The organism is Dactylosporangium sp. CS-033363 (genome assembly GCF_050942475.1).
Taxonomy (GTDB): domain Bacteria; phylum Actinomycetota; class Actinomycetes; order Mycobacteriales; family Micromonosporaceae; genus Dactylosporangium.
Genome location: NZ_CP192032.1, coordinates 4857211 through 4912177 on the forward strand (window position 1 = coordinate 4857211; position 54967 = coordinate 4912177).

Consider the following 54967-nt stretch of genomic DNA (forward strand, 5'->3'; position numbering starts at 1 on the left):
CGGCGATCACGTTCGCCGAGTACCTGGCGGGGGAGGGCAAGCGGCACATCGTCGTGGAGTACGACGCGATGGAGCGCATCACGCTCCACCTCGCCGGGCCGTCCGGTGCGCGGGACGACCGGATCGGACGGTTCATCGCGGCGTTCACCGCGGCCACGGACGGACGGTCCGAGCGGGTTGCCGAGCTCTATCGCGCGCTCGGGATCGAGTTCGAGGAGCGATTCGAGCATCGGTACCAGCTGTTGTCGACGTTTCGCGCAAACTCGGGATGCGCGTTTTCGCTCACGCTGATCGTGTCCTCGATCGACGACAAGATCTTGTTCCGGGAGTACTACGACTACAACGCGCGGCCCGGCGATCCCGGGCGCGAGTACGCCTACAGTGTCGAGACGCCGTTCGCGTCGTTGGAGGCGCTCGCGGTACACCTGCAGGCTTTGCTCGGAATCGAACCGGAGGGCGCTCCGGCCGATCGCCTCGCCGCGTGCTTCCAGGCGCTGGTGGAGCGCGGGGTGCTCGGCGACGGGCAGGCGATCGAGGCGAACCGGAACACCGTGGCGCAGCTATTCGGCGCCGCCGGCGTGCCGGGCAAGACCGACGTCTGGTCGTGGTTCAACGCCGAGTGAACGCTCGACGCTGCGCAGTTCGCGCACGGCCGGGATGAGCAGCAGCGCCACGCAGCCCACGGCGCTGACGGCGACCGAGAAACCGAGCACCGCCTCGGCCGTGAGCAGGGCCGCGACCGGTCCGGCAAGCGCCTGCCCGATGGGGAGGCTGCCGTCGGAGCCGAAGATTTCGTACGACGTGATCCGGTTGAGCATCGCCGGCGCGATGTGCGTCTGGACGCTCGTCTGCCACATGACCGACCAGAACGCCCACGCCGCGCCGTTCGTCGCGGCGGAAACGAGCAGGAGCGGCAGTCCGGCGTGCAGGGCGATCGCGAGCGGCAGCAGCCCGTACCCGAACATCGCGATCGCGCCGGCGGCGAGCGGGCGGGCCGGGCGCAGGCGCAGGGCGAGCAGGCCGCCGAGCAGCGCACCGGCGGCGAGGCCGGTCTCCGTCCAGCCGTACGCGGCCGCGCCCAGCCGGCCGCTGATCAGCACCGAGCCGAGGGGGATGAGCGGGCCGAAGAGCAGCACGCCGTACACGATCCAGACGAGGATGACGCTCCAGATCCAGGTGCGGGCCCGGAACTCGTGCCAGCCCGCGACCAGATCGCGCAGCGGCGACGTGGTCCCGTCGGCGCGCGGGAACGCCCCCAGGCGCAGCGTCGCGAGGCAGGCCGCGCTCACCGCGAACGTCGCCGCGTCGGTGGCGTAGAGCGGCCCGGCCCCGAACAGCCCGAACACCACGCCGGCCGTCGCCGGGCCGAGCAGCTGGGCAATCGATTGCGCGACCTTGATCGTGGCGTTCGCGCGGTGCAGATCGGTCGCGACGAGCGGCATGATGCCGTTCACCCCGGGCTGGAACGCCGCCGACGACATGCCGTGCACGGCCGAGCAGACGAGCAGGAGCCAGAGCGCGGGTGTACCGGTGAAGAACGCCACCGCCACCGCCCCCTGCGCGAGCAGGCGGACGAGGTCCGCGCCGAGCATGAGCGGCCGCGCACCGATGCGATCGGCGAAAACGCCGCCGAACAGGACGCTCGCGACGAACGGCACCGTGAAGGCAGCGAGCACCAGCCCGACGCCGGTCGCCCCGTACAGGTGCCCGACGGCGAGCGCGGAGGCGACCACGAGCATCGCGTCGCCGTAGACGGAAACCGTGCGGGCAAGGAAGTACCGCGTGAAGTTTCCGGTCCAGAGCACGTCCCCGACCCCATCATGATCGCCGTCAACCGGCAACCGGGATACCCTCCGCGCGCAGCGCCGCGAGCACCCGGCGGGCGCCGCCGGGGAAGAGGCCGGCGGCGATCTGGTAGCCGGACCGCCCGCCGCAGACCCGCGTCACCGGCGCGCGGCCCGGCCCCGGCTCCTCGACGGCAAACGTGTTCCCGCGCAGCACCACGTGCACGGAGGCGAAGACCGAGCGGCCGTACACGGCGGCCGACTCGACGCTTTCACGGGGCAGCAGCACCGTGCGGCGGTTCGCGGCGCCGATCGCCACGCCGTCCGGGGTGAGGCGCAGCCAGTACGGCCGGCGGACCATGCGCACGAACGGCACCACGAGCGCGAGGCCCGCCACGAGCAGCGCCGCCGGGTCGAGCCAGAAGCCGGCGGCCCGCGCGACCGAGCCGCCGACCAGCGCCGACACGGTGCCGAAGACCAGGGCGACGGTGAGCCAGACCCCGGCCGCCGCGACGGCGAAGAACGCGGCCAGGCGGGCCGGGGAGCTCGTGATCACGACGCCATCATGCGGGCTTCGGCTTCTCGGGGCGTCGTCTGAACGGTGAGCCCGCGCCGTTGCGCACGAGCGGCGTGGGGGCGTCGTCTGAACGGTGAGCCCGCGCCGTTGCGCACGAGCGGCGTGGGGGCGTCGTCTGAACGGTGAGCCCGCGCCGTTGCGCACGAGCGGCGTGGGGGCGTCGTCTGAACGGTGAGCCCGCGCCGTTGCGCACGAGCGGCGTGGGGGCGTCGTCTGAACGGTGAGCCCGCGCCGTTGCGCACGAGCGGCGTGGGGGCGTCGTCCGAACGGTGAGCCCGCGCCGTTGCGCACGAGCGGCGCGGGGGCGTCGCCCGAACGGTGAGCCCGCGCCATAGCGCACGAGCGGCGCGGGGGCGTCGCCCGAACGGTGAGCCCGCGCCATAGCGCACGAGCGGCGCGGGGGCCTCGCCCGAACGGTCAGCCCACGCCGTAGCGCACGAACAGGACGCCGTTGCCGAACCGACGTTCCTCGAGCAGGTCGAGATTCGTGCGCACGCCGCGCGGCAACGCCGGTTTCCCGCCGCCGACGAGCAGCGGCCAGACGAGCAACCGGCACTCGTCGACCAGGCCGGCCTCGAACGCCCGCGCGGCGATCGTCGCCCCGCCGATGAGGAGGTCGCGGTCGGCGGTTTCCTTGAGTTTCCGTACCGTTGCCGGATCGAGGTCGTGCTCGATCCGGGTGTTCGCCGTGGACACCGCGGTCAGCGTCGTGGAGTAGACGACCTTCTCCGGCGCGCGCCAGACGCGCGCGAACTCCGCCATCTCCGCGGACCGCGCGGCGAGCGACGGGTCGGTCTCCCACACGGACATCGCCTCGTACAGCCGGCGCCCGTACATGAGCGTTCCCGCTGCGCGCATCTGCTCGGTCGTGAACGCGAACACGTCCGCATCGGGCGGGAACCAGGAGAACTCGCCGTCCTCGTCCTCCATGTACCCGTCAAGTGAACAGTTCGTCAGGTAGATCAGGTTCGCCATGGTGTCGCTTTCTGCAAGGAGGCGTCCAGCTTCGTGAACGCCTGGTTCCATCCCTCACGGGCCGGCTCGACGAGGTCGTCGGCGGCCCACTGGCGGATCTCCAGCCGGGTCCGCCCGCCCGCCTCGTCGTGAAACTCGACCCGCAGCCGCGTCACGTGCGGCTCGAACCCGTCCGGCATCCGCCCGCCGACGTGCATCACGCCCTCGAGCAGCTCACCGTCGACGACGTCGGTCAGCTCGACCCGGACCTCCACGCGCAGGCCGGGCTGATCGGCATTGATTTCGACCCACCGCTGGTATCCGCCGGTGCGCACGTCGAACGCGATGTCCTCGGGCGGCAGGGTGTTGCCGATCGGTCCCCACCAGGCCGCCAGGTGCTCGGGCTCGGTGAAGGCCCGGTACACGAGCGCCCGCGGCGCCTCGAACACGCGGGAGATGCGCAGCTGCCTCACTCGGCCGTCCTCTCGTTTCCGCGGTTTCCGCGCTTTCCCGCGCGTGAGTTTCCGCGTTTTCCCGTGCGTGAATTTCCGTGGGCCTCCGTGGTTTCCGGAGTTTCCTTGGTTGCTGCGGCTGCCAGCGCGGCGGTCTCCGCAGTTTCCGTGGTTTCCGGCGCGCTTTCGTGCGTGGCGCTTTCGTGCGTGGCGCTTTCCTGCGTGGCGCTTTCGTGCGTGGCGCTTTCCTGCGTGGCGCTTTCCTGCGTGGCGCTTTCGTGCGTGGCGGTTTCGTGCGTGGCGGTTTCCCGCGTGGCGGTTTCCGCGGTTTCAACGGTTTCCGGCACGGTTTCCGGGGTTTCCGGCAACGCGGTTTCCTGCATCGCCGCGAGGTGCGCGTCGAGCCGGTTGAGCGAGACGTCCCAGAACCGCCGGTACCGCTCGATCCAGTCCGCCGCCTCCCGCAGCGGCGCCGCCTCGAGCCGGCTGGCCCGCCACTTGCCCGACCGCTCCCGCGAGATGAGCGAAGCGTGCTCGAGCACCTTGAGGTGCCGCGACACCGCCGGCATCGAGATCGCCAGCGGCGCGGTGAGCTCGGTGACCGTGGCGTCGCCCTCCGCGAGCCCGGCCAGGATCGCCCGCCGCGTCGGATCGGCGAGCGCCGCGAACACGAGGCTGAGCTGATCGGTGCCGGCCACCCGTACCCCTCCATCATTTAACAACCTCGTTAAACGTATGGAACCCCGAATCCGGTTGTCAAGCCCCGCCCGCCGCGTCACCCTGCGGTGGTGGAGGTGTTCCGGTGCGCCGCGTGCGGCAACGCGCTGAGCGTGCCGGTGCGGCTGGTCGAGCTCCCGCCGCCGCTGCACTGGTCGCGCCTGGACCACCACGGTGTCAACCCGCCGCTGCTCGCGCCGGGCACGTACGCGCTCGACCCGGCCCCGTACCTCCGGGAGCGCATCACCGGCACGTTCGTGCTGTCACCGGGCGACCTGCGCGGCACCCGGTTCGTCCACGACCTGGTGGAGATCGGCTGCTGGTCCCTGGCCGGCTCGACCCTGTGCGTCGCCTGCGAGCGGTGCGGCGCCCCGGTCGCGTTCCGCACCGACGACTGCAACGTCGCCCAGGAGGCCCGCTTCCATCCCGCCGCCGTGACCCGCGAACCCCGCGCCGACGACGCGCCCGGCCCGGTCCCGTTCGCGTCGATCGCCGACTGGGACGCGGCGCCGGACGACGGCGAGCGGGGGTGCTGGGCGCCGGAGCCGTACCGGCCGCGCCCGGAACTCACCGCGACCCGCTGGGGCGGCCGCGACGCGCGGGCCCACCTGTTCCGCGACGACCCGCCGGCCTGACCGCGACGACTCCGCCGCGGGCGCCGCGGCGTGCGGGCCCACCTGTTCCGCGACGACCCCGGCGGCGTGACCACAGCAACGAGTCCGCCGCGGGCGCCGTGGCGCGCGGGCCCGCCTGTTCCGCGACGACCCGCCGGCCTGACCGCGACGACTCCGTCGCGGGCGCCGCGGCGCGTGGGCCCAGCTGCTCCGCGACGACCCCGGCGGCGTGACCACAGCAACGAGTCCGCCGCCGGCGCCGTGGCGCGCCGATGGCGGACTCATGGACCGGCGAGCTACGGGACGTTGTACAGGTTCTCGCAGCCGTTGCCGGTCAGCGGGCCGTCGACGTCCGGGTCGCCGCCGACCACGTGGGTGCCGCCGTCGGCCCAGTCGGCGGCGCCGCCGTTGCACAGGATGTAGTCGTTGCCGGGGCCGCCGTAGATGGTGTCGCTCTCGTCGTCGCCCCAGATGGTGTCGTTCAGCGCGCCGCCGCGCAGCACGTCCTGGTCGGCGCCGCCGTGGATCTCGTCCGAGCCGTTCTCGCCGTCGACGTGGTCGCGGTCGGTGTACTCGCCGTCCGGGGTCGCGGTGCCGCTGTAGATGAGGTCGTTGCCGTCGCCGCCGCAGACGATGTCGTCGCCGAGCAGGGCGTAGATCTTGTCCGGGCCGCTCGTGCCGATGATGACGTCGTCGCCGTTGGTGCCGAAGGTGTCGACGCCGGGCTTGGCGAAGATCACGTTCGACAGGTTCGGCATGCCCGGCGCCGGCACGAACAGCGGGTTGCCGAAGCAGTCGGTGATCTGGGTCGCGACCGGTCCACCGGCGGCGGCCGGGGTCGCGGCGGCGAAGGTCAGCAGGACACCGGACACGATTGCGGCAAGGCGAAGGTTGTGTACGGTACGAGCGCGCATCGAAGCCTCCTTGGCTTTTTGGGGTCGATGCATTGCACCCGCCGGCGGGACGCGCGGTCTGCGCCCTTTGACATGCAGGCCCGGTCGGCTTTCAGTCCAACGCCAGCATCACCTTGCGCAGCAGGCCGTTGAGCTGGACCAGCTCGTCGGGGGAGAGGGCGGCGAGCAGCTGCTGGTCGCGCGCCATGCCCTCGAAGATGTACCGGTTCCAGGCCGCGCGGCCCTCCGCGGTCGGCCGGATGATGACCCGCCGCCGGTCGGTCGCGTCGACCTCGCGGTGCACCAGGCCGGCGGCCACCAGCCGGTCGAGCCGCCTCGTCATCGCCGCGCGGGTCACGTGGGTGGTGTCGGCGAGCTGCGCGGGGCTCGCCTCGATCGGGTACGGCTGGACCATCAGCGCGTGCAGCGTCCGGTAGTCCTCCTGCGTGAAGTCCTCGGCATCGGCGAACGCCACGGCGTCGGCGCGCCGCATGTGGCGCAGGATCTGGCCCATCCGTACCAGCGCGCCCTCGACCTCCGGCACGAACGCCGGGTTGTCGTGCCAGAACGCCGCCCACCGCGCCACGTGGTCGTCGACCTGGTCCCGCGCATCCGTCATGCCGACATTCTGCCATCGTTTGATTATTCAGTGGTCAATAGTTGCATGATGAACTAGCGTCTGGCTCCATGACGCGGATCTCCGACTTCCGGCTGCTCGCCGCCGGCCAGACCCTCTCCTGGGTCGGCAACGGCTTCCAGACCGTGGCCCTGGCGGTCGCCGTCGTCCGGTCGGGCGGCGGCGCGCGCGATCTCGGCCTGGTCATGGCCTGCTCCGTCATGGCCATGCTCGCTTGTACCCTGTTCGGCGGCGTCTGGGCCGACCGGCTGCAGCCCCAGCGCGTCATGGTGGTCTCCGACCTGGTCCGCCTGTGCTGCGCGGCCGGGATGGCGGCCATGTTCGCCGCCGGCGACTACCACCTGCTCCTGCTCTGCGCCCTCGCCACCGTCTCGGCCGGCGCCGGCAGCTTCTTCAGCCCGGCGATGATCGCGCTCAAACCGCTGCTCGTCCCGGTCGAGAGGCGCCAGGCCGCGAACGCGACGTTCAGCATGCTGCAGACCGGAAGCGCGGTGGCCGGCCCCGCACTCGGCGGCCTCACCGTCGCCGCCCTCGGCGCCCCGGCCGGCTTCGCGGTGAACGCCGCCAGCTTCCTCGCCTCGATGGCCGCCGCGCTGCTGCTGCGCGTCCGCGCCGAACGCGGCCCCCGCGCCCCGATGTTCCGCGAGCTCGCCGACGGCTGGCGCGAGGTGAGCAGCCGCGACTGGCTCGTGGGCGGCCTGTTCGGCGCCACGGCGTACCACATCGCCAATGGCGTCATCCTCGTCCTGGTCCAGGTCGTCGCCATCGAACGCCTCGGCGGCGCCACGTCCGCCGGCTTCATCGCCTCGGCCGAGGGTCTGGGCGGCCTGATCGGCGCCGCCGTCGCGATGCGCCTCAAGCCCCGCCGCCTGCTGCGGGCCGGCTGGCTCACCCTGCTGCTGATGCCACTGTGGGCCCTCGCCTACGTCTGGCCGGCGGAGCTCGTCGCGGTGCTGGCGGGCGCGGTGATCGGGTACGCCGGCCTGATCTACTTCGACGTCGCCTGGGAGACCGCCATCCAGGACAACGTCCCACACCGGGCCCTCGGCCGCGTAGGCGCCTGGGACACCGTGACGTCCTTCGTCGCGATGCCGGTCGGCAACGTGCTGGCGGGCCCGCTGTCGCACGCCTTCGGCATCGACCGCGTCCTCACCGTCTGCGCGGCCGTCCTGTTCGTGGCGGCGCTGTCGCAGCTGCTGATTCCGGGCACCCGGCGGCTCACCCGGGCACCGGTGCCCGTACCAGCGGCAGTGCCGGCCTAATCCCCGGAGAACCCGCAGAAGTGGAGTTGGTGGGGCGCACCGTCGCGGTAGCTGACCACGTAGGTGCCGACCCACCGCTCCCGGTCGCCGCAGCCCACGATCCACCGCTGGACCTGCTCGGACGAGGGTGTTTCGGTCCCGAACGCGTGGATGAGCCCTTCGCCCGTCAACGGCGACACCGTGGCGAACTGCGGCCCCGCCGACACCCCGTTCCCCATGTCGATGATCGAGTGCGTGCCGCTCTCGGCCTGCGCGGCGAGCAGCGTGTCCGGATCGACGGGCACCGGCCGCGACTTGCGCTCGAGCCACTCCTCGAGGAGAAACTCGTACTGCCCGTCGTCGTCCTCGGCAGGCTCCCCGAGACTGGCCCGGAACTCCGCCTCGGTCATGTCGAGATCCTCGCCGGGCTGCTCCTTGTAGTACTCGCCCCGCTCATAGACGTCCCGCCGCAACCGCTGCAACGCGGCGCCGATGTCAGCCTGGTAGTCGACGGTGTAGTACCACCCGGACGCGCCCATCGGCAGTTCCTCCCACGCCAAGATCCCGGCGGCTACCGTACAGGCTCGCGAGGTCGGCGTCAGTCCACGTCCACGAAGTCCTGCTGCGCGCGACGGCAAACCCCCGGCACGCCGTGACGCCCGAGGTGGTCAAGAGCTCGTCGCCCGCTTTGACGGCAAGGTCCGCAACCGTTGCGGGCGGATCCGTGGCCCCCGCTGAGGCCGGGTGTGGTCGCCGACGGTCCCACGTAGTGCGAGCTCGAAGAGGAAGGACAATGATTTGAGCCTGGCCGCACGAGGTGCCTTGGCCACGACTCGTGGCCGGTGAGATCACCGCCGGGGTTTGCTGCCCTCGCCGCTCGCACCGGCAGCGGGCCTCATGCGGCGGTCCGGGCGGTGACGGCCGAGGGGTCGAGCAGCTTCGAAAGCGCGGCGAGCCGGGCCGGTACGACCCAGTAGTAGACCCAGGTCCCGCGCCGCTGGTAGTCGACGAGGCCGGCCTCGCGCAGGACTTTGAGGTGGTGCGAGATCGTCGGTCCGGTCAGGGTGAAGGCGTCGGTCAGGTCGCACACGCAGACCTCGCCGCCGGCGCGGGCGGCGATCAGCGACAGCAGGCGCAGCCGGACCGGGTCGCCCAGGGCCTTGAACCCGCGGGCCAGGTCGACCGCGGCCGTCTCGGTCAGCGACTCGGTGACCATCGGCGTGCAGCAGCCCTGGTCGGCCGGCATCGGCAGTTCGTGTCTCGACACGCGTCTAGTTTGACATCCATCTAAACAGCGGTGCAAGCTTCTGTTCAGACCGACGTCTAGGCAGAAGTGAGGTCATCTCATGTCGCGTGTACAGCTGGCGTTGCGGGTCGCCGACCTGGAAGGTTCGATCGCGTTCTACTCGAAGCTGTTCGGGGTCGAGCCGGCCAAGCGCCGCCCGGGGTACGCCAACTTCGCCGTCGAGCAGCCGCCGCTGAAGCTTGTTCTGCTCGAAGGCGAGGCCGGGCAGGAGACGGTGCTGGACCATCTCGGCGTCGAGGTGTTCGCTGCCGAAGAGGTCACCGCGGCGACCAAGCGCCTGACCGATTCCGGACTGATCACGTTGGAGGAGAACGACACCGAGTGCTGCTACGCCCTGCAGGACAAGGTGTGGGTCCGCGGGCCGGGCGCCGAACGGTGGGAGGTCTACGTCGTCAAGGGCGACGCCGACCAGCTCGAGAAGGCGGCCGACAGCGCGTGCTGTGCCGAACCGGCCGGCGACGTGAGCTGATCACCTTCTCGACTGGTGGCGGTAGCGGCCGGGGGCCAGGCCGTGTTCGCGTTTGAAGGCCTTGGCGAAGGCGAACTCCGACGTGTACCCGGTGCGCTGCGCGACGGTCTGCATAGGCTTGTCGGTGTCGCGGAGCAGTCGCGCGGCCAGGGTCATGCGCCACCAGGTCAGGTAGCCCAGCGGCGGCCGGCCTACCAGCGCCGTGAACCTGCGGGCGAAGGCCGCCCGTGACAGGCCCGCCTTGGCGCCCAGGGCTTCGACCGTCCACTGGTCGGCCGGGTGCTCGTGGATGTGGCGCAGGGCGGCGGCGATCGACGGGTCGCTCAGGGTTGCGGCCCATCCCGTGGGCGGGGCCTCGGCCAGCCAGGCGCGGACGATGTACAGCAGCATCATGTCCAGCAGGGCCGCCACGACGGCCTCGGAGCCGTGGTCTGGGTTGGCCACCTCGTCGCCGAGGAGGTTGACGGCGGCGTGCAGCGGGGAGCGGTGACCCGCTCGGGCCGGCAGGTGGATGACGTCGGGCAGTTCCGCGAAGAGCGGATGGGGGCGGGTGCGGTCGAGGGTGTACGCGCCGCAGAGCAGTACCGTTGCCGCGCCTTCGCCTTTGTCGATGGTCGGCCGCACGTTCGCGAGGGAGGCCGAGGGCACTCCGACGAGGGGCGTCGACATGCTGTCGGCGAGGGCGTGCCCGCACCCGTGGGGCATGCACACGACGTCGCCGGGGCCCAGCGCCAGCGGCGCGCCGGTGGGCGGGATCAGCCAGCAGGTGCCTTCCAGGACGACGTGGAAGCCGGCGCCGGAGAACGGTTCGGCGCGGACGCCCCACGGGGCGCGCTTGCGGATCTCGCTGGAGTGGGGGCGGCCCGTGCGCATGACGCCGACCGCGTCGCTCAGGACGTCCATTTCCCGATCGTATCGCTCGATGGCCCGCCACGAGACGATGGGACATGAATCGCGGACGATGAGCCATGTGGGTGGGCGAAAGGCGTTCCTAGGCTGGCGGCATGACGATGCACATCTTGTACACCGGCGAGGCTCTTTCAACGGGTGATGGGCGCAACGGTCACGTGGTGACGTCCGATGGGCGCATCGACCTCGATCTCGCTATGCCGCCGGCGCTCGGGGGGAGCGGCGAGGGCGCGAATCCCGAGCAGCTGTTCGCGTCGGGGTATGCCGCGTGTTTCCACAGCGCGCTGCGGCTCGTCGCGCGGCCGGCCGGGGCCGACGTGAGCGGTTCGACCGTGACCGCGCGCGTCAGCATCGGCAACGAGGAGGACGGCAACGTCGGGCTGGCGGTGTCGCTGGCCGTGGCGCTGCCCAACGTGGCGCCCGGCGCGGCGAAGGAGCTCGCGGACGCGGCGCACGCCGTCTGCCCGTACTCCCGGGCCACGCGCGGCAACATTCCGGTCGAGGTGCGGATACTGTCCTAGGGCATGAGGACCCGCGACGAGGTGGTCGCCCGGCTGGCCGCGGCCGTCGGCTCGATCGAGGCCGGCCACCCGGCGCGGGTCGCGATCGACGGGCCGCCCGCCGCGGGCAAGACGACGCTCGCCGACGAGCTGGCAGCGGTCCTGCGCGCGCAGGGCCGGGAGGTCATCCGCGCGACGATCGACGACTTCCTCTTTCCGCGGGCCCGGCGCTACGCCCGCGGCGAGTTCTCGGCCGAGGGCTGTTACCTCGACACCCATGACCATGAATCGCTCAACCGGGTGCTGCTCGATCCGCTGGGGCCTGGCGGGGATCGGCGGTTCCAAGTCGCGATCTATGACCCCCAAGCCGATATCGTACTGTCCCCGCCCCGCCGAACCGCCCCCTCCGACGCGGTGCTGGTGTTCGACGGGGTCTTCCTGCTGCGGCCGGAACTGTTCGACCGGTGGGAGTTGCGCGTCTTCCTGTCCGTCGCGTTCGACCGGACCGTGGAGCGCGCCGTGGTGCGTGAGCAGCGGGTTTCCTCGCGGGCGGCCGTCGAGCGGCGCTGGCGGGAGCGGTACATTCCGGCTCAGCAGTTGTACTTCGCCCGGGTGGGTCCGGCCGAGCGCGCCGATTTCGTGGTGGAAACCTAGGCGCGGGCGTTTCTGACTTCGGTCACACAACCGGCCGCGACCGGCGCCCAGTCCGTGCCGAACGCCTCGGGCGACGCCGCTTCCGGGGTGGACGGGCCGCGCACGACGGCGGCGAAGAAGTCCAGCATCCGGTCCTCCCCGAACCGCTTCGCCAGGCACTGCACGGCGAGCAGGGCAATGCCGTACCGCGCCTGCCACACCTCGTCCGGCGCGTCGTCCGGCATCGCGCCGAGCGTCACCGAGCCGTCCCAGCCGTGCTTGACGTACTGCCGCACGGCCGGCACCCGCCCGCGCGGCCAGCCCCCGCGCTCGGCGGCGTACTCGGCCAGGCCCTCGTAGAGCCACCAGTCCTTGGTGTCGCCGTACTCGTCGCCGAGGCTCACGACGTGCGTGAACTCGTGCGCCAGCAGTCCTGGCAGCTGCTCGTCGGCGAGGTCGGCCTTGATGGCGACGCCGTAGGAGCCCTCGGAGTACCCGTCGACCTCCTCGTCGCTCTCGCCGTTCCACCACTGCTGCCACTCGTCGTCGCCGGCGATGTAGACGACGTACCGCTTGGGCGGCGCGTCCCAGCGCGCGAACCGGTCGGCGACCGCGGCGGCCCGCTCCGCCGCGGCGAGCACGGGCGCGATCCGCCCCTCCAGCAGCAGCGGCGCCGCCACGATGACCCGCTGCCCGGCCTTGGCCCGCAACGGCGTCATGTCCCACGGCAGTACCGTCTGCTGGAACTCGGCGATGAGCGCCTTGCCTTCCACGACGAGCCAGGTGCTGGGCAGCAGCAGTTGCACTGGCACGCAGTCGGCGGCGCCCAGACAGTACGAGATGGCGACCTTGACTTTCCAGCGATAACCGCCGAGGTCCTGGAGTTCGCCGGCGGGCTGCGCGGTCCACGCCGCGACCCCGAGCTCGCGCAGTGACGCGTAGCGGAGGACGAACTCACTGCGGAGGTGGGAGGCGACGGGGCCGAGGAAGCCGCCGAGGTCCCCGGCGAGCAGCGCCTTGCTCTGCTCCGCGAGCGCGCGGGTGACAATGCTGACGGCCGGCTCGGCCGAAGGCGCGGCGGCCGGCGACTTCGGCCGGACGGGCCCGAGGCCGACGACGAGCACCGCACCGATGAGCGCAATGAAGATGAACCCGTACAGCCACCCCCGCCCTTTCGGCGGCGGCCCTTCGGGTTCGAGCGGCGTGAACGTCGGCGGCAGCAACGACCCACGCACGCCGACCACTTCGACGGGCCGCTCCCCATTGATCACGGAGGCAAGCTACAGCACTCGTTGATCTTCGAACAGACGGCCTGCCACACTGCTTCCGCGCGTCAGCGGTTCGCGCGGAGGTCGGCAATGATCTCGTCGAGTTGCGCCGGCGTCACGCCGTCGGTGTGTACCGCGATGGTCCTTCCCCGATCCGTCCAGATTCGCGCCCTGGAGCCGGCATCGGCTTGGCCGTCCACGACCGTCGCCGAATAGCCCGCGAACTGGACGGTGCGACCGCCGGACGACCATCGGATGAAGAGATCCGCCGGCGGGCCGCCGCGCGTGACCGTCACATCGAGGCGTGCCGTCGCGCCCGTCCACGTTTGTGAGACGCCGGTCGCCGTCGGAAACAGGTACCCTCGTGCCCCGGCCCAGGCGAGGCTCTCGGCGCTCGTCCGGACCGTGCCGACCGGCCGCAGGTTGCCGGGACGCCCGGAGCGCTTGATCCGGGGCTGATCGCCGCCGATGGCGTTTCTGGCCGCCGCGATCACTCCCGCCTCGCGCAGACCGCGTCCCACCACCGCCATGCGACCGCCGTCCGGTGACCCGGTCCAGGTGGGCCAGCTCACCCAGATGTCGCCGCCGACTGCTTGGACCGTGGCGCGGTGCCCGCTGACCCACACTGTCCGCCCGCCGCTCGAACCGGGCAGCGACCCCGTGTCGTCGGCGGGCCAGGAGATCGCGGCCAGCGTCGGCTCGGCCAGCGGGTCGGGTGCGGCGGAATCGGCGTACAGCGTGATGCGCCCGTCGCCCGTGTCCGCACGTGGCGGTCTCGCCTCCGCGGCCACCAGGCCCGCACCGATCTGGCCCGGCCGAGGCAGGTCGCCGTCCCGAGGCGTTTCGAAGGTGACCCAGGGCGTGCGGTCGGCCGAGGGCAGCGGTGGCCACCACCGGCCGAGCCCGGCATGGATGACGGCGGCGATGACGACGACCGCCACGGTCGTCCACACGAGGCGTCGCCGCCACGCGGTGCGAGGTCGGTCTCGTTGCGTCATCTGCGCCGCAACCTCCTCGATGCGTCCTGGCGGTGCCGGTGTGACTACAGGGGCGCCACTGCGTCCGGGCTCGCGCCGACGGCCGCCGTCGGCCGGGGCGCCTCGGTCAGCCGCTCCTGCACGGCTCCGAACTCCGCGATGTCCGGCACGATCCGGAGCCTATCGCCGCCACGACGACCTCGCCTGGGCGTTGTTGAGGCCCGCTGCCGGTACGAGCGGCGAGGGCACGACACGCGTAGCCTGTGCTCTCGTGCAGAACCAACCGCCGCCGTTGCTCAGCACCACCTGGCCGGTCTTCACGGCCGAGCTCGTCGCCGCGCTCAAGGCTGAGTCCGAGGAAGGGCTGGCCGAGCAGGTCGGCCGGCTGCGGATCGTCGAGGAATGCGGCTGCGCGGACGACTTCTGCCAGAGCTTCTCCACCGCACCGAAGCCGAAGAGCGCTTACGGCGAAGGCCACCGCAACGTCTGCCTCGACGCGCCGTGGCCCGGCTACCTCATCCTCGATGTGGTGCACAAGGATGTCATGTTCGTCGAGGTGCTGTACCGCTCACCGCTCTCCTGACAGGCTTGAGCGATGGACTCGCCGCAGCAAGCTCTCCTCGAACAGCTCTACACCGCCTTCAACGAGCGGGACATTCCCGCGCTGCTCGACGCCATGACCGAGGACGTCGAGTGGCCCAACGGCTGGGAGGGCGGCACCGTCTACGGACGGGAGCGGGTGCGCGACTACTGGCTCAGGCAGTGGGCCGAGATCAACCCCACCGTCACGCCGGAAGGATTCGCCGCGGAGCCCGACGGGCGGATCGCCGTCACGGTCCACCAAGTCGTGCGCGGCAAGGACGACGCGCTGATCGCCGACGGGACGGTCACGCACGTCTATCGATTCAGGGGCGCGCTGGTACAGGGGATGGAGATCAGAACTCCGGCAGGGTGAGGGATCCGTCCGCGGCCAGCTTGAAGCCCGGGTTGTGCGCGATCTCCCAGATGTACCCGTCCGGGTCCGCGAAGCACGCCGCGTACCCGCCGTAGAAGGTCTCCGACGCCGGTCGCGTGACGGTCGCGCCCGCCGCGGTGGCCGCGGCCACGATGTCGTCGACCTCGGACGAGGAGCGGACGTTGTGGGCGAGGGTGAAGCCGGCGAACCCCGCGGCACCACCGTCCGCGACGCCCGAGTCCTCGGCCAGCTTGGCGCGGCTCCACAGGACCAGGGCCGAGCCGCCCGCCTGCATGAAGACCGTTTCGTCGACCTCCTGGCCGGTCCAGCCCAGCTGCTCGTAGAAGGCCTTGGACCGCGGCAGGTCGGTGACGCCCAGGGTGACGAGCGTGATGCGCTGCTCCATGGTCACGACCGTACCAGCGGGCGGAGCGCCTCGAGGGATTCGTGGGCCTGGCGGGTGATGGCCGGGATCGCGCGGGCGTTGCGGGCGGCGCCCAAGCGCAGGACGGTACGGACGAAGACTCCAAGCAGGGCATCGGCGAACACGGTCGCCGCAAAAGACGAGTAGGACTCGTCGCGGACCAGGCGCTCGGCCAGCGTCGTGGACACGCGGTGGGCCAGGTCGAGCAGGACGCGGCGCAGGGTGTCGCTGCCGGCCACCAGGCGGACCATGCCGCCGGGGTTGTCCAGGGCGCGGCGGGCCGCGGGGCCGAGCAGGAAGGCGTCCAGCCAGTGGCGGTAGGCGGACAGCAGGTCGCCGTCGCGGGTGGCGAGCATCTGCAGCATGGTGGACTCGAACAGCTCGGCCTGGTCGAAGACGAGCGATTCCTTGGTCGGGAAGTAGTTGTACAACGTCTGCTCGGACACCCCGGCCGCCCGGGCCACCTGGGTCATCGCCACCGCGTCGTAGCCGTTCGCGGCGAAGAGGTCGGCGGCCGCGTCGGCCATCGCGGCCCTGGCGCGGGCCTTCTTTTCCTCACGAAGCATTTTTGGGTTACCCTAAATTTTGTGGAACTCAAAGATTCGTACGACGTGATGGTAGTCGGCGCCGGGCCGGTCGGGCTGTTCCTCGCCGGAGAGCTGCGCCGCGGCGGGGTGGACGTCGTCGTGGTGGAGCGGCTCGCCGAGCGCTCCCAGCAGATCAAGGCCGGCTCCGTCGGTCCGACGTCCGCCGAGGTGTTCGACCAGCGCGGCCTGCTCGACGCCTTTCCGAAGCCGGACCTCAGCATGTTCAAAGGGGCACCGCCGCTGGGGCACTTCGCCGGGCTCTGGGTCCTGCGCGGCGCCCCCGAGCTGCGCACCATGCCGATCTTCGCCCAGCAACCGGACGTCGAGGCCGTGCTGCAGACCTACGTCGAGGCCATGGGCATCCCAGTGGTGAGAGGCCACGAGGTCACCGGGCTCGACGGAGAGCGGGTCACGGTCGAGCACGACGGGGGAGCGACGACCGTCCGGGCGAAGTACGTCGTCGGCTGCGACGGCGGCCGCAGCACGATCCGCCGCCTGGCCGGGTTCGGGTTCGAGGGCACCGAGGCCACCATCACCGGCCGGCAGGCGCTGGTCGAGCTCGCCGAGCCCAACCCGCTGCAGAAGGGCTGGCACCGCACCGGCACCGGGATGGTCGTCCACGGGCCGGGGCCGCAGCGCGTGCTCACGGTCGAGTTCGACGGGCCGCCCGCCGACCGGGACCGGCCGCTGGACCGCGAGGAGATCGAGGCGAGCCTGCGCCGGGTCACCGGCACCGACGTGGTCGTCGAGCGGCTGCTCACCGGCACCCGGTGGACGGACAACACCAGACAGGCCATCTCGTACCGCACGAGCAACGTCCTCCTCGCCGGTGACGCCGCGCACGTGCACCCGCCGTTCGGTGGGCAGGGGCTCAACCTGGGCTTCCAGGACGCGGCGAACCTCGGCTGGAAGCTGGCCGCGACGGTCACCGGCCGGGCGCCCGAGGGCCTGCTCGACACCTACTTCGAGGAGCGCGCCCCGGTCGCGGCGGCCGCCCTCGCCAACACCCGGGCCCAGATCGCGCTCATGCGGCCCGACCCGCAGACCTCCGCGCTGCGCGAGCTGTTCGCCGAGCTGCTGGCCTACGACGAGCCGAACGTGCACGTCTCGCGGCTGATGACGGGCGTCGACCGGCCGTACCCGATGGCGAGCGACCACCCGGAGGCCGGACGGGTCGCGGCCGACCGGCCGGTCGGGGACGCCCGCCTCTACGAGCTGCTGCGTACGCCCGGCGGGCTCCTGCTGGACGCGACGGCGGACGGCGCGGCGGGCCGGATCGCCGCGGGACGGGTGCGCGTGGAGCCGGGCCCGGAGAGCCTGCTGATCCGCCCCGACGGCATCGTGGCCTGGGGCGGGGAGGACCTGGGAGGCCTGGAGAAGGCGCTGGAAACCTGGTTCGGCCGAGCCTGAGGAGGGCATAGGTCGGGGATGAACGGCAAGGTCATGGTGTTCGCCCCCGCCCCGGTCCTGACGGTGACGATCGAGCGGCAGGCCGGGCAGGAGGAGCTGCACGTCCACGCGGGCGGGCAGGGCGTGTGGCAGGCGCGGATGCTGGCCTCGCTGGACTGCGAGGTCAGCCTGTGCGTGAGCGTCGGCGGCGAGATCGGGCAGGTGCTCAGCGACGTCATCGGCCGGCTCGACCCGTCGATCGCCCTGCACGCGGTGACCCGGGGCGAGGAGAGCGGCTGGTACGTCCACGACCGCCGCAAGGGCCAGCGCACCGAGATCGCCGAGCACCCCGGCCCGCCGATGACCCGCCACGACCTCGACGAGCTGTACAACACGGCGCTCATCGAGGGGCTGCGGGCCGACGTCAGCGTGCTGAGCGGACCGGCCGACCACTCGATCGTGGACGCCGACGCGTACCGGCGCCTCGCCGCCGACCTGGGCTCGAACGGCGGCACCGCGGTCGCCGACCTGTCCGGGGACCTGCTGGCCGCGGTCGTCGCCGGCGGGGTCGCGGTCGTGAAGGTCAGCCACGAGGAGCTCATCGACGACGGGCGGGCCAAGGACGACAGCGTGCCGGCACTCGTGGACGCCGCCCGGCAGCTGCGGGACGAGGGGGCCGGGGCGGTGCTGGTGAGCCGGGCGGGCGACCCGGCCCTGGCGCTGCTCGGCGACGACCGAGCGGTGACGGTACACGTGCCGAAACTGCAGGTGGTGGACCATCGCGGGGCCGGGGACTCGATGAGCGCCGGGGTGGCCGCGGTGCTGGCCAAGGGCGGCGACATCGAGGAGGCCATCCGCACCGGGGCCGCGGCCGGCGCGCTCAACGTGACCCGGCACGGGCTGGGCAGCGGGCGCGGCGACGCCGTCCGCGAGCTCGTCGGGCGGACCCGGCTGGAACCGCTGGACATGTCATGAAAATCGTGATCACCAACGACGACGGGGTGGCCGCGCCGGGCATCCGGCACCTGGCCCGCCAGGTGCGCGAAGCCGGCCACGACGTGGTCGTCGCCGCCCCGCACACCGAGGTCAGCGGGGCCGGGACCGCGCTGAGCGCGACCGTGCGGGAGGGGCGGCTGCTCTACGAGACGGTCGCCCTGGACGGCCTCGACGGGGTGCCGGTCCATTCGGTGCAGGCGTCCCCGGCCTACATCGCCGTGCTGGCCGGGCTGGGCGCCTTCGGGGAGCGGCCCGACGTGCTGCTGTCCGGGATCAACCGGGGTGCCAACGCCGGGCACGCGATCCTGCACTCCGGGACCGTCGGCGCGGTGCTCACCGGGGCGGGCGACGGGCTGCGCGGGATGGCGGTGTCGCTGGACATCCTCGGCGAGGTCGCCCTCAACGCCCTCCCGGCGGTCGACGACGACCGCCGCAACTGGCCCGCGGCGGCCACGATCGCCGTCGGGCTGCTCGACTGGCTTTTCGAGGCCCCCGCCGGTACCGCGCTGAATCTCAACGTTCCGGACCGGCCCGTCGAGGGGATCGCGGGGCTGCGCCCGGCCACCCTCGCCCCGTTCGGGCAGGTGCAGATGACGCTGGCCGAGCACGGGTCCGGCTTCGTGCGCACGGCGCTGAAGGAGCGCGGCGAGGAGCGCATCCCGGATTCGGACATCGCCCTGCTGGGCGAGGGCTATGCGACGATCACGGCCGTGGTACCGCCGGTGCGTCATCCGGCACTGCAACCTCCGACGGAGTGGCGGGCGGACTGACCCGGCGCCTCGGGCGGGCCAGCAGCAGCACCAGCAGGCCGGCCGCGCACACGACGGTCGTGATGCCGTAGGCGGTGCGGTAGCCGAAGTGGGCCGAGACGCCCAGCAGCGGCCCGGCGAGCGTCGCGCCGATCGGGAACGTGTTCGTGAACAGCGTCGTCGCCTGCCCGGGCCGGTCCGGCATCAGGTCCTGCATGTACGTGATGGCGACCCCTGACACGGCCGAGATGAACACCGCGTTGACCGGCTGGGCCGCCGCGAGGACCCACAGGTTCGGGGCGGTCCAGGCCAGCGCGTAGTACACGACACCGGCCGCCGAGCCCACGAGAATCAGCGTGCGCACCGGGATCCGGGTGGTCAGCACGCCCAGGCCGAGCATGAGCGGGATCTCCAGGGCCGCGCACAGGCCCAGGATCAGGCCGGCGGCCGAGGCGTCGCGGTGCAGGTCCTCGCTGATGAACAGCGGCAGCGCCTGCACGGCGAGCGTCATCGGGGTCTGCAGCAGCACGAACGCGACCACGGTGGCCACCAGCAGCACCCGGGACAGCTTCAGCGGCGCGGCCGGCCCGGCGTCGTCGACGGGCGCCGGCGGCCCGATCGTCTCCAGGCGCAGCGCCGCGACCAGTGCGGCGACCAGGTACAGCCCGGCCGCCGTGGCGTACAGCAGCCGGAACCCGCCGACGTCCAGCAGCACCGCGGCCAGGGCCGGCCCGCCCACCCAGGCCAGCGAGAACACGGTCCGCATGGCGCTGATGCCCAGCGCCGCGCGGCCGGGGCTGTCGCGCTCGAGGACCTGCCGGGCGTACGCGAAGGTCTGCGGGAACAGCGAGCCCGACAGCGCGGTCGCGGTCACCGTCAGCCCGAGCAGCACCCAGTAGTCCCGCACGACGGCGGTCAGCCCGGTGCCCGCCATGCCGGCCAGGGCCGCGGTGACGAGGATCCGCCGCCGGTACGGCCCGCGGTCCGACAGCCGCCCGATGAGCTGGGTGACGAGCACGCCCGCGAGCGGGGCGACGAACAGGAAGGCGGTGACCCGGGCCGGGCCGGCCTGCACGTCGGTGCTGAGGAACAGGGCCAGGAACGGGTAGACCACGGCGGTCGACATGCCGACCGCCAGGAACATCACCCCCAGCGGGATCAGGGCCGGGCTCAGCCCGCGCAGACCGGACCGCGGCGGCCGGAGGGTGCTCGTCATACCGTCACTTTACCGGTCATGAGAAGCGGGTTTCCGGGTCGGCCGGTGCGGGCCGTCAGCTCCCCGGCGCACGTGAGCGGCGCGGGCCGCTCACGCCGCGGACCCGTTGGAGCGCATCGGCAGCCGGACCGTGACCGTGGTGGTGACCGGGCTGTGGTGGTGCTCGGCGATGGCGATGGTGCCCCGGTGGCGCTCGGCGATGATCCGCGCGATGGCCAGCCCGACGCCGGTGGCGGTGTCGCCGACGCCGGTCGTGTTGGCGGAGGAGAAGCGCTGGAAGACGTCGGCACCCCCGGCGAGCGCGCCGGTGCCGGTGACGGCCAGCTGGGCGGCCCCGTCGGTGACGCCGAGCTCGACCCGCACCTCGCTGCCGTAGTGGCCGGCGCCGATGGCGTGCGTGAGCAGGCGAGCCGCGAGCTGCCGCAGGCGTGCCGGGTCGCCGGGTACGCGGACGTCCGCGGCCAGGTCGGCGCGCACCGCGACGCCGGCCTGCCCCGCGAGACCTTCGGCGCCGTCGCGGGCGGCGGCGACGGCGGCCGTGAGGTCCACGTCCTGGGTGCTCAGCGAGAGGTGCCCGGCCTCCAGCGCGGCCAGGTCGAGCAGCCCGTCGACCAGCGCCTTGAGCCGCGCGCTGTTGCGCTCGATGCCCTGCAGCAGCTCCAGGTCCATGCTCGGGCGGGGCGTGGGATCGTCGAGCAGCAACTGGGTGTACGCGGCGATGGTGGTCAGCGGGGTGCGCATGTCGTGCCCCACCAGGGCCACGAAGTCGTCCCGGGTCCGCGCCAGCTCCCCGCCCAGGTCGTCGGCGCGCTGGCGGGCCAGGAACAGCCCGAGCTGCCCGGCCACCCCGGCGAGCAGCCCGTTGATCAGCGGCTGGTCGTGCTCGCTGGTGTCGGCGAACCCGGCCAGGACGCCGACGACCCGGGGGCCGTCGGTGATCGGCACCCCGAGCATCGCCCGGACGCCTGCGTCCTGGTAGGCGTCGGCGCGGGCCCGGGTGGCCGGATCGTCGAGGATCGCGCTGTGCTGCAGGTCGGACACCCAGACCGCCCGGCCCGTCGCCCACACGGTGCCGCTGACGCCCTCGCCGCGGTGCAGCGGGCCGTCGGTGAGGGCGCTGGCGTCGACGTCCGGGCGGGCGTGCCGTCCGATGAGCCGCAGCGAGTCGCTGACCCCGTCGACCAGCCGCAGCTCGGTCATCGGCCAGCCCAGCGCCTCCGCGACCGCGGTCAGCAGGGCCGGGGCGGCCTCGGTCAGATCGGCCGCGGCGGCCAGGGTCCGGGCCACGTCGAGCTCGCAGGCCCGGAAGCGCTCGGTCCGCCGCTGCTGGGTGACGTCGCTGACCGCGGCGACCGCGCCGACCGGCCGGCCGCCGGCCCCGCGCAGCGGCTGTGCGTTGACCGACAGGTACCGCACCGGCGTCCCCGGATACCCGACGACCAGGTCCACGTCCCGCACGTGCGCCCCGCCCAGCGCGCGCCGGCCGAAGTCGCCGGGCGCGACCGGGGTGCCGTCCGGGTGGTACAACCGCTGCTGCGCCTCCTGCAGGAACCCGGCGGCCGGCAGCGCCGACGGCAGCCCGAACAGCTCGCGGGCGGCGGGGTTGCAGCGCACCACCTGCCCGCCCGCGTCCCAGGCCAGCACCCCGACCTGGAGGCTGTCGAGCAGGGCCTCGACGAACCCGCGCTCCTGCTCGGCGTCGCTCGTGGCGCTGACCTCGCCGCTGCGGTCGGTGACGAACGCGCACCCGAGCGCGCCCCGGGACCCGCGCAGCAGGGACAGCGACAGCCGCACGGGCACCTGGTGACCGTCGCGGTGGCACACCGACGCGAGCCGCTCCACCGGCAGGCCCGCCGGCCCCGCGAACAGCCGGTCGAGGGCCGCACCGACCGCGTCGGCGCCCCAGTGGGGCAGGACCGTCCCGGCCAGCGACCGGCCGCAGATTTCCGCCACCGGCCAGCCGAGCAGCTCCTCGGCGGCGCGGTTCCAGGCGACCACGGTGCCGTCGGGGCCGACCGCGACGAAGGCCTCGTGCACGCTGTCCAGCAGCGTTGCACTGTCCAGCCCGGCCACCCGCTCGATGCCGGGCGCCGGCTCGACGGGAACCGGGTTGAGCAGGTGCGCGATCTCGGCCAGGGTCGCCTGCTGCCGCGCGGTCCAGTCCCGGGGCGTGCTGTCGAGGACGGCGAGCGCGCCGACGGCCCGGTCCTCGCCGTCGCGCAGCGGCACGCCGAGGTAGGAGCGCACGCCGCAGTGCGCCGCGAGCGGGTCGCCGCCGAGGTCGGGCTCGCTGACCGGGCCGTCCGCCGACACCACGAACCGGCCCGCGGGATAGGGCGCCGGAAGCCGGTACGCGCCGGCGACGTGCTCCTCGTCGGCGCCGACGAACGTCACCAGGCCCATCGGCGCGCCGAGCAGCCGCGCGGCGAGGCCGGCGAGCGCGTCCAGCGGCATCGGCAGCGCCGGGGCGAGCCGCCGGGCCCGCGCGACCGCCGCCACGCGCACCGGATCGCGCAGGATGGAGTCAACAACCGATGTCACGGCGGGCCCGACTACCCCCATTGTGAACAGGGCAAACGCGCTGTACCCGAGCGGGCGCCGGGGCATCGACGGACGTCCGGGTCCGGGGTTCGTGAGCACGCGCACGTTTTCCCCGGCGCGGGCCGGGCACTCGAACGATGTACAGCGAAATCGGCAAGGAGGTTGACATGAGCACGGTCACCGAGTCCGTTGACGTGCACGTCCCGGTGCACACGGCCTATGACCAGTGGACCCAGTTCGAGTCCTTCCCGCAGTTCATGAGCGGCGTGGAGTCCATCCGGCAGCTCGACGACCGGCACACCCACTGGGTGACCAAGGTCGCCGGGGTGCGGCGCGAGTTCGACGCCGAGATCACCGAGCAGCACCCGGACGAGCGGATCGCCTGGAAGAGCACGGACGGCGACACCAAGCACGCGGGCGTCGTGACGTTCCACCGCCTCGGCGACGCCGACACCCGGGTCACCGTGCAGCTGGACTGGCAGCCGCAGGGCGTGGTCGAGAAGGCGGGCAGCGCCGTCGGCGCCGACTCGATGCAGGTGAAGGCCGACACCAAGCGGTTCAAGGAGTTCATCGAGCAGCGCGGCCAGAGCACCGGCGCGTGGCGCGGCGACGTACCGCGCCCGGGCGCCTGATCGCCCGGACGAAACCGGCCCCGCATCTGCACATCGCAGGTGCGGGGCCGTCGCCTATTGCCGCAGCGCGTCCCGGATTGTGTCGAACACCGCGGCCGGCGGGCCGGTGAGCATGTTCACGAGGGCCGACTCGCCGGCGGCGGGGTGCGGCCGGGTGGGCGCGACCTGCTCCGCCGCGACGAACACGTCCGCCATCCGCCGCAGCGTGGCCGGGTCGGTGGTGCGCCGCAGCTCGGCGAACTCCTCGGCCTCCTCGAGGGCGGCGTGCACGACCACCTCCTCGGCGAACAGCGCCAGCCGCTCGTTGAACGCCGGATGATCCACCCCGAGGTCGTACAGCGCCGACAGCGCCCGCTTCGCCGCCGCCTCCTCGTGCAGGCGGGCGTCGACCACCGGGTCCCCGGCATCCCCGAGCGCGGAACGGACCGCCGGGTGCACGATCTGCTCCTCGGCGCTCTCGTGCACGGCCAGCAGCCGGACCAGGTCGTGGAACAGCTCGCGCTTCTCCTCGCCCCGCGTGCCCGCGATCCGGTTGAACAGCGCCCGGATCTCGGCGTGCTGGGCCACCAGGACGTCCACGACGTCCGCCTGCTCGTCCTGCGCCACCCGAGCTCCCTCCGTGGCCGTTGAGGGGCCGCCCATTACCCGGCGCCGTCGCGGGGTAACAAACGGCTCGCCCGGGGATGGTGCTGTTCGACAAGGCGCCGGCCGCCTACGAGGCGTTCCAGCAGAAGCGTCGCGGCACGGTCAAGGTGCTGCTCAGGCCCTGACGCTCAGCGATCGCGCAGGTCGCGGACCCGTTCGGCGGCCTCCACGGCGTATTCCCGGGCGTCGGCCGAGCGCTCGCGGGCCCGGTCGGCGACCTGGGCGGCCCGCTGCGACCGCATGCGGGCGCGGTCGGCGAAGGCGAGGTACGCCCGCAGCCGCTCGGCCCGTCCGTCCATCGCCGATGTCCCGTCAGGACAGGCGGCGGCGCAGGAATCCCAGCGCGTGGGTGAGCAATCGCGAGACGTGCATCTGGGACACGCCCAGCCGGGCCGCGATCTCGTTCTGGCTCAGGTTGCCGTAGAAGCGCAGCGCGATGATCCGCTGCTCGCGCTCCGGCAGCCCGGCGATCGCCGGTGGCAGTGAGGCGCGCAGGTCGGCCAGCTCGAAGCCGGGGTCCTCGCCGCCGACCAGGTCGGCCAGGCCGGCCTCGTCCTGGCCCGGGCCGCCCGGCGCGTCGAACGACATCGGCCGCTGCAGGTGCCCGGCCCGCTCGACCTCGCCGATCTCCGCCACCGTGGCGCCGAGGTGGACGGCGAGCTCCTCCGCGGTCGGCGGCCGGCCGAGCCGCGAGCCGAGCTCCTCGCGCGCCGTGTTCAGCGCGAGCCGCAGCTCCTGCAGGCGGCGGGGGATGCGCACGGCGCCGGTACGGTCCCGGAAGTACCGCTTGAGCTCGCCCGTCACCGTCGGGTTGGCGTAGGCGCCGAACTCGATGCCGCGCGCCGGGTCGAAGCCGTCGACGGCCTTGACCAGCCCGAGCGCCGCCACCTGGGCGAGGTCACCGGCCGGCTCGCCCGTCCCGGCGTAGCGGCGGGCCAGGTTCCGGGCGGCGGGCAGGCACAGGGTGATGACCTCGTCGCGCAGGCGGGAGCGGCGGGGGTCGGCCGGGCTCAGGGAGTACAACCGCTGCAGTAACTCGGTGGCGCCCACGGGCCAGTGTCCGTGCCCGATGTGCAGGGTGCCGAGGTCGACCGCGATGCTCTCGCGCTGCTCGACGGGCCAGCCGGGCGCGCCGTAGGCATCGAGCTCCTTCGCCACGCCGGCGATCTCCAGCGCCGCCAGGGCGGTGCCGCGGGCGTCCGTCAGGCGGAGCTCGCCACCCGCCCGCTCGGCGCGTTCCCGCAGGTAGAGCAGGACCTTGATGGAGGCCGCGTCGATCAGCCGGAGCCGGGCCGCATCGAGGGTGATCAGGTGGGAGCCGGCGTCGAAGCGCTCGTAGACGACCTGGCGCAGGTACGGCGCCGAGGCGTAGTCGAGCACGCCCGATACCTCGATGAGCGACTCGTCCCGGCGCACCGACAGTGCGACCTGCAGGTCCATGGCCTCTGTAGTTGCCTTGCGGCAAATACTTCAAACACGTGTCTTACTCGCGGGTGCCCTGGATCGCGTAGCGGTGCATGGTGACGCCCTGCGGGAACGCGCGCTGCTCGAGCAGGTCGAGCTCGATCGGCCGGTCGTAGTCGTCGAACAGCGGGCGGCCGAAGCCCAGGATCGCCGGGTGCGTGAACAGCAGCAGCTCGTCGAGCAGCCGGGCGCGCAGCAGGTGGGTGGCGAGCGTCGCGCCGCCCACGCCGATCGTGCCCTCGGTCTGCGCGCGCAGGTCGGCGAGCCGCTCGACGGCGTCGTCCCCGCCGATGATCCGGGTGTTGTGGCCGGCCTCCGTGCGGGTCCGCGAGACGAGCACCTTGGGCGCGTCGGTCCAGATGTGGCCGTACTCGCGCATGACCTCGGGCAGCGACTCGTCGGTACGGGCGCGCGGCCAGTACTCCTCCATGACCTCGTAGACGACCCGGCCCTGGACCATGAGGGCGAGCTCCTTGGCCCGCGCGTTGAACTCGCGGTGCAGCTCCTCGTCGATGCGCAGCCACTCGCCGGCCCCGTTGTCGCCCGGGACCTGCTCGATGCGCAGGTCGACGGAGACGTTCATCCAGTACAAGAACCGGCCCATCCGCGCCCCCATAGTGATTGCGATCTGCAACTACTATATTGAGGGTCGAACCCGTGTCAAGGAGGCGTCGTGGAACCACCGTCCGCAGGTCCGATCACCGCCGCCGTCGAGGTGTTGGGGGATCGCTGGACGCTGCTCGTCCTGCGCGACGTGATCTTCGCCGACCGGCGGTACTTCCGGGCGCTGCTCACCGGATCGGCCGAGGGCATCGCCTCGAACATCCTCGCCGACCGGCTCAAGCGGCTGCTCGACGCGGGCCTGCTGACCCGCGGCACCGCCGCCCGCGGCCAGCGCGCCCGCTTCGACCTCACCGAGGCCGGCATCCGCACGCTGCCGATCCTGAGCGCCCTGGGCGACTGGGGCCTCGAGTTCCGCCCGGGCTCCGCCGCGGAGCATGACCCGTGGCGTGGCCCGGCGCGCGTCGACGAGCTCATGGACGACCTGCGGGCGCGGCACCTCGGCGCGGTTTGACCGGCCCGCGGCCCGGGCAACCGAGCGATGAGACGCATCGGGAGGGACACATGAGCGGGCGGATGGCGAAGCTGGCCTACAAGCCGGTCGGGATCCTGCTCGGCGCCGGGGCCGGCATGGTGGCCGGGCTCGTCTTCAAGCAGGTGTGGAAGGTCGCCGGGCGCGACGACGACGCGCCCAACGCGACCGACGAGGACCGCGGCTGGGGCGAGATCCTCCTCGCCGCGGCGCTGCAGGGCGCGATCTTCGCCGTGGTCAAGGCGGCGGTCGACCGCGCCGGGGCGGTCGGCGTGCGCCGCGCCACCGGGTACTGGCCCGGCTGATCCCGGCATTCGACAGCGCCCCGGCCGTACCCCATGCGGCCGGGGCGCTTTTTTGTGCCATGCAAACATTTGCGATCTTGACGTCAGGAATTGCGCAAGATAACGACGGCAATTACCGCCTATTTCGGTCGGGCGAAAACGGCTGACCGCGAACCACCTGCGGAAGCGCGTTGGCAACGTGCGCCGAAGGCCGTCTTTCTCGTCCAGTTTTTGCAACAAACGCTGGACTTCTGTCACGCGCGGTCGTACTGTTCCCGACACCAAGACGAAACACATTCCTCTCCCGCATCCCGTCCGCCTGAAGGGATAGATCGATGTCGATAAAAGCACTCCGGGTGGCGCTCGTCGTCGCGCTCGGGGCCGCCTCGCTCGCCGCCTGCGGTGACAGCAAGGACGACACCGCCGACGGGGGGCCGACGACCATCACGGTCGACTGCCCGCCGCAGAAGACCGACAACGACGGCAAGTCGCTGCAGCTGTGGAACGACGATGTCGCCGCCTTCCAGAAGGCGCACCCCGGCGTCACCGTCAAGACCATCTCGGTCGGCAGCCAGTGCAACAACCCGCCGGACTTCACCGCCCGGCTGCAGGGCGGCACCCAGGCCGACGTCTTCTACGGCTACATGACCGACCTCGACCAGGTGCTCGACGCGAACGCGGTCGAGGACATCACCAAGTACGTCAATGCCGAGACGATCCCGAACTGGGACAACGTGCTGCCGGCGATCAAGGACCCGTTCATCGAGGACGGCAAGCTCTACGGCATCGGCTACGCCGGCTACGGCCTCGGCCTCGTCATCAACAAGAAGCTCTTCCAGCAGGCCGGCCTCGACCCGAACAAGCCGCCGGCCACCTGGCAGGAGGTCGCCGCGGCGGCCAAGAAGATCGGCGCGCTGGGCAACGGCATCGCGGGCTACCAGGAGTACAGCGCGGGCAACACCGGCGGCTGGCACTTCTCCGCCGCCCTGTACTCCCGCGGCGGCTCCGTGGTCAGCGAGGACGGCAAGAAGGCCGCCTTCAACACCGACGCGGGCAAGGCCGTCCTGCAGCAGCTCAAGGACATGCGCTTCACCGACAACAGCGTCGGGGAGAAGCAGCTGCTGCAGTGGGCCGACCTGCTCACCAACGCCGGGGCCGGCAAGGTCGGCATGTACGTCGGCGCGCCCGACACCATCAAGACGATCGTGACCCAGTTCAAGGGCCAGTACGAGGACTGGGCGATCGGCCCGATGCCCGGCGACAACGGCGCGGCCAAGTCCACCCTCGGCGGCGGCAGCGGGTACTTCTTCAAGAAGGGCCTCACCCCGGCCCAGATCAAGGCCGGCCTGCAGTGGCTCGCCTTCGAGGAGTTCACGCCCGGCCAGGGCCAGTTCAACTACGTGGCCCAGAAGGGCATGGGCGTCCCCGTCGGCCTGCCCGAGCCGCTCATCTGGAAGCCGGGCTCGGACGTGCAGAAGCAGGACGACGAGCTCAAGAAGGCCAACAGCAACCTGAACCTGGCCGACTACGCGCCCTACGCGAACAGCCCGCTCACCATCAAGGCCGAGCCGCCGCGGGCCCAGGCGATCTACGCCGTGCTCGACGCCGCGATGTCCGCCGTGCTCACCCAGCCCGGCGCCGACATCAACGCGCTGCTGGCCACGGCCGAGCAGAAGGTCAACACGATCCTGTCCCAGGAGTCCTGAGTGGACGGCGCGGTCCGGCTCGAAGGCGCGGTGCGACCGGCCCGCGCCGTCCCGAAGGCCCGGGGCCTCTGGCAACGCCGCCTGGTGCACAACCTGACCGGGCACGGCTTTCTCGCCGGGGCGGTGGTGTGCTTCGCGTTCTTCTCGTGGTACCCGATGGTTCGCGAGATCGTGATGAGCTTCCAGCGCACCCGGCGCGGGGTCACCACCTGGGTCGGCTGGGACAACTACGTGCGGCTGTGGCACGACCCCAGCTTCGCCGCGGCGTGGCGCAACACGGCGACGTTCACGGTGCTCGCGCTGGTCATCGGCTACGCGCTGCCGTTCCTCATCGCGGTGCTGCTCAACGAGCTGCGCCACGCCCGCGGCTACCTGCGGGCGCTGGTCTACCTGCCGGTAATGCTGCCGCCCGCCTCGGCGCTGCTGTTGTTCCGCTGGGCCTACGACCCGGGCCAGTCCGGCATCTTCAACTACCTGCTGCACCTGCTGCACCTGCCCACGTCACAGTGGGTGCAGTCGACGGCGATGACCCAGCCCTCGCTCGTCATCGCGTCCACGTGGATGAACGTCGGAAGTTCGATCCTCGTGTACCTCGCGGCGCTGCAGAACATCCCCGGCGAGCTCTACGAGGCGGCGGAGCTGGACGGGGCCGGACTGCTGCGCAGGCTCTGGCACGTCACGGTGCCGCAGACCCGGCTGATCCTGTCGCTGATGTTCCTGCTGCAGGTCGTGGCCACGATGCAGGTCTTCATCGAGCCGCTGATCCTGGCCGGCGGCGCCGGCGTCGAGGACTCGGCGACATCGGTGGTCTACCTGATGTACCAGCACGCGTTCAAGCAGAACGACCTCAACGGCGCCGCCGCGCTCGGCGTGATGCTCATGGTCGTGCTGGCCGGATTCTCCGTCGCCTATGCGCGGCTGAGCCCGAAGCAGGATTAGGCGGTACCAGATGCGCACCCTGATTTCCACCGCCCGGCTGCAGCGCACCGGGGCCCGCCGCGTCTACTGGCTCGTCGTCACGCTCGTCATCGTCCTGTTCACCGTCGTGTTCATCGGCCCGCTGTACTGGATGGTGACCGGCGCGCTGAAGTCCGGGCCGGAGGTGGCCCAGATCCCGCCGACGCTGGTCCCGCACGACCCCCAGCCCGGCAACTACGCCGAGGCGTGGACCGCCCTGAGCCTCGGGCGGCTGCTGCTCAACACCGTCTGGTACGCGTTCGGCGCGCTCGCCTTCCAGCTGGTCTTCGACGTCGCGGCGGCCTACGCGTTCTCCAAGCTGCGCCCGGCCTTCGGCAACGTGTTCCTGGGGCTCATGCTGGCCACGCTGATGATCCCGTCGACGGTGCTGGTCATCCCGCAGTACGTCACCGCCATCGACCTGCCGCTGCTGCACTGGAACCTCATCGACACCCCGTGGGCGATCTGGCTGCCGGCGGTCACCAACGCCTTCAACATCTTCCTGCTCAAGCGGTTCTTCGACTCGATACCCGCGGACCTCATGGCCGCGGCCGCCATCGACGGCGCCGGACCCTTGCGCACCCTGTGGTCGATCGTGCTGCCGATCTCCCGGCCGATCCTCGGCGTCGTGTCCATCTTCTCGCTGACGGCCATCTGGAAGGACTTCCTGTGGCCGCTGCTGGTGGAGCCGTCGCAGGAGACGCGGACGGTCAACGTCGGCATCTACGCCTTCTCGCAGGGCCTCACCCAGAACGTCGTCATCGCCGGCGCGGTCATCGCCGCCGTGCCGACCGTCGTGTTCTTCCTCATCTTCCAGAAGAACATCATGTCCGGCCTCACCACCGGCAGCCTGAAGGGCTGATTCTGCTGATGTCACGTCGCATGCTTGCGGCGGCGATCTTCGCTGCCATCATCCTGTACCCCACGCCGGCCTCGGCCTCTTCTCCGGAAAAGCCCGGCGCCGATGTCCCGTTCACCACCTACGAGGCCGAGTCCGCTCTTTCCAACGGCGGCCGGGTCGGGCCCTCGTTCGCCTTCACCCAGCTCGCGGCCGAGGCGTCCGGGCGCCGGGCGGTCAGCCTGCGGGCCGGGCAGTGGGTCGAGTTCACGCTGCAGTCCAAGGCGGACGCGGTCAACGTGCGCTATTCGGTACCGGACGGGAGTCCCGACTCGAAGCTGCGCGTGTCGACCGGCGTGGAGCTGCCGCTCACCGCGCGGTGGTCGCACGTGTACGGCAATTTCCCGTACACGAACAACCCGGCCGACGGGGGCCAGCACCACTACTTCGACGACGTGCACGCGCTGCTCGGCCGGACCCTGCCCGCCGGGTCGAAGGTCCGGTTCACGGCCACCGCGCCGGTCGTGCTCGACCTGGCCGACTTCGAGCTCGCCGGCGGGCCGTCCGCCCGCCCGGCCGGGTTCCTCGATGTGCGGGATTTCGGCGCCGATCCGAGCGGGGTAGCCGACTCTGGGGCGGCGATCCAGGCCGCGCTCGACGCCGGGGCCCAGCAGGGCCGCGGCGTGTGGCTGCCGGCCGGCGTGTTCCGGGTCCAGCAGCACCTGACCGTGAACACCGTGACGCTGCGGGGCGCCGGGCCGTGGCACACCGTGCTGCGCGGGGCCGGCGTCGGCGTCTACGGGGCCGGCGGCGCGGCCGTGCACCTCGCGGACTTCGCGATCGCCGGGGACACCGTGGTGCGCGACGACTCCACATCGGACAGCGGCCTCGGCGGCACCATGGGCGGCGGGTCCACCGTCGACAACGTGTGGATCGAGCACACCAAGGTCGGCATGTGGTTCGACGGGCCCAGCGACGGGCTGACCGTCAGCCACGCCCGCATCCAGGACACGATGGCCGACGGCGTGAACCTGCACAACGGCGTCGCCCACACGGTCATCCGGGACACGTTCGTGCGCAACACCGGCGACGACGGACTGGCCATGTGGTCCGACGGCAACGCCGACCACGACAACGCGTTCGTGCACGACACCGTCATCGCGCCGCTGCTCGCCAACGCGTTCGCGATCTACGGCGGGCGGGACAACGCGGTCACCGACAGCGTGGCCGCCGACACCGTCACCCAGGGCGGCGGCGTGCACGTCGGCAACCGCTTCGGCGCGGTACCGCTCGCCGGCACCACCACCATCGCCCGCAACCTGATCCTGCGGGCCGGGAACCTGGTGCCGAACCCGCCGGAGGAGATCGGGGCGCTGTGGTTCTACGCCGCCGACGCGCCGATGACCGGTGCGGTCGACGTGCATGACGTGTCCATCGTGGACAGTCCGTTCGCGGCGGTGCAGTTTGTCGGGCAGCGCATCGACAACGTACGCCTCGATCGGGTCGCGATCGTGCGGGCCGGGACGTTCGCGGTGCAGCTGCAGGCGCCCGGGTCGGCGCGCATGTCCTGGGTGGTCGCGGCGGGGTTGGGGGCGGCCGGGCGGTACGACTGCGGCTCGGGTTTCGTGGTTGACCGCGGCGCCGGGAACCTCGGGTGGACGAGCGCGCGGTGCGGGTTCCCGGCGGCGGGGGCGCTGCGGCTGAGCGCGGACAGCCTCGACTTCGGCAACCAGGCGCTGCACACGGCCGGGACGAAGACGTTCACGATCGCCAACCCGGGGCCGGCGCCGATCGTCGTGCACGCGCTGCGGGCGCCGGCCGGCTATGCCGTCTCGTCGGCGTGCGCGACGATTCCGGTCGGCGGGTCGTGCACCGTGACGGTCACCTTCGACCCCGATCACGCCGGGGTGTTCGCCGAGCGGATCATGGTCGACACCAGCTCGCCGGCCGGGCCGTACGTGGTCGCCGTCCGCGGGGTCGGGTTCGATCCCGACGGAAACCTGGCGCTGGGGCAGCAGATCACGTCCAGCTCGCAGGCGCTGTCCTGGACCGGGCCGGCCAACCTCATCGACGGGGACCCGGGTACGTACTTCGAGTCGGCCAACAACGCGTTTCCGCAGACCGTCACGCTCGATCTCGGGTCTTCGCGGACCGTCTCCCGGCTGGTGCTGAAGCTGCCGGCGAACTGGGGGGCGCGCACGGAGACCATCGCGGTCGACGGCGTTGTCCCCGCCGCTGACTACACGCTCGATCCTGACACCGGCAACGCGGTCACCATCTCGTTTCCGCCTACGGCGCTTCGGACGCTGACGCTGACGTTCACCGGGAACAGCGGGTGGCCGGCGGCGCAGCTTTCGGAGCTCGAGGTCTACGCGCACTGAGGTTCCGTTCCCGTTCCTCGTGGATTTTCCGTTCCTCGTGGATTTTCCGTTCCTCGTGGATTTTCCGTTCCTCGTGGATTTTCCGTTCCTCTTGGATTTTCCGTTCCTCTTGGATTTTCCGTTCCTCTTGGATTTTCCGTTCTTGGATTTCCGTTCTCTGGAGGGAGGACACCATGCATCGACGTTTGATCACCGCGGCGACCGCCATCGCCGTGGTGCTCGGGGGCGCCGCCATCGCCCTCGTCGCCCGTCCCGCCGACGCGGCCACCGCTACCTACCAGGCCGAGTCGGCCGCCCTGTCCGGCGGTGCCGTCACCGCGACCGACCACACCGGCTACACGGGCTCCGGGTTCGTCGGCGGGTACACCGACGGCAACAAGGGCAACGCCGCCACCACGTTCACCGTGCAGGCGGGCAACCAGCTTGCCTTGCGGTACGCCAACGGGACCGGGTCGGCGAAGACCCTGTCGCTGTACGTCGGCGGGGTGCGGCTCCGGCAGATCACGCTGGCCGCCACCGCCAACTGGGACACGTGGGGGACCGCCACCGAGAGCGTGTCGCTGACCGGTTCGTCGAACACCGTCGCGTACCGGTTCGACAGCGCCGACTCCGGCAACGTGAACCTCGACAGCCTCACCGTGTCGTCGGCCGCTTCGAGTGGACTCGAAGCGGAGAACGCGGTGCTGTCCGGGGGCGCCTCGGTGGCGACCGACCACTCCGGGTACACCGGGACCGGGTTCGTCGGCGGGTACACGGACGGCAACAAGGGCAACGCTTCGACGACGTTCACGGTGCCGGCGACGTCGTCGCTGACGCTGCGGTACGCCAACGGGACCGGGTCTTCTCGCACGTTGTCGCTGTATGTCAACGGCGCTCGGCTGCGGCAGATCTCGTTGCCGGCGACGGCGAACTGGGACACGTGGGGGACGGCGACCGAGAGTGTGTCGCTGACCGGCTCGTCGAACACCGTCGCGTACCGGTTCGACGCCACGGACTCCGGCAACGTGAACCTCGACAATCTTTCCGTGGGTGCGGCGGCTTCGCCTTCGCCTTCCACGTCTCCTTCCGCCTCGACCTCGCCGCCGCCGACCGGCTCCGGCCGTTCGTATGAGGCCGAGGCCGCGTTCTTCTCGAGCGGGCCGAGTGTGGCGTCGAGCACCGGCGGCTACAGCGGCACCGGCTATCTCACCGGGTTCACCGGTGTCGGCGCGCGGGTCATCGCGACCGTGAACGCTCCCGCCGCCGGGGCGCGCCAGGTCGGGCTCCGGTACGGCAACGCGTCGGGTGCGGCGCGGACGCTCTCGCAGTACGTCAACGGGATCAAGATCGGGCAGGTGAGCCTGCCGGCCGGGTCGGGGTGGCTGACCGCCACGCAGACCGTGACGCTGCGCGCGGGGGTCAACCTCATCGGCTGGCAGGTCGACAGCGGTGACAACGGCGGGGTCAACGTCGATGTCATCACCGTTGACGGCGGGCTGGCGCTGGCGGCCCGCGGGGCGACGATGCCGTACACGGAGTACCGGGCGGCGGACGCTTCCACGAACGGCTCGAAGCTGGCGGCCAGCCGGACCTATCTGACGATGGCCAGCGAGGCGACCGGCCGCTCGGCGGTGCAGCTGACCGCGACCGGGCAGTACGTGCAGTTCACGCTGTCGAAGCCGGCCAACGCGCTGACCATCCGCTACTCGATCCCGGACTCCGGGGACGGGGCGGGGGCGAGTGCGCCGATCTCGCTGTACGCGAACGGCACGCACGTCAAGGACATCACGCTGACCTCGCGGTACTCGTGGGTGTACGGCGCCTACCCGTACACGAACGTCCCGTCGCAGGGCTCGGCCCACCACTTCTTCGACGAGACCCGGGCCACGATCGGCGACTTCCCGGCCGGAACCGTCCTGAAGCTGCAGAAGGACGCCGGCGACACGGCGAGCAGCTACACCATCGACGTCGTCGACGCCGAGCAGGTCGCGGCCGCCTTCGCCATGCCGGCCAACTTCGTGTCGATCACGTCCTCCGGGGCCACGTCGGGCGACGGTAGCGACGACACCGCCGCGATCAACAACGCGATCGCGTCGGCCCGCGCGGCCGGCAAGGGCGTGTGGATCCCGGCCGGCACGTTCGACATCACCGGCCGGGTCAACGTGCAGGGGGTGGCGGTCCGGGGCGCCGGGCAGTGGTACAGCACGCTCAAGGGACGCAACGGCAAGGGCGGTTTCTTCGCGACCGGCTCCGGCGTCACCATCGCCGACCTGACGGTTTCCGGCGACGTCACCTACCGCGACGACACGAACTTCGACACCGGCATCGAGGGCAACTTCGGCACCGGCTCGCTGCTGTTCGACGTGCGCATCGAGCACACCAAGACCGGCATGTGGATCTCCGCCGGCACCGACGGGCTCTACGCGGCCGCGATCCGCATCGCGAACACGTTTGCCGACGGCGTGAACCTCAACTCGCGCGACGGCGTCGTGCAGAACACCCGGATCGACCAGTCGGCGGTGCGCAACACCGGCGACGACGCCCTGGCGATGTTCTCGCAGACGAACCCGGTGACGAACTCGAAGTACACGTTCAACACGGTCCAGACCCCGCTGCTGGCCAACGCGGTCGGCATCTACGGCGGCAGCGGCAACGTGGTTTCCGACAACCTGCTCTCCGACACGGTCACCGGCGCGTCCGGCATCGCGATCAGCAGCCGGTTCGGCATCCCGTTCAGCGGCCCGACCACGGCCAGCCGCAACACCCTGACCCGCACCGGCGGCTACGAGCCGAACTGGGCGTCGAACCTCGGCGCGCTGTGGATCTACGCCGACCAGTCCGACATCACCACCCCGGTGACCGTCACCGACACCACCATCCTGGACAGCACCTACCAGGCGGTGCTGCTCAGCTACGGGCACCGCATCGGCAACCTGCTGCTGGACCACGTGACCATCAGCGGCGCCGGCACCTGGGGCATCGACGTCTACAACGTCACCGGCGCGCTGACCGCCAACTACGTCACCGTCACCGGCGCCGCCTCCGGCGGGCTCAACAACCCCGGCGGCTTCTCGATCACCCGCGGCCCGGGCAACTCGGGCTGGTAAACCGTACAACCACTGGGGAGACGCTCCATGCGTTCGAACGGCTGGTGGCGCACCGCCGCCATCTACCAGATCTACCTGCGCAGCTTCGCCGACGGCAACGGGGACGGCGTGGGCGACCTCGCCGGCCTGCGGGCGCGGCTGCCGTACCTGAGGGAGCTGGGCGTCGACGCGCTCTGGCTGACGCCGTGGAACGTCTCCCCGATGGCGGACGGCGGCTACGACGTCGCCGACTACCGCGACATCGACCCGCTCTTCGGCACCCTCGCCGACGCCGAGGAGTTCCTGGCCGAGGCGCACGAGCAGGGCCTTCGGGTGCTCGTGGACCTCGTCCCGAACCACTGCTCCGACGCCCATCCGTGGTTCCGGGCGGCGCTCGCCGCGCCGCCCGGCGACCCGGCCCGCTCCCGCTTCTGGTTCCACCCGGGCCGCGGCGCGGACGGCGAGCTGCCGCCCAACGACTGGCAGTCCTACTTCGGCGGCCCGGCCTGGACCCGCCTGCCGGACGGCGAGTGGTACCTGCACATGTTCGCCCCCCAGCAGCCCGAACTGAACTGGGAGCACGCCGGCGTCCGAGCCGAGTTCGAGGACGTGCTGCGCTTCTGGTTCGACCGCGGCGTGGACGGCTTCCGCATCGACGTGGCGCACGGCCTCATGAAGACCCCGGGCCTGCCGGACGTGGGCGCGGCGCCGGACCCGGCCGACCTGCCGTACCAGGACCACGACGGCGTCCACGAGATCTACCGCGCCTGGCGCGCGATCGCCGACAGCTACGCGGACCCGCGCGTGTTCGTGGGCGAGGTGTGGCTGCCGACGACGGCGCAGTTCGTGCGGTACCTGCGGGCGGACGAGCTGCACTCCGCGTTCAACTTCGAGTTCCTGTGCTGCGCGTGGGAGCCGAACGCGATTCGCAAGACCATCGACGACACGCTGGACACGCACCGCCTGGTCGGGGCGCCGCCGACGTGGGTACTGTCCAATCACGACACCATCCGCCACGTGACCCGCTACGGCCGCGAGGACACCACCTTCGACCTCGGCAACCGCCGGCACGGGGCGTTCACCGACCCGGTGCTGGGCGTGCGCCGGGCGCGCGCGGCGGCGATGCTGACGTTGGCGCTGCCCGGCGGGGTGTACGTCTACCAGGGGGACGAGCTCGGTCTGGCCGAGGTGGAGGACATTCCGCTCGACCGGATTCAGGACCCGACGTGGGAGCGGTCGTCGCACACCGACCGGGGCCGGGACGGTTGCCGCGTGCCCTTGCCGTGGTCGGGGGCCGCTTCGCCGTTCGGCTTCTCCTCGCCGGGCCCGTTCTCTTCGCCGGACTCGGCTTCTTCGCGGGACTCGTTGTCAGCGCCGGACTCGGCTTCTTCGCGGGACTCGTTGTCTGCGCCGGATTCCTTGTCCTCGGCGGGTTCCTTGTCCTCGGCGGGTTCCTTGTCGGCGCCGGGCTCTTTGCCTTCGCCGACTTCGCAGGAACCGTGGCTGCCGCAGCCGGCGTCGTGGGCGGCACTGACGGTCGAGGCTCAGGAAACCGATGCGTCTTCCATGCTGCACTTGTACCGGGCGGCGCTCGCACTCCGCACCGCCCAGCTGGTCTCGCTTCCTGAGGAGATCACCTGGCTCACGAGCGACGACGGCGTCCTGTCCTTCCGGCGCGGGGACGGGTTCGCCTGCGTCGTGAACTTCACCGCCGCGCCGGCCCGGTTGCCGGAGCATTCCGCGGTGTTGCTGTCCAGCGAGCCGCTGGTCGACGGGCAGTTGCCGGCCGACGGGTGCGCCTGGCTGGCCCTCTGACGATCGGTTGCCGTTAGTTTCCTGGCATTGGCCCTCGGCTGCTGTTGGTTTCCGGGCGCTGGCCCTGGGGTTGCTGTCGGTTGCCGGGCGCTGGCCTTCGGTTGCCGTTGGTTTCCGGGCGCTCCCGATGATCGCCCGGAAACGTTTCCGTCGTTGTTGCCGAGTTTCCGGACGCTTGCCGAAACGTCCGGAAACTCGGCAAGCGTCGGGAAACCTCGGTCGGGTCAGGGCACCACGGAGATGTGGTCGCAGCCGAAGAACGACGTGCCCACGCCGGGCCCGAAGCGACCGCGGACACAGATCTCGGTGGTGCCCGGCTGGATGCCGAGCCCGGTGACACTGGCGTGCAGCAGAGCATCGCGGTCGCCATCCACAGTGGACTCGTCGAGCTCGGGCGCGTACACGCCGTGCACCGTGTTGTGGACCTCGGCGCTGCCGGTGCCGGCGGCCACCAGCGGGCCGCGCACGCCGATGCGCACCGTCGGGGCCTGGATCGCGCCGGCGTTGAAGGCAATCGGGTTGCCGTACTCGCCGGCGTTCGTGGTCAGCACCACCACCGGCAGCTCGCCGTGCGGCACGACCTGCACCGGGTTGGTCAGACTGCCTGGCAGCACGTTGACCGCGACCGGCACGGCGCAGTCGATCGTGAACGTCACCGGCTTGCCGTCGTTGCCCGGCTTCACGTCGGCGACCTTGGCCTTGACCGGCGCGACGGACGTCGTCACCGTCACGGTCCGAGTCCCGGGGGCGGTGCACGTGACGGTGTAGTCGCCGCCGTACGTGACGACGTTGGGGGACTTCGGGTCCGTGCTCGGCTTCAGGTCCTTGCCGGCAAAGGTCCGGCTCGCCGGCGTCACGGTCAGTCCCGGGGAGGCGGCGACGGTCTGCGTCACGACCGCATCGACCGGTCCGGCGGGCCCGAGGTTCGCCACGCCGGCGGCCGCGTGCAGCGTGACCGGCTTGCCGACCACCCCGAGCGGATCGCCGGAGGCCGTGGCCGAGGTGACCGCCAGATCGGCCTGCACACACTCGCCATCCGCCGGGTTGGCCAGGCAGAACTCATGCACCGCCGGGCGCAGGTCCACGGTCGCGAGGTCGATCCCGGCGCGAAGGTCGTGCACCCGCACCGCGGCGGTATCGGCGTCGAAGGGCAGGAACAGCATCCCGGGCCCGTCGCGACGCACCATGCGTTCGGCGCCGGTTGGAGTCTGCTCGAAGTACCAACGCGGATCCCAGGCATTGAAGGAGCCGGCCGATGCGCCGGCGTCGTCGGTGAGGAAGAGCCGCAGCAGCGGGGGATCGCCGAGGTGGGAGTAGGAGCGCTCGTGCACCACGCTCGCGCGCTTGAGCGTGGCCGACGATGAGCCGAAGTCGAGCTCGACCACGAACGCCTTCGCCGGATCGTCGAAGTCGAACTTGGGCTGCGGCGCCGTCGCCGGATTCGTCGGCCCACCGTTCGAGGCCGACGTGGCCCGCACCGTCACCGTGACCCCGACAACCACCGCCGCGAGCACGGCGACCGTCGCGAGCGTGGTTCGTCTGATTCGCATGGTGGCCTCCCTCAGCACTTTCCGGCGACGCAGTTGGCGATGAACCAGTCCATCCGGCGGATGTCGGCGGCCTGGGGTGGTCGGCGGTCGCTGTTCATCAGGTCGGTGATGTCGGGCTCGGACAGTGACCAGTCCTGGGCCGGGTTCGGCCGGGTGTCGGTGATCGTGCGGCAGTCGGCGGGGGTGCGGCCCAGGTCCGGGGCGTCGGTCTGGCACTCGCCGCGGGAGTCCCACAGGTTCGGGAATGGAGCGTTCTCGAAGTAGCCGCCGGCGCAGCAGTACTCGTCGGCCAGGCCGAACGGGGCGTGGCCGGTCTCGTGCAGGACCGTGCCGAGGGAGCCGGGCTCGGCGGAGAAGACCGAACCGCCGATGGCGCAGTCGCGGAACGCGTCGGTGTGCAGGATCGTGCCGACGTCGCGCCAGGCGTACTGGAACCAGTTGTCCGGTGTCGTCAGCACGCACTCTGTCGCGCCCGGGTCCTCGCGGGTCGGTGCGGACACCCGGTCGGCGTCGCCGGTCTCGTCGGCCAGCCAGAAGTTGAACCGGCCCTGGTTGGCCAGGAACCAGTCCTGTCCGTAGTAGGCGCCCTTGATCACGTTGGCCACGTCGTCCTGGAACTTCGGGTCCCTGGCGTCCTTGTAGCTGTCCTGGTCGGGGATGAAGACCACGTCGACGCTGTTGGTCCGCGCGCCGGTGTAGATGACCGGGACGGCCGGACCTCCTTCGGAGTGGGGGCCTATCCCGCTCCGCCGCCAGCCGGTGAAGACCGTCTCGCCGTCCGCCTTCGCGACGCAGCCGTACAGCAGGTCGCCGCCCGGGATGTCCTCGACCACGAAGCTCGTGGTGGACTTGTTGCTCACGTCGACGTCGGCCGCGGCCTGGTCGCCGACCCAGATCTGCAGCGTGTCCGCGATCTTCTTGTGGTCCACGAGCGGCGGCGCGGGCGAGCCGTCGGACAGGTCCTCCACGGTGTCGCCGACCTGCACCGTCCCGTCCAGTGCCTCGACCGTGATCGTCACGTCGTCGCCGGCCTGCGGCCACAGCGGTGAGTGGGTGCACCGCACGGCCAGCCCGTCGGTCGCGGAGGGCACGTCGACCTCGACCCGGAACCGCAGGTCCGCGTTGCCGTCGCCGTCCTGGCTGCCGCCGCTGGTGATCGACGTGACGCAGCTGCCGGGCGCCTCACCGGCCACGGAACAGGGCAGGAGCGTGACGTGGAGATCGAGTTCCGTACCGACGGCGCTGGAGATGTCGCATACGTCGTCGTCGAAGTTGAGCGTGTCGTCGTCGTCGAGGAGCTTGATCACGACCCAGGCCTCTGAGGTCTGGTCGACGTCGAACTCCTTCTCCGCCGTCCAGTTCGGCGAGATCGAATCCTCGTCGGTGATCTCCCCGAACGTGAACTCCTCTCCCTCGATTCCGATCGTCGCCTTGAAGTCCGAGCCGGACCCGTTGTCGGTACAGCCCTGCTGCTGCACGTGCTCGACGACGATCCGCAGTTTGACCGTGCTCGAAGCCCACGAGTTCGGCGTCACGGCCGACTGCGTGGCGAGCACCATGCCGACACACACCAGCGCGGCAATCGTTTTCCGTCGCTTCATTGATATCTCACCCCTCCCGTCCGATTCCAGGGATGAACAGCCTGGTCGGCGACCTTCGGGAGGCGTTCGGGATTTGTTCAGACAGCGGCCGGAAACGCCGCCGGGGGCACGTCGATCTCGCGCATCCGGCTGACGTATTCCCGATAGTGCCGGGCCGCCTCGCCGTGCCGCCCGGCGCTGGAGAGCGCGCGAATCAGCCCCAGGTGCGCGGGCTCGTCGTACCGGTCGTCCTCGGCCAGCCGCCGGTACCAGCCGACGGCGGCGTCGGCCCGCCCCGCGAGCAGGCACCGCCCGGCCAGCCGCCGCACCACCTCACGATGCAGCCCGGCGAGCACGGTTCGAGGCCGCTCGAACCAGTCGCCGGCGAGGTCCCCGGTGTCGTCGAAGTCGCCCGGGTACAGCGCGAGCACCGCCTCCAGCCGCGCCGCCGCCAACCCGCCGCCGTCACTGCCGGCCGTCGCGGCATCGGCGGCGATCACCGCGCGGGCGGCGTCGTGGAACCGCAGGCTGTCCAGCGCGGCGTGGTCCGGGTTGATCCGCACGGTGGCCGGGTCGGTGACGAGGTACCGGTCGGTCGGGTACCGTCGGCCCGGGTCGAGCACGCCGCGGACGGTGGAGATGAGCACCGACAGCCGGCGCAGCGCGATCGGCACGGGCACGTCCGGCCACAGCGCGGTGGCCAGCGCCGGGCGCGGAGCCGGTCGGCCGAGCAGCCCGGCCAGCACCTTGAGCAGGTCCCGGGCCTTGCGCGACTGCCAGCGGCTCCCCGGCACGGGCACGCCCGCCAGCCGTACCTCGAAATGGCCCAGCACCCGCACCTCGACCTCGGCCGCGGGCAGCGCCCCGATCGCCGCGAGCGGGCCGGCGATGTGCCACGCGCCCTCCTGCACGCCGAGCTGGAGCAGCCGTTCGCGGGCGATCTCCTCGGCCAGGCGGTCACCCCTGACCCGGGCCTGCAGCGCCGCGTTGACGGCCAGCGCCAGCTCGTTGCCCAGCTCCGCCCAGATGCCCGCCGCTTCGAGCAGACTCGAGCTCGCGCGCCTGCTTGCTTCGAGGTGACCCGCGTCGGCGCGCGGCGGCGCCAGTGCCGCCAGGGCGGCCAGTTCGAGGGCCTCGGCGAGCCCGGCCGGATCGCGCCGCCGGCCCGCCTGGACCCGCACCGTGTCCGCGTGGCGCAGGGCCGTCGCGGTGTCGCCGGAACACAGTGCGATCCAGCCGGCGGCCAGCTCACCGCCCGGCGAGGCCAGTTCGAGGTGCCGGGCCGCCGCGGCGGGGTCGTCGGCGTGCTGGATGCGCGCCAGACCCGCGTGCGCCTCGGTCGAGGCCTGCGCGTTTCCGTGCGGCTCGGCCACCGCCAGCGCGGCCTGGTAGGCGGCCATGGCCTGATGCATCGCCCCGCGGGCCAGGTGTACGCGCCCGGTGAGCATGTGGCCGAAGGCGGCCAGCGGCGAGCGCGCCTGCTGCCACAACGACACGGCCTGGTCGGCGTCGGCCCGCGCCTGCTCCAGCCGGCACAGCCCCAGCCACGCCTCGGCTCGGTTGATCAAGGCGAGGGCCAGCAGCGTCGGGTGTACGGTCTGCGCTCCGAGCCGCACGGCCTCGTCCAGTTCCTCGACGGCCGCGCGGTACCGGCCCTCCTCGATCAGCCGGGAGCCGACGTTGCAGTGGATGCGCAGCTGCTGTTCGACGTCGCCGGCCCGCCGGGCAGCGGCCAGGGCCCGGGCGTAGGCGTGCTCGTTGCCCGCCCGGTCGCCGTCGGTGAAGGCCGCCAGCGCCTGGGCCACGTATGCCGCCGCGATGGCCTGGTCGTCGCCGCACCGCTCCGCGATTCGCACCGCCTCACCGGCCAGCCGCCGCGCTTCCGGCTGGTCGCCGATCGCCCACCGCACGGACGCCCGTCCGGCGAGCACCTGGGCATGATCGGCGAGCAAAGATGCGTCCGGCGCTGATTGATCCGTTGCGGCCCGCGCGTAGCAGGTGTCGGCGGCCTCGAACTCGCCGCGCAGGTGCAGCGCGCGGCCGAGGCGCCACGCGAGGGACGCGGGCAGGGGCAGGTCCGGCGGCAGGGCCGCGAGGTGGCGCAGGGCCTCGTCGGCCCGTCCCGCCTGGAGGGCCGTTTCGACCTGATCCAGGTCCGCGGTCACCCGTTGGACGGTATCGATGGCATTTGTTCCGCGACAATCACATAACCGACGCACCCCGAGCAGGGAAAACGACCCGAGGGCGGCGAGGTCAGACGAGTTGCTGGCCGCCGTCGACGTCGTAGGTGGCGCCGGTCAGGGCGGTGTTGGTCATCAGGTGGACGGCCAGGGCGGCCACGTCCTGCGGGACCACCACGCGGGCGATCGGCAGGGTGCGGCGCAGCTCGTCGCGGCGGCGGTCCAGGTCGTCGCCGAGCAGGCGGGCCGAGAGCGGGGTGTCGACGAAGCCGGCGGCGATCGCGTTCACGCGGATCGGGGCGAGCTCGATGGCCAGGTTGGCGATCAGGGCGGGCTTGGCCGCGGTCATCGCGCCGGGCAGGACCATGCCGGGGCCGGGGCGGCGGCCGCCGGTACCGCTCATGAACAGCAGCGTCCCCGCCGGGCGGATGCGGCCCGTGACCGTGCGGGCGAGCTGGATGGGCAGCCAGAGGTGCTCCTCGACCACGCGGCGGGCCCGGTCGAGATCGAGCTCGGCGAGGCGGGAGTAGTAGTTCCCGCCCGCCGTGACCAGGACGTGGTCGACCGGGGACGGGAGGTCCTCGAAGAACCGCTGGAGGGCCTCGGGATCCGTAGCGTCGAAGGCGGCCGTCTGCGTGGCCCCGACGTCGGCGGCGGCGTGGGAGAGGCGGTCCGGGTCCCGACCCACCAGTACAACCGCGGCACCTTGACCGTGGGCCAGCCGGGCTGTCTCCAGGCCGATGCCGGCGCTGCCGCCCAGCAGCACGACGGTCTGGCCGTCCAGGGGGCCGCTCACGACTCGTCCTTGAAGCGCACCAGCGAAGCGTAGGCCGGGAACCGCGGGCGAGCGCCCCGCCGGAGGGGTGAGGTCGGTGACTATGGCGAAGGAGCCGAGCCGTCCACGGTACGGACCAGCAGCCAGACCCCCGTCGCCCGCAGGCGTTCCACGAGGTCCAGGCCGGCGCGCTGGTCGGCGCCGGGCAGGACGAAGACGAACTCGGCGCCCTCGCCGCGGCCGCCGGGCCAGGCCACCGTCGCCGGGGTGCGGACGAAGGTCAGGCCGGCGGCCACCAGGGCCCGGTCGACCGCCTCGATGCCGTCGCCGGCCGTGGTCAGGTGGTACGCCTTCACGCCGCGGTAGATGCGCATGCCTGATTGTTGTGCGGCGGCCGGGTGAAATCACGTCCGGCTGGGAAGGATAGGGGCATGACGGCGGTGTACACCTGGGACGTCTTCGCCACGCTCGACGGGTACGGCTCGTACGCCGAGCCGGGGGACTGGGGCGGCTACTGGAGCAAGCAGGGGCCTGAGCTGCTCGCCCACCGTGCCGCGCTGTTCGACACCCCGCAGCGGATGGTGTACGGCGCGACCACCTTTCGCGAGATGGCCGAGATCATGGGGTCGGGGCTCGACCCGAACGCGCTCGACGAGTGGAACCTGCGGACCATGCGCGCGCCGGCGACGGTGATCTCGTCGACGCTCACCGACACGCTGGGCTGGCCGGACGCCACGATCGCGCGGGGCGACGCGGTGGAGATCGTGCAGGGGCTGAAGGAGGCTTCGGACGTACCGCTGCGATCTCAGGCCAGTCTCTCGCTGAACTGGTCGCTGCTGGCGGCCGGGCTGGTCGACCGGCTGCAGGTGACGATCTTCCCGGTGATCTCGGGCCGGACCGGCACCAGCCCGATCCTCGGCGGCGCGGGGGACTTCGACCTGGAGCTGCTCGAGCAGCGCACGCTGGACGGGCACACGCAGGAGCTCGTGTACCGTCCCACGGCGCACTGATGCCGCCTCCCGCGCTGGTCGAGCTGCTGTGTGACGTGTCCCGGGCGACCGTGCACTACGAGGTGCGCGACGATCGGGGCCGCACGATGGACACGCTGAAGGTCGTCCCCGATCCGGAAGGCGGCTACCTCGCGGTGTACCACTGCGGCGTCGGCCGCGGCATGTTCGAGGTGCACGTGGCGACCTCGCCGGACCTCGCCACCTGGACCTCGCGGGCCCGCCTCGACGCGTTCGCCTCCCAGCCGCACATCCTGGGGCTGGACGACGGCGGGTTCCTGGTCGCGATCGAGGCGGGCGGGGCCGGCACCCCGCCGTGGCTGCGCCTGCTGGACTACCCGACCCGCGCCGACCTCCTCGCCGGTACGGCCGCCCGCACCTTCGACGCGCCGCACACGCTGGTGCCGCGGCGGAAGTACGCCGAGGGTACGCCGAACATCTACTCGGCCTCCGCCGACCGCGAGCGCATCGAGGTCGGCTTCCACTACTTCCGGCGGGGCCGCGTGGACCGGCAGGGGCGCGGCGTCCTGGAGGGCTTCAGCGAGTGGTCGGCCACGCCCGAGCCGTACATCGACAGCGCGCTGGAGCGCTGGGGCGTGCGCGGCAACGTCGGCGGGCGGGACGCGTTCCGGTGGGACGGGCGGGAGTACCTGCTGGTCGAGGGGCAGACCGAGGTGCACGGCTGGCACACGTGGCGGACGTACCTCTACGACGTGGCCGAGCAGAGCGCCTGGCCGCTGCCGATCCTCACGCACGGGGGGAGCGCGGCGATCGCGAATCCCTCGGTCACGCTGCTCGACCTGCCGTCGGGCGAACCGGGGCTGGTGGTCACCGCCTACCTGTTCCACGTCGGCGCGGCGACCGGCGAGGGCGGACCTATGCTGTTCCACCGCGCAACAGGGCGGCCATCTGCGGGAGCTTGAAGTAGTCCGCGGTCGCCGCCGCCGAAGGTGACCCGCCGTCCGGGTCTGCGCCCGCCGCGAGCAGCGCCGTGACCGTCTCCGCGTTCTGGCGGAACACCGCCGCCGCCAAAGCTGTCTGCCCTCGGTCGTTCACCCGGTCCGGGTCCGCGCCGGAGGAGAGCAGGGCGGCCACGGTCGCGGGATGGTTGTGGTACGCCGCGAGGATCAGCAGCGTGTCGCCCTTGTCGTTGGTGAGGTTCACCGGCACGCCGGCCGTGACCTGGGCCGTCAGCGCTTCGCAGGCGCCGGAACGGGCCAGGTCGAACATGCGGTGGGCGAACGCGAGGGTCTCGTCGTCGAGCTCCGGCACGAGCGCCAAGTTTACGCTGGCGAGAAACTTGCGGTACGTGGCTTTCAAGACACTTCCGCCGGGTGCGCGCAGGGTGTGAGCTGCAGGGGTGACAGGGATCCACCGGGTCGTGGTGCTCGTGCTGGACGGGGCCAAGCCGCTCGACGTCGGGATTCCGGCGCAGGTGTTCACCAACCGGCCCGGGATGCCGTACGAGGTGCACGTCTGCGGCGCCGCGCCGGGGCTGGTGGCGGGCGGGGACGGGCTCGCGTACCACGTCGCCGAGGGGCTCGACGCGTTCGCGGCGGCGGACACGATCTTCATTCCGGGGTACCGGCATCCGGATCGTGAGGACCCGCCCGGCGAGGTCGTCGCGGCGCTGCGGGACGCGCACGCGCGCGGGAAACGGCTCGCGGCCATCTCGACGGGGGCGTTCGCCCTGGCCGCGACCGGGCTGCTGGACGGCAAGCGGGCCACGACGCACTGGCACTACACGCACGAGCTGGCGCGGCGGCATCCCGGGATCCGGGTCGACGAGGACGTGCTGTTCGTGGACGAGGGGGAGGTGCTCACCTCGGCCGGGGCGGCCAGCGGGATCGACCTCTGCCTGCATCTGGTACGCCGCGATCACGGCGTGGCCCTCGCGAACGTCGTCGCCCGGCGGCTCGTCGCGGCGCCGTACCGCAGCGGGGGTCAGGTGCAGTACATCCCGCGCAGCGTGCCCGAGGCGGTCGGCGAGCACTTCGCGGCGACCCGGCAGTGGGCCCTGCAGCGGCTCGGCGACTCGCTCGCGCTGGAGGACCTGGCCCGCAACGCGCGGGTGTCGGCGCGGACGCTGTCGCGGCGGTTCGTGGAGGAGACCGGGTACACGCCGACGCAGTGGATCCTGCGCGCCCGCGTCGACCGGGCGCGGGAGCTGCTGGAGCGCAGCGGGCTCGGCGTCGAGCAGATCGCGGCGCAGGTCGGGCTCGGCACCGGGTCGAACCTGCGGCTGCATTTCCAGCGCATCCTGGGCACGTCGCCGAGCGAGTACCGCAAGACGTTTGGCGCGAACCTTGCGGGAAGTGGCGAGCGGCCCGCTGTCGGCTGAACCTCGCATTCGCGACTATCAGTACATGACTGGACGAATTGCCATCAACGGCTTCGGACGCATCGGCCGGAGCGTGCTGCGCGCGATCGTGGAGCGGGACGCGGATCTGGAGGTCGTCGCCGTCAACGACCTCGCCGGGCCGGCGGCGCTGGCGCAGCTGTTCAAGTACGACAGCACGCTTGGTCGTTTCGAGCGGCCGGTCAGTGCCGAGGCGGACGGGCTGGTCGTCGACGGGCGCCGCATCCGCGCGCTGGCCGAGCGCGAGCCGCAGAAGCTGCCGTGGGCCGAGCTCGGGGTCGACATCGTGCTGGAGGCCACCGGCCGGTTCACCGCCGCCGACGCCGCCCGCGCGCACCTGGACGCCGGGGCGGAGCGGGTGCTCGTCGGCGCGCCGTCCGCGGGGGCCGACGTCACGCTCGCCTACGGGGTGAACACCGACGCGTACGACCCGTACCGGCACACGATCGTGTCGAACGCGTCCTGCACGACCAACGCGCTCGCGCCCCTCGCCGCGGTGCTCGACGGGCTGGCCGGGATCGAGCACGGGTTCATGACCACGATCCACGCGTACACGCAGGAGCAGAACCTGCAGGACGGCCCGCACCGCGACCCGCGCCGGGCCCGCGCGGCCGGGGTCAACATCGTGCCGACCACGACCGGGGCGGCCAAGGCGATCGGGCTGGTGCTGCCGGGCCTGGCCGGGCGGCTGTCCGGCGACTCGATCCGGGTGCCGGTCCCGGTCGGCTCGCTCGTCGAGCTCAACGCGACCGTCGAGCTGGAGGTGAGCCGCGAGGCCGTCCTGGACGCCTACCGCGAGGCCGCGTCCGGAGAGCTCAAGGGCATCATCTCGTACTGCGACGAGCCCATCGTCAGCAGCGACATCGTCGGCGACCCGGCGTCGTGCATCTTCGACTCCGCGCTGACCAGGGTCGACGGGCGGCATGTGAAGGTCGTCGGCTGGTACGACAACGAATGGGGCTTCGCCAACCGCGTGGTCGACACCCTCACGCTGATGAGCGCAAAAAGCATCGCCTAGATCGCAAACGGTTACGGGGCGGCGGCGGTCGATGCCCGGACGATGAGCTCGGGCTCGAACAGCTCCTCGTCCAGCGCCACCGGCCGCCGCTCGATCTGGGCGACCAGCGAGTTCACCGCGGCCACCCCGATCGCCGCGATCGGCTGGCGGACGGTGGTCAGCGGCGGGTCCATCATCGGCATGTACACCGAGTCGTCGAAGCCCACCACCGAGAGCTCCTCGGGCACCCGGCGGCCCTGCTTGCGGGCGCCGCGGATGGCCCCCAGGGCGAGCGTGTCGCTGGCGCAGACCACGGCGGTCACCCCGGCCTCCAGCAGCGGGGCGACCGCCGTCTGGCCGCCGGCGATGGAGAACATGGTGTGCGCGACGAGCGTGCCGCCGAGGCGGTGGAACTCGGCCAGCTTGCGCTCCGAGGGCACGTGCCCGCGCGGCCCGACGATCAGCCCGATCCGCTGGTGGCCCAGGTCGCGCAGGTGGGTCATGGCCAGGTCCACCGCGACCGCGTCGTCGACCGCGACCCGGGGCACCCCGAGGTTCTCGTCGGCCTCGTTGATGAGCACGATCGGCAGCTTGCGGGCCCGCAGCGCCTTGGTCTGCTCGGGGCCGGCGTCGACGTAGCTGGCCGCCACGAAGATGATCCCGGCGACCTTGCGGGCCAGCAGCATCTCGATGTAGTGCGCCTCGGAGACCCCGTCGGCGGTGCGGGTGCACAGCACCGGGATCAGGTTGCGGCGCACCAGGGCGCCGGCCATCGCCTCGGCGTAGGCCGGGAAGACCGGGTTGTGCAGGTCCGGCAGCACCATGCCGACCAGGCTGCCCTGCTCGCGGCGGTGCCGGGTCGGGCGCTGGTAGCCCAGCACGTCGAGCGCGGTGAGCACCGCGTTGCGGGTGTCGGCGCCGATCCCGGGCACGTCGCGCAGCACCCGGCTGACCGTCGCCTCGCTGTATCCGGCGTACTTCGCCACCTCGGAGAGCCTCGTCGCCACGGGAGCAGCGTACCGCCTCCAGCAAGAATCGTCGCTGGCCGCGCAAGAACTTGCGCGTTGTGCGGGCAGGGCGAGGGGTACCGGCGATGCCATGCGACTGCGGCGGAGCCACCTGGACCAACCCGGCCTCGGCCGGCGCCGCTCCGGCACGGGCTTCAGCTATCTCGACGCCGCCGGCAAGCCGCTGCGCGCCGCGGCGACCGTCGCGCGGATCAAGGACCTCGCCATCCCGCCCGCCTGGCAGGACGTCTGGATCAGCCCGGACGAGCGCGGCCACATCTGCGCCGTCCTGCGCGAGCTGCGCCGGCGCCGCAAGGGTGCGGACCGGCTGTTCGCGTACTGGGACCCGGCCGCCCGCGCGTGGCACGAGGTGGACGCGGCGGAGATCAACGAGTACCTGCGGGAGGTCAGCGGCGAGCAGATGACCGCCAAGGACTTCCGCACCTGGCACGGCACCGTGACCGCGGCGCTCGCGCTCGACGAGGCCGGGCCGCAGCCGACGAGGACCAGGCGCCGCAAGGCCGTGGCGGACGCCATGCGGGAGGTGGCCGAGCAGCTCGGCAACACCCCCGCCGTCGCCCGGGCCTCCTACGTGGACCCGCGGATCGTGGCGGCGTACGAGGAGGGCGCGACGGCGGGCAGCGAGCGGCAGGTCAGAGAGCTGCTGGACTCGGCCTGAACCCGCCGTGGTCCAATCGTGGGTATGGCCGGAGTGACAGCGAGCTTGGACCCCGCGCGCCTGACCGTCGCCGTCGAGCGCGTGTTCAGCGTGCTGCGGCAGGGGAACCCACCCAACGACATCAGCCTGACCGCCGCCTCCACGATCTGGCGGCTGCAGCGCGAGGGCCCGCGCAAGCTCACCGACCTGGCCCTGGCCGAGGGGGTCACCCAGCCGGCCATGACCCAGCTCGTGCAGCGCCTCGAGCGGGAGGGCCTGGTCGAGCGCTCGGCCGATCCGACCGACCGCCGGGTCGTGCTCATCGAGGTCACCCCGCTCGGCGTCGAGCTGCTGGAGCGCCGCCGGGCCGTGCGCGCCGAGCACCTCGCCGCGCTGATGGCCGACATGACCGACGAGGACCAGGCCCTGATCGCGGCCGCACTCCCGGCCCTGGAACGCATGGCCGGGGCCTGAGTCAGGCGAACGCGGTGACCATCTGCGGGGCCAGGTCCACCGTCTCGCCGCGCAGGATCGGGGTGACGTCGGCCGGGACGTGGGCGGTGACGGTGGGCTGCAGGAAGTTCGACAGCGGATCGCGGAAGGCGCCGTAGTCGTCGTAGTGGATCGGGATCACCTTGTCCGGGCGGACCAGGTTGGCCAGGGCCACGCCGTCGCGGGCGTCCATGGTCACCAGGGCGCCGAGGATGCGGGTGCCGCCGAGGTGCAGCAGCATCGTGTCGATGTCGGGGAAGCGGCGGGGGATGTCGCGCAGGACGCGGCGGTTGAACCTCGTGTCGCCGCTGATGTACAGGCGCAGCCGGCGTACGCCGTCGACCTCCCAGTCCAGGACGCTGCCCATCGTCGGCGGCATGGCCAGGTGGACGCCGGTCGGGCCGTGGCGGGCCGGGACCGCGGTGATGTGCAGGCGCTCGCCGCCGCGGTGCAGGACCACGTCGTCCCAGGCGCCCAGGCCGACGGCGTCCTCGAAGTGCCAGCGGCGCAGCTGGCGGGCGGCCTGGACGGTGGTGAGCACCGGGATGTCGCGCGGCAGGTGGCGGCGCGCCACCCGGTCGAAGTGGTCGCCGTGCAGGTGCGACAGGACGATCCCGTCCAGCGGCGGCAGGTCCTCGGGGCCGAGCGCGGGCTCCGTCAGGCGGCGGCTCCACAGCCCGTGCCCGAGGTACGCGCGCTGCCCCCGGTGCAGGAAGTTCGGGTCGGTGAGCAGCGTGAACGAGCCCAGCCGGAGCAGCACGGTCGCGGTGCCGATGAACGTGGCCGAAGTCTCCATCGGCCCCCACTACCCGCGGATCCGGGCGCGACACGGTCTCATCGGCCCGCCGCGGCGGCCCTTGATGACGAGGTACCGGCCGTCCTGCGTCATCCCGCCGCGCGGAGCAGCTCGGAGGCCGACGTGTGGCCGCCGGCCTCGGCCCACTCCAGGGCGGTGTGGCCGCTGCCGCCGTCCTCGCGAAGGGCGGGGTCGGCGCCGGCGGCGAGCAGGGCCCGGACCGCGTCGTCGTGCCCCCAGCAGGCGGCGGCGCACAGCGGCAGGCCCTCGTCGCCCGTGCCGCTCTCGGCGTCCGGGTCGGCGCCGGCCTCGACGAGCAGGGCGATGGCGGGGGCGCGATTTTGGACGCTCGCACGGTACAACGGCGTCGTTCGGCTTGTATCGGGAAGGCTCGGGTCGGCGCCGGCGCGCAGGAGGGCCGCGACCTGGCCCGCGGTGCCGAACCCGGCGGCGGCGACGAGCTGGTGCTGGAGCTTCTTGCGGCGGCGGCGGTTCACGCCTCCGTCCAGGTGGTCCAGAGGCGGTCCAGGTAGCGGCGCAGCTCGGCGGGGGCGGCGATCCAGCCGCGGTCGGTGTACTCCAGGATGCGCCGCAGCTCGCCCGGCACCAGGTCCCAGGCGGTGGCGCCGGTCTCGGGCACCGGCGTGGCGGGCGCGACGGGAGTGGGCGACGGGAGCAGCGCGACCCGCAGGCCCCGCCGCTCGCAGGCGCGCAGGACGGTGAGGTAGGCGCGCGGCAGGTGGTACGGCGACACGGCGAGCGCGAGCCCCGCGATGCCGTGCGCGTCGGCCCGCTCGGCGAGCCACTCCGCCTGCACGCCGGTGTGCGCGGCCGGCACCGGCTGGATCTGCACCCCGGCGGTGCGGCGCAGGCCGAGCGCGCGCAGGGCGGCGAGGGTGACCGGGACGCTGGTGCGCTCGGCCTCGTTGGTGGTCGCGATCAGCAGGTGCCGGCGGGCCGGGTTGGCCTCCCAGTCGGCGATCGCGTGGCGCAGCCGCCAGGTCTCGCCCTGCCCGGTGAGCACGGCCAGTCCCTCGGCCCGCTGGGCGGCTGCGGCGGGCAGCGTGAGGATCATGGTGACGGCGCGCATGACGTCGAGGAGCCGGTCGGGCGGGTACCCCGCGAGCTCATCCGCATCCACGAGCCGCGCGATCGACATGGGCACGACCCTAGCCGTTCCGCGGCGCACGGCACGATCGCGTCCGACTGTTTGCCGCAGGGTCAACGATCGGGGGTGTCAATGCCTGTTCGAGTGCGCTCGAACCCGCGATGATGCGCTCATGCCAAGCGAGCATGATCTGCAGCAGATCGAACAGGCCAACGCGTCCGGCAAGGTTCCGGCGGTGTTCGTGCACGGGCTCTGGCTGCTGCCCAGCAGCTGGGAGCGGTGGGCGGAGGTCTTCGCCGAGGCCGGATTCGCGCCCGTCCTGCCCGGCTGGCCCGACGACCCGGAGACGGTCGGCGAGGCCAACGAGCACCCCGAGACGTTCGCCGGCAAGACCGTCGGCCAGGTCGCCGACCACCTCGCCGGCCTCGTCGGCGGCCTCACCCGCAAGCCCGTGATCGTCGGGCACTCCTTCGGCGGGCTCCTCGCCCAGATCCTGGCCGGGCGGGGCCTCGCCTGCGCCACGGTCGCCGTCGACCCGGCCCCCTTCCAGGGCGTCCTGCCGCTGCCGATCTCGACGCTGCGCTCGGCCGCACCGGTGCTCGGCAACCCGGCGAACTTCCGCCGCGCGGTGCCGCTGACCTACGAGCAGTTCCGGTACTCCTTCGCCAACGCCGTGAGCGAGGAGGAGGCCCACGAGCTGTACGACACGTTCGCCGTGCCGGCCCCGGGCGCCCCGCTGTTCCAGGCGGCCGTCGCGAACTTCAACCCTTGGAGTGAGGTCAAGGTCGACCACGACAACCCGGACCGCGGCCCGCTGCTGATCATCTCGGGCGAGAAGGACCATGTCGTGCCGTGGGCGGTGTCGAACGCGTCGTACAAGAAGCAGGCCGACAACCCGGGCACGACCGAGATCGTGGAGATCAAGGGCCGCGGGCACGCGCTGACCATCGACTCGGGCTGGCGCGAGGTGTGCGACACGGCGCTGACGTTCGTGCAGCGGTTCGTGCAGGGCTGATTTCACGTTTGCCGGGCTGATTTCACGTTTACAGGGCTGATTTCACGTTGCACGGCTGATTTCACGTTTGCGCGGCTGATTTCACGCGTACATGGCTGCCATTTCCGCGATGGTGGCGGCCATGTGCGCGACCAGCTCGGGCGGGGCCACGACCCGCGCCTTGGGTTTCACGCGTACATGGCTGCCATGTCCGCGATGGTGGCGGCCATGTGGGCGACCAGCTCGGGCGGGGCCACGACCCGCGCCTCCGGGCCGAGCCGCAGCAGGCCGGCGACCGCGTGGGGAAGGTTCTCCAGCGGCATCGTCGCCTCGCGCCATCCATCCGGGCCGGGCTCGCTCAGCGTGGCGCGGGCCTGGCGGGTCGCGCGCGGGCCCAGCACCTCCGGCAGCGCCGCGAGGCCGGCCGGGGAGAGGCGCACCACGGCCTCCGCTGCGGCCTCGGCGCGCTCGTAGCGTTCGACGTGGGTGTGCCAGAACTCGGCGAGGTCGAATCCGGCCGGGCGGTCGAACGTGTCCGGGAGCGGCTTGAGGGCCCGGATCGAGGCGACGCGGTACGTGCGCGGCTCGGCCCTTCCCTGCGCGACCAGGTACCAGACGCCGGCCTTCAGGACCAGCCCGAGCGGGCGCAGGCGGCGGGTCACCTCGGCCGGTTCGGGACTCCAGCGGCGGTACCGGATCTCGATGCGCCGGTCCTGCCAGAGCGCCTCGGCCGCGGCGACGAGGTGCGGGACGGCGTCCGGCTCGCGATACCAGCCGGGCGCGTCGAGATGGAAACGCTCGCGGATTCTGGTTGAGGCTTCACGGTACGGCGTGGGCAGTGCCGCCATCAGCTTGAGCTCGGCCGCGGCGACCTGCGCGCCGAGTCCCAGCTCCGCCGCCGGTCCGCGCATGCCGGTGAGGAACAGCGACTCGGCCTCGTCCGCGGTCAGGCCGGTCAGGCGGGTCCGGTAGCCGTCCATCAGCTCGTACCCGCCGTCCGGCCCGTGCTCCGCGTAGATCGGGACGCCGGCGGCGGCGAGGGCGTCGACGTCGCGGTACACCGTGCGGGGCGTGACCCCGAGCTCCGCGGCGAGCCGGGTCGCGCTCATGCGGCCGCGGTTCTGCAGCAGCAACAGCAGGGAAACGAGGCGGCTCGCGCGCATGCGCATGAGTCTGACAGAAGATGTCAGGGGTCGGCGGCGACGATGGGCGCGTGAACGACTTCGATTTCCTTTTCGGAACCTGGCACGTCGCCAACCGCCGCCTGCACACGCTGTTCGCGGGGGCCGACGACTGGTACGAGTTTCCGGGCACGGCAACCTGCCGCCCGATCCTCGGCAACGGCGGAAACCTCGACGAAATCGAGTTTCCGACGCTCGGCAGCAGCGGCCTGACCCTGCGCCTGTTCGACGTGGAGCACAAGACCTGGTCGATCTACTGGGCCAGCAGCCGCACCGGAACCCTGTTTCCGCCCGTGGTCGGCACGTTCGCCGACGGCCGCGGCGACTTCTACGGCGACGACGTGCACGAGGGGCGCCCGATCCGGGCCCACTTCATCTGGTCGCACATCACCGCCGACTCGGCCCGGTGGGAGCAGGAGTTCTCCGCGGACGGCGGGGAGACCTGGGAGTACAACTGGAGCATGCAACTCACCCGCGCGTGAAACCGGCTGTATCAGGGGCCGGGCTCCCGCATCCGGATGGTGTAGCACGACATCGCCATCCGGAAAGGGGGCCCGCCATGGGCCAGGTCGTCTTCATGAGCCCCGAGGACATCACCGCCGCGTATCTGTCGCC

Annotated in this window: 59 protein-coding genes and 1 pseudogene (2 of these 60 running past the window's edge); 29 read left to right on the forward strand and 31 right to left on the reverse strand. The window is 72.1% G+C overall.

The window, feature by feature from the left end; all coding sequences use genetic code 11:
- Positions 1-623, forward strand: the 3' portion of a protein-coding gene (locus tag ACQPZ4_RS22495; RefSeq protein WP_433064469.1) for a hypothetical protein. The gene continues 373 nt to the left of window position 1, outside the view; the window shows 623 of its 996 coding nt (coding positions 374-996); its start codon lies off the left edge, out of view; it ends in the stop codon at positions 621-623.
- Here ACQPZ4_RS22495 and ACQPZ4_RS22500 read toward each other — a convergent pair.
- The 5 genes and pseudogenes from ACQPZ4_RS22500 to ACQPZ4_RS22520 all read right to left on the reverse strand — a co-directional run.
- The gene (locus tag ACQPZ4_RS22500) at positions 561-1805 is read right to left on the reverse strand and encodes an MFS transporter (protein ID WP_433064472.1); all 1245 of its coding nucleotides are present in this window, start codon (positions 1803-1805) and stop codon (positions 561-563) included. The genes ACQPZ4_RS22495 and ACQPZ4_RS22500 overlap by 63 nt on opposite strands.
- Before the next feature lie 25 nt (positions 1806-1830).
- Positions 1831-2340, reverse strand: a complete 510-nt coding sequence (locus ACQPZ4_RS22505; protein ID WP_433064475.1) for a hypothetical protein — start codon at positions 2338-2340, stop codon at positions 1831-1833.
- A gap of 438 nt (positions 2341-2778) precedes the next feature.
- Positions 2779-3336: a dihydrofolate reductase family protein gene (locus tag ACQPZ4_RS22510; RefSeq protein WP_433064478.1), complete on the reverse strand. Its 558-nt coding sequence runs from the start codon at positions 3334-3336 to the stop codon at positions 2779-2781.
- The gene (locus ACQPZ4_RS22515) at positions 3324-3788 is read right to left on the reverse strand and encodes an SRPBCC family protein (protein WP_433064480.1); all 465 of its coding nucleotides are present in this window, start codon (positions 3786-3788) and stop codon (positions 3324-3326) included. Before ACQPZ4_RS22515 ends, ACQPZ4_RS22510 begins: the two co-directional genes overlap by 13 nt.
- A 356-nt stretch (positions 3789-4144) precedes the next feature.
- Positions 4145-4465: pseudogene (locus ACQPZ4_RS22520) on the reverse strand (ArsR/SmtB family transcription factor); the annotation flags it as partial.
- A 90-nt stretch (positions 4466-4555) separates the two neighbouring features.
- On the opposite strand from ACQPZ4_RS22520, the gene ACQPZ4_RS22525 reads away from it, so the two are divergent.
- Entirely contained in the window at positions 4556-5119 is a 564-nt protein-coding gene (locus ACQPZ4_RS22525; protein ID WP_433064483.1) for a hypothetical protein, read from the forward strand.
- A gap of 275 nt (positions 5120-5394) precedes the next feature.
- Here ACQPZ4_RS22525 and ACQPZ4_RS22530 read toward each other — a convergent pair whose 3' ends face one another.
- Complete coding sequence (locus tag ACQPZ4_RS22530) at positions 5395-6012, reverse strand: calcium-binding protein (protein WP_433064485.1); 618 nt, start codon at positions 6010-6012, stop codon at positions 5395-5397.
- A gap of 91 nt (positions 6013-6103) precedes the next feature.
- Positions 6104-6610, reverse strand: a complete 507-nt coding sequence (locus tag ACQPZ4_RS22535) for a MarR family winged helix-turn-helix transcriptional regulator (protein ID WP_433064488.1) — start codon at positions 6608-6610, stop codon at positions 6104-6106.
- Between the two features lie 68 nt (positions 6611-6678).
- Here ACQPZ4_RS22535 and ACQPZ4_RS22540 point away from each other — a divergent pair, with 68 nt between their 5' ends.
- Positions 6679-7890, forward strand: coding sequence for an MFS transporter (locus tag ACQPZ4_RS22540; protein WP_433064491.1), 1212 nt, complete (start codon positions 6679-6681; stop codon positions 7888-7890).
- On the opposite strand, the gene ACQPZ4_RS22545 is transcribed toward ACQPZ4_RS22540, so the two are convergent.
- Both ACQPZ4_RS22545 and ACQPZ4_RS22550 read right to left on the reverse strand, forming a co-directional pair.
- The gene (locus ACQPZ4_RS22545) at positions 7887-8429 is read right to left on the reverse strand and encodes a hypothetical protein (RefSeq protein WP_433064494.1); all 543 of its coding nucleotides are present in this window, start codon (positions 8427-8429) and stop codon (positions 7887-7889) included. The two genes, ACQPZ4_RS22540 and ACQPZ4_RS22545, sit on opposite strands and share 4 nt — an antisense overlap.
- Positions 8430-8764: 335 nt before the next feature.
- Complete coding sequence (locus ACQPZ4_RS22550; RefSeq protein WP_433064497.1) at positions 8765-9136, reverse strand: ArsR/SmtB family transcription factor; 372 nt, start codon at positions 9134-9136, stop codon at positions 8765-8767.
- A gap of 79 nt (positions 9137-9215) precedes the next feature.
- On the opposite strand from ACQPZ4_RS22550, the gene ACQPZ4_RS22555 reads away from it, so the two are divergent.
- Entirely contained in the window at positions 9216-9644 is a 429-nt protein-coding gene (locus tag ACQPZ4_RS22555) for an ArsI/CadI family heavy metal resistance metalloenzyme (RefSeq protein WP_433064499.1), read from the forward strand.
- On the opposite strand, the gene ACQPZ4_RS22560 is transcribed toward ACQPZ4_RS22555, so the two are convergent.
- Positions 9645-10547 (reverse strand): AraC family transcriptional regulator, encoded by a 903-nt coding sequence (locus ACQPZ4_RS22560; protein WP_433064502.1) that lies wholly within the window; start codon positions 10545-10547, stop codon positions 9645-9647.
- A 101-nt stretch (positions 10548-10648) separates the two neighbouring features.
- On the opposite strand from ACQPZ4_RS22560, the gene ACQPZ4_RS22565 reads away from it, so the two are divergent.
- Positions 10649-11074 (forward strand): organic hydroperoxide resistance protein, encoded by a 426-nt coding sequence (locus tag ACQPZ4_RS22565; RefSeq protein WP_433064505.1) that lies wholly within the window; start codon positions 10649-10651, stop codon positions 11072-11074.
- 3 nt (positions 11075-11077) lie between these two features.
- Positions 11078-11707: a cytidylate kinase family protein gene (locus ACQPZ4_RS22570; RefSeq protein WP_433064508.1), complete on the forward strand. Its 630-nt coding sequence runs from the start codon at positions 11078-11080 to the stop codon at positions 11705-11707.
- Here the strand turns inward: ACQPZ4_RS22570 and ACQPZ4_RS22575 are convergent.
- Positions 11704-12957, reverse strand: a complete 1254-nt coding sequence (locus ACQPZ4_RS22575) for a hypothetical protein (protein ID WP_433064511.1) — start codon at positions 12955-12957, stop codon at positions 11704-11706. The genes ACQPZ4_RS22570 and ACQPZ4_RS22575 overlap by 4 nt on opposite strands.
- 62 nt (positions 12958-13019) lie before the next feature.
- The gene (locus tag ACQPZ4_RS22580) at positions 13020-13745 is read right to left on the reverse strand and encodes a hypothetical protein (protein WP_433064514.1); all 726 of its coding nucleotides are present in this window, start codon (positions 13743-13745) and stop codon (positions 13020-13022) included.
- 457 nt (positions 13746-14202) lie between these two features.
- Between ACQPZ4_RS22580 and ACQPZ4_RS22585 the strand changes: the two genes are divergently transcribed.
- Positions 14203-14514: a hypothetical protein gene (locus tag ACQPZ4_RS22585; protein WP_433064515.1), complete on the forward strand. Its 312-nt coding sequence runs from the start codon at positions 14203-14205 to the stop codon at positions 14512-14514.
- 12 nt (positions 14515-14526) lie between these two features.
- Positions 14527-14886 (forward strand): nuclear transport factor 2 family protein, encoded by a 360-nt coding sequence (locus ACQPZ4_RS22590; protein WP_433064517.1) that lies wholly within the window; start codon positions 14527-14529, stop codon positions 14884-14886.
- Here ACQPZ4_RS22590 and ACQPZ4_RS22595 read toward each other — a convergent pair.
- Positions 14867-15292: a VOC family protein gene (locus ACQPZ4_RS22595; protein WP_433064520.1), complete on the reverse strand. Its 426-nt coding sequence runs from the start codon at positions 15290-15292 to the stop codon at positions 14867-14869. The two genes, ACQPZ4_RS22590 and ACQPZ4_RS22595, sit on opposite strands and share 20 nt — an antisense overlap.
- A gap of 2 nt (positions 15293-15294) precedes the next feature.
- The gene (locus tag ACQPZ4_RS22600; protein WP_433064523.1) at positions 15295-15876 is read right to left on the reverse strand and encodes a TetR/AcrR family transcriptional regulator; all 582 of its coding nucleotides are present in this window, start codon (positions 15874-15876) and stop codon (positions 15295-15297) included.
- 21 nt (positions 15877-15897) lie between these two features.
- Here ACQPZ4_RS22600 and ACQPZ4_RS22605 point away from each other — a divergent pair, with 21 nt between their 5' ends.
- From ACQPZ4_RS22605 to surE, 3 genes are read left to right on the forward strand one after another with little or no spacing between them, the layout of a single operon-like run.
- Positions 15898-17307, forward strand: a complete 1410-nt coding sequence (locus ACQPZ4_RS22605; RefSeq protein WP_433064525.1) for an FAD-dependent monooxygenase — start codon at positions 15898-15900, stop codon at positions 17305-17307.
- A gap of 18 nt (positions 17308-17325) precedes the next feature.
- Positions 17326-18261, forward strand: a complete 936-nt coding sequence (locus tag ACQPZ4_RS22610) for a PfkB family carbohydrate kinase (protein ID WP_433064528.1) — start codon at positions 17326-17328, stop codon at positions 18259-18261.
- Positions 18258-19052, forward strand: coding sequence for a 5'/3'-nucleotidase SurE (gene surE, locus ACQPZ4_RS22615; protein WP_433064531.1), 795 nt, complete (start codon positions 18258-18260; stop codon positions 19050-19052). Before ACQPZ4_RS22610 ends, surE begins: the two co-directional genes overlap by 4 nt.
- Here surE and ACQPZ4_RS22620 read toward each other — a convergent pair.
- The gene (locus tag ACQPZ4_RS22620) at positions 18985-20247 is read right to left on the reverse strand and encodes a sugar efflux transporter (RefSeq protein WP_433064533.1); all 1263 of its coding nucleotides are present in this window, start codon (positions 20245-20247) and stop codon (positions 18985-18987) included. The two genes, surE and ACQPZ4_RS22620, sit on opposite strands and share 68 nt — an antisense overlap.
- Before the next feature lie 90 nt (positions 20248-20337).
- Positions 20338-22788, reverse strand: a complete 2451-nt coding sequence (locus ACQPZ4_RS22625; RefSeq protein WP_433064536.1) for a PAS domain-containing protein — start codon at positions 22786-22788, stop codon at positions 20338-20340.
- 167 nt (positions 22789-22955) lie between these two features.
- On the opposite strand from ACQPZ4_RS22625, the gene ACQPZ4_RS22630 reads away from it, so the two are divergent.
- On the forward strand, positions 22956-23420 hold the full coding sequence (locus tag ACQPZ4_RS22630) for an SRPBCC family protein (RefSeq protein ID WP_433064538.1): 465 nt from the start codon (positions 22956-22958) through the stop codon (positions 23418-23420).
- 54 nt (positions 23421-23474) lie between these two features.
- Here ACQPZ4_RS22630 and ACQPZ4_RS22635 read toward each other — a convergent pair whose 3' ends face one another.
- The 4 genes from ACQPZ4_RS22635 to ACQPZ4_RS22650 all read right to left on the reverse strand — a co-directional run bounded on the left by ACQPZ4_RS22635 (position 23475) and on the right by ACQPZ4_RS22650 (position 26133).
- The gene (locus tag ACQPZ4_RS22635; RefSeq protein WP_433064541.1) at positions 23475-24026 is read right to left on the reverse strand and encodes a hemerythrin domain-containing protein; all 552 of its coding nucleotides are present in this window, start codon (positions 24024-24026) and stop codon (positions 23475-23477) included.
- A gap of 167 nt (positions 24027-24193) precedes the next feature.
- A complete protein-coding gene (locus ACQPZ4_RS22640) occupies positions 24194-24364 on the reverse strand; it encodes a hypothetical protein (protein ID WP_433064544.1) in 171 nt (56 codons plus the stop codon).
- Positions 24365-24377: 13 nt separating this feature from the next.
- Positions 24378-25505, reverse strand: a complete 1128-nt coding sequence (locus tag ACQPZ4_RS22645) for a sigma-70 family RNA polymerase sigma factor (protein ID WP_433064547.1) — start codon at positions 25503-25505, stop codon at positions 24378-24380.
- 43 nt (positions 25506-25548) lie between these two features.
- Positions 25549-26133: a dihydrofolate reductase family protein gene (locus ACQPZ4_RS22650; RefSeq protein WP_433064549.1), complete on the reverse strand. Its 585-nt coding sequence runs from the start codon at positions 26131-26133 to the stop codon at positions 25549-25551.
- A 69-nt stretch (positions 26134-26202) separates the two neighbouring features.
- Between ACQPZ4_RS22650 and ACQPZ4_RS22655 the strand changes: the two genes are divergently transcribed.
- The 8 genes from ACQPZ4_RS22655 to ACQPZ4_RS22690 all read left to right on the forward strand — a co-directional run bounded on the left by ACQPZ4_RS22655 (position 26203) and on the right by ACQPZ4_RS22690 (position 37668).
- Positions 26203-26604, forward strand: coding sequence for a winged helix-turn-helix transcriptional regulator (locus ACQPZ4_RS22655; RefSeq protein WP_433064552.1), 402 nt, complete (start codon positions 26203-26205; stop codon positions 26602-26604).
- Between the two features lie 62 nt (positions 26605-26666).
- Positions 26667-26927, forward strand: a complete 261-nt coding sequence (locus tag ACQPZ4_RS22660) for a DUF4235 domain-containing protein (protein ID WP_433066611.1) — start codon at positions 26667-26669, stop codon at positions 26925-26927.
- A gap of 314 nt (positions 26928-27241) precedes the next feature.
- Positions 27242-28612, forward strand: a complete 1371-nt coding sequence (locus ACQPZ4_RS22665; RefSeq protein WP_433064555.1) for an ABC transporter substrate-binding protein — start codon at positions 27242-27244, stop codon at positions 28610-28612.
- Positions 28613-29551, forward strand: a complete 939-nt coding sequence (locus tag ACQPZ4_RS22670; RefSeq protein ID WP_433064558.1) for a carbohydrate ABC transporter permease — start codon at positions 28613-28615, stop codon at positions 29549-29551. It abuts the gene before it with no gap.
- Positions 29552-29561: 10 nt separating this feature from the next.
- Entirely contained in the window at positions 29562-30431 is an 870-nt protein-coding gene (locus tag ACQPZ4_RS22675) for a carbohydrate ABC transporter permease (protein WP_433064561.1), read from the forward strand.
- An 8-nt stretch (positions 30432-30439) separates the two neighbouring features.
- Positions 30440-32788: a choice-of-anchor D domain-containing protein gene (locus tag ACQPZ4_RS22680; protein ID WP_433064564.1), complete on the forward strand. Its 2349-nt coding sequence runs from the start codon at positions 30440-30442 to the stop codon at positions 32786-32788.
- Positions 32789-32961: 173 nt separating this feature from the next.
- A complete protein-coding gene (locus tag ACQPZ4_RS22685; protein ID WP_433064567.1) occupies positions 32962-35874 on the forward strand; it encodes a CBM35 domain-containing protein in 2913 nt (970 codons plus the stop codon).
- A gap of 27 nt (positions 35875-35901) precedes the next feature.
- Positions 35902-37668 (forward strand): glycoside hydrolase family 13 protein, encoded by a 1767-nt coding sequence (locus tag ACQPZ4_RS22690; protein ID WP_433064570.1) that lies wholly within the window; start codon positions 35902-35904, stop codon positions 37666-37668.
- A gap of 224 nt (positions 37669-37892) precedes the next feature.
- Here the strand turns inward: ACQPZ4_RS22690 and ACQPZ4_RS22695 are convergent, their stop codons facing one another.
- The 5 genes from ACQPZ4_RS22695 to ACQPZ4_RS22715 all read right to left on the reverse strand — a co-directional run bounded on the left by ACQPZ4_RS22695 (position 37893) and on the right by ACQPZ4_RS22715 (position 44127).
- On the reverse strand, positions 37893-39218 hold the full coding sequence (locus ACQPZ4_RS22695) for a hypothetical protein (RefSeq protein ID WP_433064573.1): 1326 nt from the start codon (positions 39216-39218) through the stop codon (positions 37893-37895).
- A gap of 11 nt (positions 39219-39229) precedes the next feature.
- Positions 39230-40819, reverse strand: coding sequence for a hypothetical protein (locus ACQPZ4_RS22700; RefSeq protein WP_433064576.1), 1590 nt, complete (start codon positions 40817-40819; stop codon positions 39230-39232).
- 77 nt (positions 40820-40896) lie between these two features.
- Positions 40897-42729 (reverse strand): BTAD domain-containing putative transcriptional regulator, encoded by a 1833-nt coding sequence (locus tag ACQPZ4_RS22705; protein ID WP_433064578.1) that lies wholly within the window; start codon positions 42727-42729, stop codon positions 40897-40899.
- 322 nt (positions 42730-43051) lie between these two features.
- Entirely contained in the window at positions 43052-43774 is a 723-nt protein-coding gene (locus tag ACQPZ4_RS22710) for an SDR family oxidoreductase (RefSeq protein ID WP_433064581.1), read from the reverse strand.
- Between the two features lie 80 nt (positions 43775-43854).
- Positions 43855-44127 (reverse strand): hypothetical protein, encoded by a 273-nt coding sequence (locus tag ACQPZ4_RS22715; RefSeq protein WP_433064584.1) that lies wholly within the window; start codon positions 44125-44127, stop codon positions 43855-43857.
- Between the two features lie 57 nt (positions 44128-44184).
- On the opposite strand from ACQPZ4_RS22715, the gene ACQPZ4_RS22720 reads away from it, so the two are divergent.
- Together ACQPZ4_RS22720 and ACQPZ4_RS22725 are read left to right on the forward strand one after the other, a co-directional pair.
- Positions 44185-44763, forward strand: coding sequence for a dihydrofolate reductase family protein (locus ACQPZ4_RS22720; protein ID WP_433064587.1), 579 nt, complete (start codon positions 44185-44187; stop codon positions 44761-44763).
- Positions 44763-45683, forward strand: coding sequence for a hypothetical protein (locus ACQPZ4_RS22725; RefSeq protein ID WP_433064590.1), 921 nt, complete (start codon positions 44763-44765; stop codon positions 45681-45683). The genes ACQPZ4_RS22720 and ACQPZ4_RS22725 overlap by 1 nt, the downstream gene beginning before the upstream one ends.
- Here the strand turns inward: ACQPZ4_RS22725 and ACQPZ4_RS22730 are convergent.
- Positions 45637-45990, reverse strand: coding sequence for an ankyrin repeat domain-containing protein (locus ACQPZ4_RS22730; RefSeq protein ID WP_433066614.1), 354 nt, complete (start codon positions 45988-45990; stop codon positions 45637-45639). The two genes, ACQPZ4_RS22725 and ACQPZ4_RS22730, sit on opposite strands and share 47 nt — an antisense overlap.
- Before the next feature lie 130 nt (positions 45991-46120).
- On the opposite strand from ACQPZ4_RS22730, the gene ACQPZ4_RS22735 reads away from it, so the two are divergent.
- Both ACQPZ4_RS22735 and gap read left to right on the forward strand, forming a co-directional pair.
- Positions 46121-47101, forward strand: a complete 981-nt coding sequence (locus ACQPZ4_RS22735) for a GlxA family transcriptional regulator (protein ID WP_433064593.1) — start codon at positions 46121-46123, stop codon at positions 47099-47101.
- A 25-nt stretch (positions 47102-47126) separates the two neighbouring features.
- Positions 47127-48137: a type I glyceraldehyde-3-phosphate dehydrogenase gene (gene gap / locus ACQPZ4_RS22740; protein WP_433064595.1), complete on the forward strand. Its 1011-nt coding sequence runs from the start codon at positions 47127-47129 to the stop codon at positions 48135-48137.
- A gap of 11 nt (positions 48138-48148) precedes the next feature.
- Here gap and ACQPZ4_RS22745 read toward each other — a convergent pair whose 3' ends face one another.
- The gene (locus tag ACQPZ4_RS22745) at positions 48149-49123 is read right to left on the reverse strand and encodes a LacI family DNA-binding transcriptional regulator (protein WP_433064598.1); all 975 of its coding nucleotides are present in this window, start codon (positions 49121-49123) and stop codon (positions 48149-48151) included.
- Positions 49124-49214: 91 nt separating this feature from the next.
- Here ACQPZ4_RS22745 and ACQPZ4_RS22750 point away from each other — a divergent pair, with 91 nt between their 5' ends.
- Entirely contained in the window at positions 49215-49802 is a 588-nt protein-coding gene (locus ACQPZ4_RS22750; protein ID WP_433064601.1) for a hypothetical protein, read from the forward strand.
- Positions 49803-49826: 24 nt separating this feature from the next.
- A complete protein-coding gene (locus ACQPZ4_RS22755) occupies positions 49827-50255 on the forward strand; it encodes a MarR family transcriptional regulator (RefSeq protein WP_433064603.1) in 429 nt (142 codons plus the stop codon).
- Position 50256: 1 nt separating this feature from the next.
- On the opposite strand, the gene ACQPZ4_RS22760 is transcribed toward ACQPZ4_RS22755, so the two are convergent.
- From ACQPZ4_RS22760 to ACQPZ4_RS22770, 3 genes are all read right to left on the reverse strand, one after another.
- The gene (locus ACQPZ4_RS22760) at positions 50257-51069 is read right to left on the reverse strand and encodes an MBL fold metallo-hydrolase (protein WP_433064606.1); all 813 of its coding nucleotides are present in this window, start codon (positions 51067-51069) and stop codon (positions 50257-50259) included.
- Between the two features lie 89 nt (positions 51070-51158).
- Positions 51159-51566 (reverse strand): ankyrin repeat domain-containing protein, encoded by a 408-nt coding sequence (locus ACQPZ4_RS22765; RefSeq protein WP_433064609.1) that lies wholly within the window; start codon positions 51564-51566, stop codon positions 51159-51161.
- Complete coding sequence (locus ACQPZ4_RS22770) at positions 51563-52228, reverse strand: hypothetical protein (RefSeq protein WP_433064611.1); 666 nt, start codon at positions 52226-52228, stop codon at positions 51563-51565. The genes ACQPZ4_RS22765 and ACQPZ4_RS22770 overlap by 4 nt, the downstream gene beginning before the upstream one ends.
- Positions 52229-52349: 121 nt before the next feature.
- On the opposite strand from ACQPZ4_RS22770, the gene ACQPZ4_RS22775 reads away from it, so the two are divergent.
- A complete protein-coding gene (locus ACQPZ4_RS22775) occupies positions 52350-53192 on the forward strand; it encodes an alpha/beta hydrolase (RefSeq protein ID WP_433064614.1) in 843 nt (280 codons plus the stop codon).
- Between the two features lie 167 nt (positions 53193-53359).
- Here ACQPZ4_RS22775 and ACQPZ4_RS22780 read toward each other — a convergent pair whose 3' ends face one another.
- Entirely contained in the window at positions 53360-54334 is a 975-nt protein-coding gene (locus ACQPZ4_RS22780; RefSeq protein WP_433064617.1) for a helix-turn-helix transcriptional regulator, read from the reverse strand.
- A gap of 50 nt (positions 54335-54384) precedes the next feature.
- Here ACQPZ4_RS22780 and ACQPZ4_RS22785 point away from each other — a divergent pair, with 50 nt between their 5' ends.
- Positions 54385-54834 (forward strand): hypothetical protein, encoded by a 450-nt coding sequence (locus ACQPZ4_RS22785; protein ID WP_433064620.1) that lies wholly within the window; start codon positions 54385-54387, stop codon positions 54832-54834.
- Positions 54835-54911: 77 nt separating this feature from the next.
- Positions 54912-54967, forward strand: partial view of a hypothetical protein gene (locus ACQPZ4_RS22790; protein ID WP_433064623.1) — the 5' end (the start) only. 598 nt of this gene lie beyond the right edge of the window; the window shows 56 of its 654 coding nt (coding positions 1-56); the start codon lies at positions 54912-54914; its stop codon lies beyond the right edge, outside the window.

Excerpts from the sequence above, each read along its gene's own strand:
- ACQPZ4_RS22780 (WP_433064617.1), bottom strand. The coding sequence starts at position 54,334 with ATGCGCGCGAGCCGCCTCGTTTCCCTGCTGTTGCTGCTGCAGAACCGC.
- ACQPZ4_RS22725 (WP_433064590.1), top strand. The coding sequence starts at position 44,763 with ATGCCGCCTCCCGCGCTGGTCGAGCTGCTGTGTGACGTGTCCCGGGCG.
- ACQPZ4_RS22690 (WP_433064570.1), top strand. The coding sequence starts at position 35,902 with ATGCGTTCGAACGGCTGGTGGCGCACCGCCGCCATCTACCAGATCTAC.
- ACQPZ4_RS22700 (WP_433064576.1), bottom strand. The coding sequence starts at position 40,819 with ATGAAGCGACGGAAAACGATTGCCGCGCTGGTGTGTGTCGGCATGGTG.
- ACQPZ4_RS22730 (WP_433066614.1), bottom strand. The coding sequence starts at position 45,990 with ATGTTCGACCTGGCCCGTTCCGGCGCCTGCGAAGCGCTGACGGCCCAG.
- ACQPZ4_RS22680 (WP_433064564.1), top strand. The coding sequence starts at position 30,440 with ATGTCACGTCGCATGCTTGCGGCGGCGATCTTCGCTGCCATCATCCTG.
- ACQPZ4_RS22665 (WP_433064555.1), top strand. The coding sequence starts at position 27,242 with ATGTCGATAAAAGCACTCCGGGTGGCGCTCGTCGTCGCGCTCGGGGCC.
- ACQPZ4_RS22620 (WP_433064533.1), bottom strand. The coding sequence starts at position 20,247 with ATGACGAGCACCCTCCGGCCGCCGCGGTCCGGTCTGCGCGGGCTGAGC.
- ACQPZ4_RS22560 (WP_433064502.1), bottom strand. The coding sequence starts at position 10,547 with ATGGACGTCCTGAGCGACGCGGTCGGCGTCATGCGCACGGGCCGCCCC.
- ACQPZ4_RS22685 (WP_433064567.1), top strand. The coding sequence starts at position 32,962 with ATGCATCGACGTTTGATCACCGCGGCGACCGCCATCGCCGTGGTGCTC.
- ACQPZ4_RS22660 (WP_433066611.1), top strand. The coding sequence starts at position 26,667 with ATGGCGAAGCTGGCCTACAAGCCGGTCGGGATCCTGCTCGGCGCCGGG.
- ACQPZ4_RS22640 (WP_433064544.1), bottom strand. The coding sequence starts at position 24,364 with ATGGACGGACGGGCCGAGCGGCTGCGGGCGTACCTCGCCTTCGCCGAC.
- ACQPZ4_RS22675 (WP_433064561.1), top strand. The coding sequence starts at position 29,562 with ATGCGCACCCTGATTTCCACCGCCCGGCTGCAGCGCACCGGGGCCCGC.
- ACQPZ4_RS22650 (WP_433064549.1), bottom strand. The coding sequence starts at position 26,133 with ATGGGCCGGTTCTTGTACTGGATGAACGTCTCCGTCGACCTGCGCATC.
- ACQPZ4_RS22595 (WP_433064520.1), bottom strand. The coding sequence starts at position 15,292 with ATGGAGCAGCGCATCACGCTCGTCACCCTGGGCGTCACCGACCTGCCG.
- ACQPZ4_RS22760 (WP_433064606.1), bottom strand. The coding sequence starts at position 51,069 with ATGGAGACTTCGGCCACGTTCATCGGCACCGCGACCGTGCTGCTCCGG.
- ACQPZ4_RS22600 (WP_433064523.1), bottom strand. The coding sequence starts at position 15,876 with ATGCTTCGTGAGGAAAAGAAGGCCCGCGCCAGGGCCGCGATGGCCGAC.
- surE (WP_433064531.1), top strand. The coding sequence starts at position 18,258 with ATGAAAATCGTGATCACCAACGACGACGGGGTGGCCGCGCCGGGCATC.
- ACQPZ4_RS22535 (WP_433064488.1), bottom strand. The coding sequence starts at position 6,610 with ATGACGGATGCGCGGGACCAGGTCGACGACCACGTGGCGCGGTGGGCG.
- ACQPZ4_RS22630 (WP_433064538.1), top strand. The coding sequence starts at position 22,956 with ATGAGCACGGTCACCGAGTCCGTTGACGTGCACGTCCCGGTGCACACG.
- ACQPZ4_RS22770 (WP_433064611.1), bottom strand. The coding sequence starts at position 52,228 with ATGTCGATCGCGCGGCTCGTGGATGCGGATGAGCTCGCGGGGTACCCG.
- ACQPZ4_RS22555 (WP_433064499.1), top strand. The coding sequence starts at position 9,216 with ATGTCGCGTGTACAGCTGGCGTTGCGGGTCGCCGACCTGGAAGGTTCG.
- ACQPZ4_RS22775 (WP_433064614.1), top strand. The coding sequence starts at position 52,350 with ATGCCAAGCGAGCATGATCTGCAGCAGATCGAACAGGCCAACGCGTCC.
- ACQPZ4_RS22645 (WP_433064547.1), bottom strand. The coding sequence starts at position 25,505 with ATGGACCTGCAGGTCGCACTGTCGGTGCGCCGGGACGAGTCGCTCATC.
- gap (WP_433064595.1), top strand. The coding sequence starts at position 47,127 with ATGACTGGACGAATTGCCATCAACGGCTTCGGACGCATCGGCCGGAGC.
- ACQPZ4_RS22590 (WP_433064517.1), top strand. The coding sequence starts at position 14,527 with ATGGACTCGCCGCAGCAAGCTCTCCTCGAACAGCTCTACACCGCCTTC.
- ACQPZ4_RS22540 (WP_433064491.1), top strand. The coding sequence starts at position 6,679 with ATGACGCGGATCTCCGACTTCCGGCTGCTCGCCGCCGGCCAGACCCTC.
- ACQPZ4_RS22720 (WP_433064587.1), top strand. The coding sequence starts at position 44,185 with ATGACGGCGGTGTACACCTGGGACGTCTTCGCCACGCTCGACGGGTAC.
- ACQPZ4_RS22695 (WP_433064573.1), bottom strand. The coding sequence starts at position 39,218 with ATGCGAATCAGACGAACCACGCTCGCGACGGTCGCCGTGCTCGCGGCG.
- ACQPZ4_RS22530 (WP_433064485.1), bottom strand. The coding sequence starts at position 6,012 with ATGCGCGCTCGTACCGTACACAACCTTCGCCTTGCCGCAATCGTGTCC.
- ACQPZ4_RS22750 (WP_433064601.1), top strand. The coding sequence starts at position 49,215 with ATGCGACTGCGGCGGAGCCACCTGGACCAACCCGGCCTCGGCCGGCGC.
- ACQPZ4_RS22610 (WP_433064528.1), top strand. The coding sequence starts at position 17,326 with ATGAACGGCAAGGTCATGGTGTTCGCCCCCGCCCCGGTCCTGACGGTG.
- ACQPZ4_RS22565 (WP_433064505.1), top strand. The coding sequence starts at position 10,649 with ATGACGATGCACATCTTGTACACCGGCGAGGCTCTTTCAACGGGTGAT.
- ACQPZ4_RS22755 (WP_433064603.1), top strand. The coding sequence starts at position 49,827 with ATGGCCGGAGTGACAGCGAGCTTGGACCCCGCGCGCCTGACCGTCGCC.
- ACQPZ4_RS22510 (WP_433064478.1), bottom strand. The coding sequence starts at position 3,336 with ATGGCGAACCTGATCTACCTGACGAACTGTTCACTTGACGGGTACATG.
- ACQPZ4_RS22570 (WP_433064508.1), top strand. The coding sequence starts at position 11,078 with ATGAGGACCCGCGACGAGGTGGTCGCCCGGCTGGCCGCGGCCGTCGGC.
- ACQPZ4_RS22715 (WP_433064584.1), bottom strand. The coding sequence starts at position 44,127 with ATGCGCATCTACCGCGGCGTGAAGGCGTACCACCTGACCACGGCCGGC.